Origin of the sequence: Stenotrophomonas africana, from assembly GCF_013004645.1 — a bacterium.
In the GTDB taxonomy this organism is placed as follows: Bacteria; Pseudomonadota; Gammaproteobacteria; order Xanthomonadales; family Xanthomonadaceae; genus Stenotrophomonas; species Stenotrophomonas africana.
This window is the reverse complement of record NZ_JABEME010000017.1, coordinates 1-53374: the sequence shown is the minus strand read 5'-3', so window position 1 is coordinate 53374 and position 53374 is coordinate 1. Positions and strand designations below refer to the sequence as shown.

The window sequence follows — 53374 nt, the reverse complement described above, 5'->3', positions numbered from 1 at the left end:
TCAGAGGTGGGGCGGTGTGGGTGGGCAGGACCGTTGGCGCCATGGATGGCGCCATCGAGCCCCCAGGGATGGGTTTACGGCGTGTCCTGCCCACCCACACCGCCTCGCCCAGCCAGCAGTAACCCAGAGCCGCTTTGGCTTCTGCACTTGCACTTGCACTTGCTTGAAAAAAGCGGTGCAGCCGCAGGCTGCAAAACCCCCTCAATCCTGATCGTGCGCGCGTGCGGCCTCCGCCTGGGTCTCCTCCTGCGCGGCCATCTCGCGTGCGATCCACGCATCGATCATGTGCCGCTGGCGCTGCGCCTGCCGCCGCTCCCGCGTGTACTCCTGGTCCAGCACCCGGTACAGCGACACCATCACCAGCACCATCAGCAGCGCAAACGGCAACGCCGCAATGGTGATCATGCCCTGCAGCGCATCCAGGCCGCCGGCCAGCAGCAGTGCGCCGGCAATCAGCGCCACGCCCACGCCCCAGGCAAGCTTGCGCTTGGGTGGCGGATCGCCGGCTTCATCGGTGGACATGCTGGCCAGCACCAGCACCGCCGAGTCGGCCGAGGTCACGAAGAAGATCATCAACAGCACCAGCGCGATGCACGACAGCAGCAACGGCAGCGGCATGCTGTCGAACATCGTGAACAGCACCGTCTCATAGCCATTGCCCAGTGCCTGCATCAGATCGGCCTGGCCGAAGATCTGCATCCAGATCGCGGTGCCACCAAACACCGAGAACCAGAAGAAGCCCAGCAGCGTCGGTGCCAGCACCACGCCGATCACGAACTCGCGCACGCTGCGCCCACGCGAGATGCGTGCGATGAACGAACCCACGAAGGGCGCCCAGGAAATCCACCAGGCCCAGTAGAAGATCGTCCAGTCGGCCACCCAGGTGCTGGATGAGAACGGCGACATGCGCAGGCTCATCGTCACCAGTTGGTTGAGGTAGGAGCCCAGCGTGGTGGTGAACGTGTTGAAGATCGCACCGGTCGGGCCAAGCACGAGGACCAGCAGCAACAGCACGGCGGCCAACGCCAGATTGAAATTGGACAGCCATTTGACGCCGCGGTCGACGCCGCTGAGCGTGGAGGCCATGTACAACACGAACGCCACCGCAATGATCACCAGCTGCAGCGGAGCACCCGCGTGCAGGCCGAACACGCGCTCCATGCCGGCGGCGATCTGGATGGTGCCGAAGCCCAGCGTGGTAGCGACACCAATCGCAGTGGCGACGACGGCAGCGATGTTGACCGCGCGGCCGATCCAGCCGCGGTGGTGGCGGCCGATGATCGGCTGCAGCATGTCACTGACCAACCCACGGCCGTTGCGGTTGAACTGGAACCAGGCCATTGCCAGGCCGATCAGCGCATAGATGGCCCAGGGGTGCAGGCCCCAATGGAAGAACACGTAGCGCATGGCAGCACGCGCAGCGTCCATGCTTTCAGGTGCCAGCCCTTCCGGTGGCTTGCTGAAGTGCGAAATGGGCTCGGCGGCGCCCCAGAACACCAGACCGATGCCCATGCCAGCGGCGAACAGCATCGACATCCAGCTGGCCCGCGAGAACTCCGGTTCGGCGTCTTCGCCACCGATGCGCAGGTTGCCGAAGCGGCCAAAGGCCAGATACATCAGGAACACGAGCGCCAGGAACACGACCAGCAGGTACAGCCAGCCGATGCCGCGGATGAGTTCGCCGAGGATGCTCTGCACCACGGTATTGAAGGGGCCAGGTGCAACACCGGCGAGCAGCACCAGCAGCAGAACCAGTGCGATGGAAACGCGAAACACCATGAAGGGGCTTCTCCGATCAAGGGATTGAGGGGAGCGAGCAGCGCTTGCTGCGAGGGGCCGGCGACATGCAGCACAGACCGGGCAGGGGCCGCGAAGGCGGCGAGGAAACATCGGCCGCAGCGGCACGATGCGCGTGCACGTTACTGAATGCGATGTCACGGTTCTGTTAATACAGAAACAGCGGATCCACGTCGTGCGTGGCTGGAACAGCCAGGAGCTGCAGTGCGTTCTATGCTCTAATGCACGTCAAGAAGCGGGGGTACCGCGGCCATGTGGCCACGGTTGAGACAGTCCCTTGGAACCTGATCCGGCTCATACCGGCGTAGGGAAGCTTTGCAGTGCAGCCGTGCCCGGACACCGCCCAAGGACCGTTCGTGCGCGGGCGCAGTGCGCCGCCGCTTCGTCCCTGACCTTCCTGGACGATGCCCGATGAACGCACAGCTCTCCGCCCTGCAGCAACAGGCCCAGCAACTCTCCGAATCCGTGACCCGGCCCATTCCCGGCTCGCGCAAGATCCACGTGCCCGGGTCACGCCCGGATCTGCAGGTGCCGATGCGCGAGATCGCGCTGACCCGCACGCCGACCTTGTTCGGTGGTGAAGAGAATGCACCGGTGACCGTTTACGACACGTCGGGCCCGTACACCGATCCCGAGGTGCGCATCGATCTGTCCGCCGGTTTGCCGCAACTGCGTCGCGGCTGGGTGGAAGAGCGCGGTGATACCGAGCAGCTCGAAGGCCTGAGTTCATCGTTCGGCCGCGATCGCGAGCATGACCCGAAGCTTGATGCGGTGCGCTTCCCCGCGCGCAGCCTGCCACGCCGTGCGCGTGCAGGTGCCAACGTCACCCAGATGCACTACGCGCGCCGCGGCATCATCACGCCGGAAATGGAATTCGTCGCCATCCGCGAAAACCAGCGGCTGGACGCGATCCGCGATGCCGGCCTGCTGCAGCAGCACCCGGGCGAGGCGTTCGGCGCGTCGATCCAGAAGATCATCACCCCGGAATTCGTGCGCGACGAAATCGCCCGTGGCCGTGCGGTGCTGCCCAACAACATCAACCACCCGGAGAGCGAGCCGATGATCATCGGCCGCAATTTCCTGACCAAGATCAACGCCAACATCGGCAACAGCGCCGTCTCTTCGGGCATTGCCGAGGAAGTGGAGAAGCTGGTGTGGGCGATCCGCTGGGGCGGTGACACGGTGATGGACCTGTCCACCGGCAAGCACATCCACGAAACCCGCGAGTGGATCATCCGCAACTCGCCGGTAGCGATCGGTACCGTGCCGATCTACCAGGCGCTGGAAAAGGTCGATGGCCGTGCCGAGGCACTTACCTGGGAGATCTTCCGCGACACGCTGATCGAGCAGGCCGAGCAGGGCGTGGACTACTTCACCATCCACGCCGGCGTGCTGCTGCGCTATGTGCCGCTCACCGCCAAGCGCGTGACCGGCATCGTCAGCCGCGGTGGCTCGATCATGGCCAAGTGGTGCCTGGCGCACCACAAGGAAAATTTCCTCTACACGCATTTCGAAGACATCTGCGAGATCATGAAGGCCTACGACGTGACCTTCTCGCTGGGTGACGGCCTGCGCCCGGGCTGCATCGCCGATGCCAACGACGCCGCGCAGTTCGGTGAGCTGGAAACGCTGGGTGAGCTGACGAAGATTGCCTGGAAGCACGATGTGCAGACCATGATCGAAGGCCCCGGCCACGTGCCGATGCAGCTGATCAAGGAGAACATGGACAAGCAGCTGCGTGAGTGTGGCGAGGCGCCGTTCTACACGCTGGGGCCGCTGACCACCGATATCGCGCCCGGCTACGACCACATCACCAGCGCGATCGGCGCGGCGATGATCGGCTGGTTCGGTACGGCCATGCTCTGCTACGTGACGCCGAAGGAGCATCTCGGCCTGCCCAACCGCCAGGATGTGCGCGACGGCATCATGGCCTACCGCATCGCCGCGCATGCGGCTGATCTGGCCAAGGGCCATCCGGGTGCGCAGGTGCGCGACAACGCATTGAGCAAGGCGCGCTTCGAGTTCCGCTGGGAAGACCAGTTCCACCTTGGCCTGGATCCGGAGAAGGCCAAGGAGTTCCACGACGAGACCCTCCCGAAGGATGCGCACAAGCTGGCGCACTTCTGCTCGATGTGCGGTCCGCACTTCTGTTCGATGAAAATCACCCAGGATGTACGCGACTACGCCGAGGCCGGCATGAAGGAGAAGTCGGAGGAGTTCCGCGCGGCCGGTGCCGAGGTCTACCACCAGGGGTGATGCGTAACGGGTAGTGCCGGCCAATGGCCGGCACTACCGTTCATCACGCCGCGCCCGGCTATCCTCCGCGCATCGCCCAGGGGAAAGGACGCCATGCCCGTTGCCATGACCACCCGCTGGCTGGCCATCGCCCGCCGCCATCCTTCGGCCTGGCTGTTGGCCGCCCAGTTGATCGCGGTGCTGCTGTATCCCGCCCTCGATGACACCGCCGGTGGCCGGGCGGCGCTGGGCATGTTCGGCATGGCGGTACTCGGCCTGGCGCTGTGGGTGGTCCAGCGCAGTCCGCTGGGCACCTGGCTGGCGTTGCTGCTGGCCATTCCCTCGGTGGTGTTCTCGCTGGCTGGCGCGCTGTTGGATCGCACCGGCCTGCTCACCACTGCGCAGCTGCTGGAGAGCCTGCTGTACTTCTATACGGCGGGCGCGTTGATCGCCTACATGCTGCAGGACCATAAAGTCACCCGGGACGAACTGTTCGCTGCGGGAGCGACCTTCACCTTGCTGGCCTGGGCCTTTGCGTTTGCTTTCGCTGTGTGCCAGCAGTGGTATCCGGGCAGTTTCCACGGCACCGGCGGTGGTGATCAGCGCAGTTGGATGGAGCTCCTTTATCTGAGCTTCAGCTTGCTGTCCGGGGTGGGATTAAGCGATGTGGTACCGCTGCATCCGCAAGCGCGGGCTTTGGTAATGCTGGAGCAGTTCGCAGGGGTGATGTACGTCGCGCTTGTGGTGTCGCGGCTGGTCGGATTGACGATGCTGCGGCGTGCGTGAAAATGAACGCCAGATAAAAATATCGCGCCCAGAAGGGCGCGAATGGTGATGCAGATTATGTGAATGCGTCGGCGAGAGAGAGCCTGAGTGTCGACCCCGTCATAGGCGGGGTAACCGGCATAGGCTAATATTCGTATGCGTAATTGTTTTTGCGGTATGCGCCGATGCTTTGTGCGGAATCTGGCTTTTTGTTGTCCCTGCAGGGGGACGGTATCGCTGGTGAAACCTGCCCAGGCCCGTCCCTACTGTATATCGGAAAATGAACAGCAGCGAAATACAGCCGCCCGACGCTGACCGTATCCAGGTTGGCGAATGCGTCGTTACCTTGTCCTCGCGAGAGGTCGAGGTTGCGGGTGCGCGTCGTCCACGCCGGCTCACGCCAAAGGCACTGGGTGTGCTGCGAGTGTTGCTGCGGCAGCCGGGGCGGGTGGTTACCCGCGAGGAGCTGTTTGCCGAGGTGTGGCCCGACACGCTGCCCACCAACGACGTGCTGACCCAGGCGGTCACCCAGCTGCGCAAGGCGTTTGCCAACGACGAAGACAACGGGCAGGCCTACATCGAGACCATCGCCAAGAGCGGCTACCGCTTGTTGGTGCCGGTGCAGGTGCTGGACACGCCCGAGCCTGTCATGGACATCGTCGAGTTGGCCGATCCGTCCTTGCCATTGGCAGCCGCCGTGGCTGCGGCCCCGGACGGTGCTGCGTTGCCGGTGCCGGGTCTGCGCCGGACATGGCGGCAGGTGCGGCGCCAGGTATTGCTGGCCACCGGCATTTTGATGCTCGTGACGGTGATCGTGCTGACGATGCTGTTGCTGCGGCGCGCTCCGGCGGCAAGTTCACCGGTGGACGAGGCTGTCGAGAACGGTGTCCGTGTGATCGGCAGCCCGCAGCGGCCGTACCGGCTGATCACCGCGACCAGTGGGTTCGAGACGTATCCAACGCTTTCGCCGGATGGTTCCCAGGTTGCCTACGAAGGCGCCAATGAGGACGGCAACGGCGGCGGAGCAATCAAGGTGCAGACGTCTGGCAATGCGCCCGCCCGCCAGTTGTTGGTGCCCCCGGCCGGTGCCAGTGATCGTTTCCCGAGCTGGTCGCCGGATGGGCGCGAGATCGCGTTTGCGCGGTTCAGTGCCGATGGTGGCTGCCAGGTGCTGATCGCCAGTGCCACGGGTGGGGCCCTGCGCCAGGCCACACGTTGTGACGGCACCGAACTGCTCAGCTTCGACTGGACCCCGGACGGCCGTGGGCTGGTGTTCGGCAGCATGGTCGGGCGCTACGCGCATCGCGGCATCCGCGTGCTCGACCTGGCCAGTGGCCAATGGCGCGACCTGGACTACAGCGTCGATGCCGATGACTTCGACTACGCGCCGCGTTATTCGCCCGACGGCAAGTGGCTGGTGTTCGTGCGCAATCCACAGATGGGTGATCTGTGGCGGATGCCCGCCAACGGCGGCACTCCGGAGCAGCTGACCAACGAAGCAGCGGAACAGCGAGGCTGGGCCTGGCTGGGGGATGGACGCACCATCGTATTCGGCCGTCGCGTCGACAGCGAAGTGCGCTTGTATTACCTCGACGTTGAGCGCCGTACGCTGCGCGACGCGGGCCTGGACGATGCGCAGTGGCCCGCGGTCTCGCGGCATGGCGGCGTATTGGCGTTCGTTCACCGGCGTGCGCAGTTCGGGGTGTTCAAGGTGCCCACCGAGGGAGGACACGCCGAGCGCCTGTTTGCCTCCAGTGGCCGTGACGGCCAGCCGATGGCCGCCCCCGATGGTCGGCAACTGGTTTTCACCTCCGATCGTTCCGGCAGTTTCGCCCTGTGGTGGGCGGACATGCAGCGGCCGGATTCGCTGCGGCCGATCGAGGGCCTGCGGCCGGAGGGACGGCAGGCACCGGACTGGTCCGCCGACAGCCGCCACCTGCTGGTGGTGGGACGTGATGAGCACGGGCGCACGGTGGTCTATGAAATCTCACCACGCGATGAGCGCCTGCAGCCATTACCGGTGCCTGCGGAACAACCGTTGCAGGCGTTGTACGCGGCAACCGAGAATCAGCTGCTGGTGGTCGAGCGCGACGCGGACCAGCGCACCCGCTTGAGCCTGTTTGATCGCAGCACGCAACCGTGGCGTCGGTTGGCCAGCATCGATGGGGTGTCGCAGGCGCGCTTCGATCGCGGCAGCGGACGGGTCCTGTTCACGCGCCTTGCCGCCGGTGGACTGTGGTCGGTCGATCCTGCGTTGTCGTCGGCCAGCGTGCGCCAGATCAGTGAAGACCGGCCGAGCCGCTGGCGCTACCGCACCTGGACCGTTGCCGGCAGTGGTGGCGTCGGTTACCTCGGAACCTCCACCCAGTGCGGCACGACCCTGGTCAGGATCGAGGCGGGAACCGAGACGCCGGAGCGCTGCCTCGACCCGCAGCGGCTCAGTGCAGGCAATGGAATCAGTGCCAGCGCCGATGGGCGCGAGCTGTATGTGGCCCTGGCGGTCAGTGACGGTGCCGACATCGGCGTCATGCGGCTGCCAGAGCAAGCCCCGGCGCTGTTCCCGGCGATCTCCAGAATATTGATTTTGAAGAAGAATTTTTCTTCGTAATTCTTTCGTGTGGTTCTCGCCGCGAATTCGTGGCGATCTCGGCTGTCTTTCCTGACACGCTGCCGCCCGATTGGGCAAAACGGAGGCCTGTACTTGGCAAATCCGTGGTGCCCCCATGCGTCAACTCTCGCTGGCCGATCGTGGCCAAACCGTTTCCCTCGACAAGGCCCTTGATGACGTGGCGCCCACCTGCCTGGGGGTTGCCCGGCTGGGCAGCCTGCAGACCGCGGGGAACAACTTCACCGTCTGGATGCAGGTTCGTGGCAGTTCCTGGGTGGAGGCCAAGGAAGGTCGCTTCCGGCTGCGTCAGGGCGAGTGGATCGCCTTCGAGAAGGAGTCCAGGCCGTTGGTGCAGGCGGGCCGCAATGGGCTCTGCGTGGGATTGAACCTGAATGTCGAAGCGCTGCGGGTGCTGACCGAGATGGCGGACTGTGGCCTGTATGCCGGCCGCGGCCGGATGGGGCGCAGTGATGCGCGGGTCGGCCTGCGGCTGTGGCGCGATGCGTTGGCCAGTGGCCAGCCCGCCCAGGCTTTGCGGCCCCTGCTACTGCACCTGGCCAGCCTCCAGCGGGGCCTGGCCGAGAACGTGCAGCGCTGCCCAGGGCGTTCGCGCAGCCGCAAGCGCCAGGTGTTCGGGCGCATGCAGCGCGCGCGGCTCTACCTGGAGGGCAACAGCCACCGCGTGGTGCGGATCGGTGAGCTGGCCGAGCTGACCAACTTCTCCAGCTGGTACCTCTCCAAGACCTTCCAGAGCCTGTACGAAGAAAGCCCGCAGTCGCTTTCGGCCCGGTTGCGCCTCGAGCGTGCGGCTGACCTGCTGCGTGATACCGACATGATGGTGGGCGAAGTGGCCGCTGCCAGCGGTTTCGACAACTGCTGCAGCTTCGCGCGTGCCTTCCGCGCGCGTTATGGCCAGTCGGCTTCGCGGTTCCGCGAGAACGGCGGTCTCCTGCCGCCACATTCTGCAAAGTCTCCGGTTGGGTCGCGCAAATACAGCGTCGCAACGCAATCGTAACGTGCTGGGGTGTTTTAACACGCTGCTAACACGTACCTTGGAGAGATAGATGAACGTTTGTAATCCCGCAGTGCGGCTCGGCCTGCTGCCTGCCGGCATCGCGCTGGCGCTGGCGCCGGCTTTTGCTTCCGCCCAGGAAGCAAAGGCCACGACCGACCTGGACCGCATTTCGGTCACCGGCTCGCGCATCCGCCAGGCGAGCATGGAAACCGCGCAGCCCGTGATCGCGCTGCAGCGTGCCGACATCGAGAAGCAGGGCTTCACCAGCGTCGGCGACATCGTGCAGAACCTGTCGGCGACCGGTTCGCCGGCCATCAGCCGCGCTGATGCCCTGACCTCGGGCGAAGAAGTGGGCGGCCAGTACGTCGACCTGCGTGGTCTGGGCCCGGAGCGCACCCTGGTGCTGCTGGACGGCAAGCGCATGGGCGTCAGCACCGGTGGCTACACCGACCTGGCCTCCATCCCGACCTCGGTGGTCGAGCGCATTGAAGTGCTGACCGACGGCGCTTCGGCGATCTACGGCTCTGACGCCATCGCCGGCGTGATCAACATCATCACCCGCAAGAACTTCGACGGTCTGGAAGCCAGCGTCTACGGCGGCCAGTACAACAAGGGCGATGGCGAGAAGCAGGTCTACAACTTCGTCTACGGCCAGACCGGTGAGCGTGGTTCGATCACCTTCGGCGCCGAGTACAGCAAGGAAGATCCGGTCTGGGCGAAGGATCGTGCCTTCAGCCGTTACCCGAACGGTCAGTTCCACCCGAACCCGACGGATACGGACGCCAACGGCTGGTCGCCGGCGTCCAACCACGGCGTGCTGATCGACAGCAACGACAACTGGTACACCCGCGCCAACAACGGCTCGGGCAACACCATGGCCGATTTCCGCGAGTTCGGCACGGCTGACTACACCAATGCCAGCCAGGAAATGTGGCTGCAGAACAAGCTGACCCGTCGTTCGGTGTTCGCCAACGGCAACTACGACTTCACCGACAACATCCGCGGTACCGCGAATGTGCTGTACACCAAGCGTACGGCGACCCAGCAGATCGCTGGCTATCCGTACCAGTCGGAGGTCTATGAGACCCCGCTGTCGGCCAACAGCATCTACAACCCGCTGGGCACGGACGCGAACTTCATCCGTCGTACGTCCGAAGTGCCGCGCCAGACCGAGTCCGAGCAGGAGACCTTCCGCTTCTCGGCCGGCCTGGAAGGTTCGTTCGAGTTCGGCGACAAGTTCTGGGATTGGGACGTGGGCTACGTCTACAACCAGAACAAGGGCGTGAAGACCGGCACCGGCAACCTGTTCATTCCGAACGTGCAGAACGCGGTCGGACCGTCCTTCATGGATGGCGACGTTGCCCGTTGCGGCACCCCGGGTCATGTCATCGCAGGCTGCACCCCGTGGAACCCGCTGGCACCGTACGGCTCGACCGGCAACGGCTCGCTGGCCGATCCGGCCCTGCAGGCCTACCTGTACCTGCCGAGCCACGACACCTACACCAACACCACCAAGGCGTACAGCGCCAACATCGGTGGCTCGCTGTTCTCGCTGCCGGCCGGTGAACTGGCCATCGCCGCCGGTTACGAGCACCGTGAAGAAAGCGGTGAGTACAACCCGGATGCGCTGCTGCAGTCCGGCCTGAGCACTGATCTGGCTGGCAAGCCGACCAAGGGCAGCTACAAGCTCGACGAGTTCTACGTCGAACTGAACGTGCCGGTGCTGGCCGACATGCCGTTCGCCAAGGAGCTGTCGCTCGACATGGCCGGCCGTTACTCGGACTACAACACCTTCGGCGATACCATCAACAGCAAGTTCGGCCTGAAGTGGAAGCCGATCGACGACCTGCTGGTGCGTGCGACCTACTCGACCGGCTTCCGCGCCCCGAGCATCTCCAACATGTACGGTGGCACGTCGCAGACCTTCGACGCCTACACCGATCCGTGTGACAGCAGCTTCGGCTCGGCCGCGCGCAACGCCTCGGTGGCGGCTGCCTGCCAGGCACGCGGCGTTCCGGCCAACTTCCGCCAGATCACCTCCGGCGGTGCGCAGTCGACCGGCCCGGGCACCCAGTCCTACAGCGCTTTCGAGTCGGGCTCCAACCCGGAACTGAAGCCGGAAACCTCCAAGACCTGGACCGCCGGCCTGGTGTACAGCCCGAACTTCGTGCAGGGCCTGGACGTCAGCCTCGACTGGTGGAAGATCCGCATCAACAACGTGATCGCCGCCGAGTCGGTGACCTCGATCCTCAACCAGTGCTACGTGCTGGGCGTGGCATCGGCGTGTGAGCGTTTCCAACGCGGTACCGACGGCCGTGCCGTCAACCAGGTGGTCGACGTCACCCGTACCCTGATCAACGGTGGTTACCAGGAAACCGCAGGTTACGACCTGGGCGTCAAGTACCGCCTGCCGGAGTTCTCCTTCGGCAAGTTCGTCATCGACTGGAAGACCACCTACGTCGATTACCTCGAGTACAAGCGTGACAACGAAGCCGAAACCCCGGTCGAGCAGCACAACAGCTGGGCGACCGGCGATTGGGGTGCCAACTTCCGCGTCCGTTCGAACCTCAACGTCGACTGGACCCTGGGCAACCTGGGCGTGAACTGGGGCGTGCGTTACTACTCGGGCATGAAGGAGCCGTGCTCCTACGATACCGAGTGCAACCTGCCTGACTTCACCTCGGCGTACACCCTGGGTCAGCCGAGCCGCAAGGTGGGTTCGAACACCTTCCACGACGTGCAGGTGCGTTACAACCTGCCGTGGGAAGCCACTGTCTCGCTGGGCGCCAACAACGTGTTCAACCACGAAGGCCCGGTCATGTACAGCCAGCCGAACTCGAGCTTCTCCTACTACGGTGGCTTCGATATCGGTCGCTTCTACTACATGAAGTACACCCAGCGCTTCTGATTGTTTGAAGTGCGATAGCAGTACCGGGAGGGCGGACCGCAAGGTCCGCCCTCTTTTTTTGTAAGGGAATTCCGAAATATCGTGGAAGGTGAGCGAAGTCACGTTCCTGTCGTGTCGCAATCAACACAGTTGCGGAGTCCACTTGCGGACACTTGCACATGGAGAGAGCGATGAAGAGCACGCTGTTGCACAAACTGTCTGCTGCTGCACTGATCTATGCAACATTGGTGGGTGCGGTGTTCGCCCAGACCGGTGGCGTCTGTGGGGGCGGGCTGTACTGCGAGGAACTGCGTCAGGAATGCCTGGCTGCAGGCAAGTCCAAGGTCCTGTGCGATCTGCAGTATCGCCACTGCGTGCAGGATGCCTGCGGCGCGCGCTGATGCAAAAAAGGCGCGCCCTTGGGCGCGCCTTCCAGGTTCTTCCTGCGTTGACGGCTCAGACCTCGCTGGGTACCAGCCCCATCAACGCATTGGCATGCTCGCGCCACTGCGGCAGCTTGTTGAGTACACCCGCGCGTTGCAGGTAGTCCTCGTCCACCGGATCGCCATTGACCAGTGCCAGTGCCACGTGCACCGCGCCGGTCACCCAGAAGCTGCGCGTATTGGCACGCTGCGGCTGCAGATGGAAGGCGACCGCTTCGATGATCGGCATCGGCAGGCCCCACAGGCCCAGCAGATAAGCGCCGGCTTCGGCGTGGCCGGGGCGGGTGTCACCGGCCAGCGACGGCTCGCTGCGTTCGTTGCGTACGCCTGGCAGCAGCAGGCCGATGTCGGCCAGCAGTGCGGCGGTCGCGCCCAGCTCGGCGCTGGATTCGGGCAGCAGGCGTGCCGCCAGGCGCGAGGCAAGCAGGGCGCGCTGCTGTAGTGAATTACGCTCGGCCGTGGACAGCGTCGGTGCCGAGAACACCTCGCTGGCCAGTACCAGATCGCGCAGCGTCGACAGGCCGAGGCGGGTCACGGCGGTGCGCAGGTCGGCGATGGTGCGACCCTGGCTGAAGAACGCCGAGTTCGACAGCTGCAGCACCTTGGCGGCGATGGCCGGATCGGCCGCCACCAGCTTGGCGACGTCGGCGCTGTCGGCGTCATCGTCATGTTCCAGTGCCTGGGTCAGGCTCAGGTACAGGTGCGGCGGCGAGGGCAGCTTCTCGATACGGCCGATGGCGTCGCGCAGGCGTGGGCTGTCCAGCACTTCGCGCAGCTCCTCCAGGCTGGTCAGCGCTTCCAGTAGAACTTCCGGCGCCAATGGCAGCGGCAGGAAGCGATGGGCGACGCCGATCAGGCGTGCCGGCGGCGGCCGGTTGCCATGCTGGGCGTCCACCAGCGCAATGCGGATGGTTTCCGGGCGCAAGGTCCGGATCTGGCCGAGCAGCGTGGTGGCATTGAGGTCCGGCAGCTGCGGGCAGACGATCACCGCATCCACGCCCTGCGTGGCCACCGCGGTCATCGCGGTCTGGCCATCGGCGGCGGTCAACGGCTGCCAGTCTTCCCCAAGATCGGCAATGAATTCGGTCAGCTCAGCCGGCAGGCTGGCTGCATCCCCAACAAGCAGAATACGCACGACACATTCCCCTGGCTGTCTCGACGATGGATGTCGATGACGTGTGAAGTGACGCAATTTACCTAATACGGCGGCACGTGTGATGTGCCGTCGTCGTGAAACGTGACCCGCATCGCTCCGGCAGGGCCTGCCGGAGCGATCCGGTTCAGGCTCAGGCCTTGCTGTCGAGATGGCGCTGGTGCGCCTCGATCAGGATCTGCTTGGCCTCAGCGGCGCCGCCCCAACCGTCCAGCTTGACCCACTTGCCCTTCTCCAGGTCCTTGTAATGCTCGAAGAAGTGGCCGATGCGCTCCAGCCAGTGGCTGGACACCTGGGCGATGTCTTCGACGTGAGCGTAGCCACTGAAGATCTTCGAGACCGGCACGGCCAGGATCTTCTCGTCGCTGCCTGCCTCATCGCTCATCTTCAGCACGCCGACCGGACGACAGCGCACGACCGAGCCCGGCACCAGCGGCAGCGGCAGCACCACCAGCACGTCGGCCGGGTCGCCGTCGCCGCACAGGGTGCTCGGCACGTAGCCGTAGTTGCAGGGGTAGCGCATCGGGGTGGACAGGATGCGGTCGACGAAGATCGCGCCGGTTTCCTTGTCCACTTCGTACTTCACCGGCTCCGAGTCCTTCGGGATCTCGATGATGACGTTGATTTCTTCCGGCGGGTTCTTGCCGGGCGAGACGAGTTCCAGACCCATGGTGTGCTCCAGGTGGGGGATATAGACGGATAGCTCCCCATTTTATGCCTTTGCCGGGCGCTGTGCAGGGGAGGGGGCCGACAGTACGGCACGGCGGCCGCCCACACGTGCTGGTGGGGTTGCCCGATGGGGACGTCGGGACGCCGGGTGCAGGCTGGAACCCTCATCCCAAGGAGCTCCCGCATGAAAGCATCTGCCCTGTCGATCGGCCTGGCCTGCGCGCTGCTGATGGTGCCGCCGGTACAGGCATTTCCCTATGTCGACCTGATCGACTACCCGCACCAGGAGGCCAACTGGGACCGCTTCTTCGCTCTGGAAGGCCGTCTGCAGCATGGCTTCGATGCCATCTGTGGCGACACCTTCTGCGAGGGCGAATACAGCGACATCCGGGCGCTGCGCCTGCGTTGTTCGGTGGATGCGGTGCGCGGCACGGTGCACGAGTGCCTGTGGGCATTCGCCGCCAGTGACCTGGCCGTATCGCGGAATGACGGTGCGATCGTGGCGCGGCAGCCGACCTGGCTGTGCCGGCTGCCCCTCATGCCGGGCACGGCGGTGGAGGACTTCCATGCTGCCCTGGCGGCTCGCAATCCGCTGCACGACCCGCTGCCAGGCACGTCGCAAAGCGCCTATGACGGACTGACCGAGTGTATTCACTGATGGGAACGTGACTGATTCGCATTTACGGAGTAGCATGCGCGGCGCCTTCTGCCTGTCGTCCCGGTTCCGCGCATGTCCTCCAATGCCGCCTCCCTTACCGAACTGCTGATCCGCGAGCGGCCTGCGCTGTTGCGCCGGGTGCAGCGCATCCTCGGCGGCGACAACGGCGCCGAGGACGTGATCCAGGCTGTGTGGTTCAAGGCCCGCGGGGTCGACGACAGTCAGTCCATCGACAATCCGCGCGCCTATCTGTACCGGTTGGCCGCGAACCTGGCCACCGACCACGGCCGCGAATCGACCCGGCGCAGCCGCCTGCTGGCCGATCACTACCTGTGGGGGCCGGACGAGGTGATCTCGACCGAGGAGCAGGCGATGGCACAGGACGAGCTGCAGCGGGTGCTCGACGCGGCAGGACACCTGCCGGAGCCGACCCGCACCATCTTCCGGCTCAACCGCCTGCAGGGCCTGACCCAGGCCGAGATCGCCCGCCGTCTCGGGGTATCGGTGACCACCGTCGAGAACCATGTGCGCAGCGCACTGCAACGACTGGCCTGGGCGCGCAGCGGCCGATGATCGCCCCGGCTTGGGGCTGGCCTTCGCTGAAACGTCTTGATCACTGGACCGTAGATGCGGTCTAGTTCCTTCGCCCGCGCTTGAATGCGCCTGTCCGCCAGCCGATGAGCCCGCCGAACACGCTGCCCGCCGCCAATGACGATGCCCTGGCCGAACAGGCCCGGGGCTGGATTGCGTGGCTGGCCTCGGGTGACATCGGCGAGGGGCGCATGCACGAGTTCGAGCGCTGGCTGGCACAACCGGGGCACCGACGCGCCTTCGAACACGAGCGCGCGCTGTGGCGCAGTGTCGGGCAGCGCCCGCAGGCCACACCGGTCAAACGACGTCGACCGCGGCGGCTGCGCTGGGCAATGACCGCGGCGGCGGCACTGGCGATGCTGGTCGCCTGGCCCGAGGCCTGGTTGCGGCTGCAGGCCGACCATCGCAGCACGCATGTCGTGCAGAACGTGCAACTGCCCGATGGAAGTCGCGCCGTGCTGGATGCGGACAGCGCGATCGCCGTGCGCTTCGATGCATATGCGCGCGAGATCGAGCTGCTGCGTGGACGCGCCTGGTTCGAAGTCAGCCCGGATGCACAGCGGCGTTTCAGCGTGCGTGCGGGCAATGGTGTGGTCGAGGACATCTCCACCGCGTTTACCGTCGCGCGTGGCGATGACCGGGTGGAAACCCAGGTCGGGCAGGGCAGGGTGCGTGTGGCCAGCCCGGCCGACGGTGGCTGGACCTACCTGCAGGTGGGCCAGCGTGCCGTCTATGGCGGGCGCAGCGGCGTGATGCGTCTGCAGGATGTGGCCGCCGACAGCGTCGGTGCCTGGCGCCAGGGCGAGCTGCTGCTGGAGCAGGCCAGCGTCGCTGACGCCGTGCAATGGGTGGGGCGTTATCGTGCAGGCCCGACGTTCGTGCGCGGTGATCTGTCACGACTGCCCGCAGTGAGTGCCGCATTGCGCATCGATCGCCCGGAGCAGGCGCTGGATGCGTTGGCGGCAACAGCAGGTCTTCGGGTTACGCGTCTTCCCTTCGGCGTCGCCATCGTGCAGTAGATCCACGCCATGCGTGGATGACCGTCCCTGTGCCGACCAACGGTCGGCACCCACCGCTGCAACCAGCCGACCAGCGGTCGGCACCCACGCTGCAACCAGCCGACCAATGGCCGGCCCCCGTCGCGACCCCAAATCGCTCTTGGGGTTGCCACGTTTTCATCCGTCTTACTCCGCGAACGTACCCGCCGCCGCCACGTACGTCGCCGTGTCCGCCCGTGTTGCGGATGACGCCGCGCCCGCGGCACTGATTACCTGACAGGTTCCCCATGTTCGACTCCCACCGCACGGGCCGCGCGCTGCGCCCGTCCCGCCTGTGCATTGCATTGCTGGCTGCCGGCCTGGCCACTGCCACGCCATCCGTGCTGGCGCAGAACGCCAGCGGCGATCACGCCGCCGTACAGCGCTTCGATATCCCCGCGCAGCCCTTGGACGAGGCACTGCGCAGCTACATGCGCCAATCCGGCGTGCAGGTGGTGTATCCGGCCACCCTGGCGCAGGGGATAACCTCGCGTGCGGTCAGCGGCAGCCTGTCGGCCAGCGAGGCGCTGCAGCATCTGCTGCAGGGCAGTGGCCTGGCGGTGCGCCGGGTCAGCGCAGATGCAGTCACGCTGGAAGCGGCGACGCCGGCGCAGGCCGACAGCGGTGTGATTGTCACCGATACGCTGAGCGTGGCCGGTGACCGCGTCGACAGCAGCGCGAACAGCGACGAGGCGCGCCTGCTCGACAGCTATCGCAGCGTCGGCTCCACCACCACGCTCAACCGCACGCAGCTGGAACGTTTCCGCGGCACCTCCAACGGCGACATCGTCAAGGGCGTGGCCGGCGTCACCGCTGGTGATCCGCGCGTGGGCAACGGCTTCGACGTGAACATCCGTGGCATCCAGGGCCAGGGTCGCGTGCCGGTGATCATCGATGGCGGCCAGTCCAGCATGGATACCTACCGCGGCTATGCCGGCCAGTCACAGCGCACCTACCTCGACCCGGACCTGATCTCCAATCTGACCATCACCAAGGGCCCGAGCCTGCAGGCCAACGCCTCCGGCGGCATCGGCGGCGTGGTCGAGATGGAAACGCTGAAGATCGGCGACGTGCTGCGCGAAGGCCGTGACTTCGGCGTACGCGTGCGTGGCGGCCTGGCCAACGCCAGCGCCAACAACCTGCCGTCCTACAGCGCCGCGCCGCGCAGCGATCGCAGCGCCACCGGCAGCCAGTTCTTCAACGTGGCTGCAGCCGGTCACTGGGACCGCTTCGATCTGGTTGCTGCCTACGCCTACCGCGACAATGGCAACTACTTCTCCGGCAAGCACGGCTACGACGACTTCCCGCAGACCCGGCGCACGCTGGCACCGCTGAACCCGCCGCACACCGAGGTCTTCAATACCTCGGCGCGGTCGAAGTCGGCGCTGCTCAAGGGCACCTGGCGCATTGACGACGCGCAGACGCTGGAGGCCGGTTACCGCCGCTACGAAGGCACCGCCGGCGAGATCATGCCGTCGCAGATCATCCGTGTGGATCGTGACCGCATTCCGCAATGGGATCCGGGCCACGTCGACATGGACAGCTACACGCTGCGCTATCGCTTCAATCCGGACAGCGAGCTGATCGACCTGCGCGTCAATGCCGCGTACACCGACACCGACAGCGTGATGTACAACAGCCTCACCGGTATCACCCCCTGGTACTTCGATCGCCGTACCGAGTGGTACGACGCGCCCAGCTTCAGTGGCGACCCCGGCTACAAGGATGCCTACCGCAACCCGCTGCGACAGAAGCGCTTCGGACTGGATGCCAGCAACACCTCGAAGTTCGACACCCGGGCCGGCGCGTTCACGCTGGACTACGGCCTGTCCTACAGCGACGAAGACATCGCGCCGGGCAGTTCGGGGCCGGTCATGCACGACGATCTGGTCAACAACCGTTTCCTGCGCAATGCCGAGCGCAAGGAATACAGTGCCGTGGCCTCGCTGAAGTGGCAGCCCGATGAGCATTGGGAACTGCTGGCCGGCGGCCGTTGGAACCGCGTGGATGTGCATGACCGCAACCGCCTGGCCACGCCCGATGCCTATGAAGTGCAGGGCCAGTACCGCTACACCGAGCTGCTCAATGGCAACCCGGCGCTGCCGTCGTGGCGGGCCAAACGTATCGCGCTGCTGAACTGGTACCCGGACGCCAACGGCAACTTCACCCGGGAATCGCTGCTGGCCTCACCGTACAAGAAGGGCACGGTGGGCGACATCGGTGGCTGGAACTTCTACGACGCCGGCAAGGCGCAGGACCTGGAAGTGCCGGTCAGCTGGACCTGGTCGCAGCCGATCCGCCGTCGTGACACCGCGTTCTCGCCGACCGCCAGCGTGGCCTACCGCTTCAGCGAAGACACCATGGTCTACGTGAAGTATGCCGAAGGCACCAAGCTGCCGAGCCTGTTCGAGACCACGCTGGGCCTGTTCACCGCCGCCAAGCCGGTGGGTGAGCTGAAGCCGGAGCGCGCGCGCAGCTGGGAAATCGGTGCCAGCACCCTCCGCTATGACCTGTTCACTGCAGGTGATCGCCTGGCGCTGAAGCTGGCGTACTTCGATACCCGCATCGACGACCTGATCACCCGTGACTACCGCACGCTGTCGGCCGGCCTGATCCGCAACGTCGACCAGTTCAAGGTCTCGGGCATGGAGTTCCAGTCCAGCTATGACAGCGGCAAGGTATTTGCCGATCTGTCCGCGCACTATTACTTCAAGGCCAAGACCTGCGCGCCGGACATCGCCGCCGAGCGCCGTGCCTACGGCGCACAGCGCAGGAACGGCGAGCTGGCCAACACGCCCGACTGCGTGGATGGCGGCTTCGAGGGCTCGTACACCAATACCCAGAATCCGCCGCGTTACATGGTCAACCTGACCCTGGGCTCGCGCCTGTTCGACGAACGCCTGACCTTCGGTACCCGCGTGGTCCACAACGCCGGCCCGATCAGCAAGCTGGACAAGGACTGGAACGTGGGCCTGTCGGCCATCCAGCAGCTGTACCGGCCGAACACCCTGGTGGATCTGTTCGCCAGCTGGAGCTTCAACGACCAGCTGTCGGTGGAAGCTGGTGTGGACAACCTGACCGACCGCTATTACCTGGACCCGCTTGCCCTGGGCGTGATGCCGGCCCCGGGCCGCACCGCGCGGCTGGCGTTGACCTGGAAGTATTGATCACCAGCGCAGAGCGCCTTTGGTGGGTGCGGACCTTGGTCCGCACCGCTTCTGCCGTGCAATCGCCAGCACCTGGCCACGCCCGGCGTCTGCTTACAGCCCGGTCGAAGCCTTCACCGCGTCTTCGTGCAGGGACTCGTTCAGCTCGTCCACCACGGTGGTCCATGCTGCATCGGCCTGCAGCGATTCAGACAGGAACTGGCGCTGGGCATCGTTCCAGTAGGGTGCCTCGACTACTTCGACATCGGTAGCCAGCTGGTGCTCGCGGATGAAGCGGGCGATGCCCTCGGCACTGGCATCCAGGCCCAGCTGCAGGAACAGGTTGGTCATGCGCGGTTCGGTGGTGATCATCGTCGGTTCCTACGGGAAGAAGGGATGCACCATTATCGGTGCACATGGCCTTGGGGAAAGCCCCGTGGCGAACGTCTACAGCAGGACGACCCCCTTGGCATTCCCCCATGAACGCACACATCGCTCCCGAAGACAGCCGCAGCCTGCGGCTCAAGGCCGCCACCCGCGACAGCCACGGTGCCCTGGACAAGCGCATCATGGCCGGCGACATTTTCGCCGACCGCAGCAACTTCGCGCGTTTCCTGCGCGTGCAGTATCGCTTCCACCGCAGCATCGATGCGCTGTATGCCAACCCTGCGCTGGACGCACTGCTGCCGGACCTGGGAGAGCGCCGCCGCCTGACCCAGGTCGCACGCGACCTGCAGGACCTGGAGCAGACCCTGCCGGGGGCTGACATCGCGGCGTTGCCGTCCGATCTGGAACTGCCCGCCGCGTTGGGGTGGCTGTACGTGGCTGAAGGCTCCAACCTGGGCGGCACCATTCTGTACAAGATGGCTGCCAAGCTAGGCCTGGACCGTGATTTCGGCGCCCGCCACCTGGCCGCGCATCCGGATGGCGCGGCGCGCCACTGGCGCGAGTTCACCGCTGCGCTGGACGCGGTGCCGCTGAGTGCCGAGCAGGAGCAGCAGGTGATCGACGCGGCCGACGCCGCGTTCCGCAGCGTGCACGGCCACGTCGAAGTGGAATTCGCCTGATGCACGGCGCGCGCCCACAGGTGAAGCGCTGATGCGCTGGCTCTGGTTCGCGCTGGGCTGGTTGATGGTGGGCCTCGGGGTGATCGGCGCGTTGCTGCCGGTGATGCCGACCACCATCTTCCTGATCCTGGCCGTGGGCTGCTTCGCGCGCAGCTCGCCGAAGTTCGAGCAGCGCCTGCTGGCGCATCCGCGTTATGGCCCGTCATTGCGGCTGTGGCGTGAGCAGGGGGCGGTGTCGCGCAAGGGCAAAGCGTTTGCCAGTGCCGGCATGGCGCTGGGCTTTGCCCTGTTCTGCTGGGGCGCGCACCCGTCCTGGCGCCTGCTGTTGGGCGTGGGCCTGTTCTTCGCGGTCAGCGCCGGCTACGTGCTGAGCCGACCGGCACCACGGCTGGAGCCCCATCCGGTCGTGGAAGTGGACGACGCCAATGATCCGCGCGCGGCCCGTCGTCGCGCAGCGACCCCTGATGCTGATGGAAACCGAGACGATGTTGCCTGCTGACCTGGTCCCTGTGGCCGCCCCCGCATTGACCCCGTGGGGCATGTATCTGGCCGCCGACGTGGTGGTGAAGGCCGTGATGATCGCGCTGGCACTGGCGTCGCTGGCCACCTGGACCGTGCTGCTGTCCAAGGGTTGGGAACTGGCTTGCCAGGCCCGGCAGTTGCGTGCGGCGCGCGCGCTGTTGCTGCAGGCGCCGAGCCTGCCCGGCGAGAGCGCCGATGCCAGTGTGCAGCAGGGCACTGCGCTGGCGATGTTGGATGCGGCCCGCACCGAATTGCGCCTGTCGCAGGATCTGGAAGGGCGCGACGGCATCAAGGAGCGCATTGCATCGCGGCTGGACCGTATCGAGCTGGAGACCGCGCGCGTGCAGCGGCGCGGCATCGGTGTGCTCGCAAGCATCGGCGCGGTGGCGCCCTTCGTCGGCCTGTTCGGCACGGTGTGGGGCATCATGAACAGCTTCATCGGCATCGCACACAGCAACACCACCAACCTGGCGGTGGTTGCGCCAGGCATCGCCGAGGCCCTGCTGGCGACCGCACTCGGCCTGGTCGCGGCGATTCCCGCAGTGCTGGTCTACAACCACTTCAGCCGCGTGCTGGCCGGCCTGCGGGGTCTGCTCGGCGACCTGTCGGCGGCTGTGCAGCAGCTGGTTTCGCGCGATTTCGATCGCACCGTGCCGCGTACCGCAGCGGCACCGCTGCGTGCGGAGCACTGAGGCACGACGATGGCGATCAGGACTGCCTCCGACCGCGACGACACGCCGGAAGAAGCGAACGAGATCAATGTCACGCCCTTCATCGACGTGATGCTGGTGCTGCTGATCATCTTCATGGTGGCCGCACCGCTGGCGACCGTGTCGGTGCCGGTGCAGCTGCCAGCCAGCAGCGCCAGTGCCACGCCGCCCGAACAGGCGCCGGTGTATGTGACCGTGCAGGCCGATCTGTCGCTGCGCGTTGGCGAACAGGCCGTAGCGCGCGACGGGCTGGCGGCTGCATTGCAGGCGGCCACCCACAGTGACACCGCGCAGCGTATCTTCCTGCGCGCCGATACCCACGTGCCCTACGGCGAACTGATGGCCACGCTGGATGCATTGCGTGCGGCCGGTTACCTGAAGGTGGCGCTGGTCGGCCTGGAGCAAGGCGCACGATGAGTGGACTGCGGCGCTGGGCGACCAGCCTGGCGATCGTGCTGCTGGTGCACGCGCTGCTGATCGGCGCGGCCTGCTGGTGGGTGACGCGCGCACCGGTGCTGGCTGCGACGGCGCCGCCCGCCGCGCTGATGCTGGAACTGGCACCGATGGCGCAGGCACCGCCGGTGCCGCCGCGCGAGGTCGCCACCGGTCCACTGCAGCAGCAACAGCAGCGGCAGGTGCCGAAGCCGGCCCTGCGCGAGCAGCCGAAGGCGCCGGCGCAGCCGCAGGGTGACCTGCCACCGCCGCGTACGCCGGAGCCGACGCCCTCGCCGGACACTGCTGACGCCAACGTTGCGCAGACCAGCGCACCGCCGCAGGTGGCGGCCGAGGCGGCCGCACGCTACACCGCACCGCAGACCACGGCCGGCGAACGCAGTCGCGCCGAGGCAACCTGGGAAGGGCGCCTGCTCGGGCATCTGCAGAAGCATCGGCGCTATCCGCGCCAGGCTGAGCGGCTGCGCCAACAGGGCGTGGTCTACGTGCGCTTTGCCGTGGCCCGCGATGGCGCGGTCTCGGGTTTGAAACTGGGCCGCAGCAGTGGCTTCGCGCTGCTCGACCAGGAGACGCTGGACACCGTGCAGCGGGCCAGCCCGCTGCCGGCGCCGCCGGCCGAAGTGGCCGGCGACCCGGTGGAAGTGATGGTGCCGGTGTCGTTCTTCCTGCGCGGGCGGTGACCTTGTAGAGCCGAGCAAGCTCGACTCTACGGGTTTACGCATGGCGTGGATCTACAGCAGCGGTACCAGCAGCAGCGCCACGATGTTGATGATCTTGATCAGCGGATTGATCGCCGGGCCGGCGGTGTCCTTGTACGGGTCGCCGACGGTGTCGCCGGTCACCGCGGCCTTGTGCGCCTCGCTGCCCTTGCCGCCGAAGTGGCCGTCCTCGATGTACTTCTTGGCGTTGTCCCAGGCGCCGCCGCCGGTGGTCATCGAAATGGCCACGAACAGGCCGGTCACGATCGTGCCGATCAGCAGGCCGCCGAGTGCGCGCGGCCCCAGCAGCAGGCCGACCACCACCGGCACCGCCACCGGCAGCAGCGACGGCACGATCATTTCGCGGATCGCCGAGCGGGTCAGCATGTCCACCGCCTTGTCGTACTGCGGCTTGCCGGTACCTTGCATGATGCCGGGGATCTCGCGGAACTGGCGGCGCACCTCTTCCACCACTGCACCCGCCGCGCGGCCGACCGCTTCCATCGCCATCGCACCGAACAGGTAGGGAATCAGGCCGCCGATCAGCAGGCCGATGATCACCGTGTGGTCGCTGAGGTCGAAGCGGAACTCCTGCCCGGGATGTGCAGCCTGCAGGTTGTGCGTGTAGTCCGCGAACAGCACCAGTGCGGCCAGCGCTGCCGAACCGATCGCATAGCCCTTGGTCACCGCCTTGGTGGTGTTGCCCACCGCATCCAGCGGATCGGTGATGTCGCGGATCTCCGAGGGCAGCTCGGCCATTTCGGCGATGCCGCCGGCGTTGTCGGTGATCGGTCCGTAGGCATCGAGCGCGACGATCATCCCGGCCATCGACAACATCGCGGTGGCGGCGATGGCGATGCCGTACAGGCCGGCCAGCGCGAACGCACCCCAGATCGCCGCACACACGGCCACCACCGGCAGCGCGGTGGATTTCATCGAAATGCCCAGGCCGGCGATGATGTTGGTGCCGTGGCCGGTGGTCGACGCCTGCGCCACGTGCTGCACCGGCTTGTACTGGGTGCCGGTGTAGTACTCGGTGATCCACACAATCAGCCCGGTCAGGACCAGGCCGATCAACGCGCAGCCATACAGCGCCATCGGCCCATGCACGTTGTCGGACATCAGCCCGGTGGTGATCGGGTAGAAGGCGATGGCGGCCAGCACGCCGGAGACGATCACGCCCTTGTACAGCGCGCCCATGATCGAGCCGCCCGGCTTCACCTTGACGAACAGCGCACCGATGATCGAGGCGATGATCGAAACGCCGCCCAGCACCAGCGGATACAGCACCGCATTGGCTCCCGCCTCGGCCAGCATGAGGCTGCCCAGCAGCATGGTGGCGATGACGGTCACCGCATAGGTCTCGAACAGATCGGCGGCCATGCCAGCGCAGTCGCCGACGTTGTCACCGACGTTGTCGGCGATCACCGCCGGGTTGCGCGGATCATCTTCGGGAATGCCGGCTTCGACCTTGCCGACCAGATCGGCGCCGACGTCGGCGCCCTTGGTGAAGATGCCGCCGCCCAGGCGCGCGAAGATCGAGATCAGCGACGAACCGAACGCCAACCCGACCAGCGCGTGCAGCGCCTGCTCCATCGGCAGGCCCATCCGCAGCAGCAGTGCGTAGTAGCCGGCCACGCCCAGCAGGCCCAGGCCGACCACCAGCATGCCGGTGATCGCACCGCCGCGGAAGGCGACGTCCATCGCCGCGCTGATTCCGTGGCGTGCAGCCTCGGCAGTGCGTACGTTGGCACGTACCGACACGTTCATGCCGATGTAGCCGGCCGCGCCGGACAGCACCGCGCCGACCGCGAAGCCGATCGCGGTGTACCAGCTGAGGAACACACCGACCAGCACAAACAGCACCACACCGGCCACGCCGATGGTCAGGTACTGGCGGTTGAGGTAGGCACGTGCACCTTCCTGGATCGCCGTGGCGATCGCGATCATGCGTTCATTGCCGGTGGGTTGGCGCAGGATCCAGCGCGCCGAGACGATTCCGAACAGGATCGCGAGAATGGCGCAGCCCAGCGCCAGTGACAGCCCGTGACGTTCCAGCATTAGACCCCTCCGCAGAATGGATGTAGGCATCCAGTGGCGATGAACGGCACCACGAGGGGGACGACGGGCTGCAGCCTGGAACCAACCCGTACCGACCTTGGTGGTCGTCCGACGTATGGCGGTGTTCAGCATTCCCTGGTGCCCGCAGTATGCGTGCCGCCACTTGTAGAGTCGAGCCATGCTCGACTGGCCTCTACGAGGCGCGCCTCCTGATCCTGTGGGTGCCCTCAAGATGGAAGGCATCGCCATGCGCGCGGCGCATGCCGTCGGGCCATGGCCATGATTCGAGAGCCACAGGCCTTTGCGCCCCGTTAAGCCAGGCTCTGCAAGCCTGCGCTCAGTCCTGTAGGAGATCTCCCATGCGCCTGTCCCTGTTGATGCTTGCCGCCCTGGTCCCTGCTGTACCGGCACTCGCTGCGGAAACCCCGGAGCTGCAGCGCGCCGTGGGTGCCCCCCAGGCCATTGGTGCGGTGCACACCCTGCGGCAGATTCCCGAGGCCTGCGCGCGCCTGGAAGGTGCCTTCACCGGTCAGGCGGCCGAGCCGTATCGCTTCGCGCCGGTGCGGACCAGCGAGCAGTGCCAGCCGCGCGCGCGCTTCGTCGACTACGCCAAGGCGCAGCCGAGTGCCGACAAGGGCTGGAAGCTCAATGATGTGATCCGCGTGCCCAGCGCCGCCTGCCCGGCACAGCAGGCCGTCGTGCGCGTCTGGCGCCTGCCGGTGAACAACACCCAGGCGCTGGATGGGCAGGGCCAGTCGCGGATCTATCTGGAAGAAGCAAAGAAGCAGGCTGCGGCCGGCCAGATCCCGAAGGTGACGATGTTCGCCGCGCAGCTGCAGATGGAAGGCAAGGCCTGCAATTGAAATTGCGTGGGTGGTGGACCCACGCGGTCATCCACGGGTAGTGCCGGCCGCTGGCCGGCGTCCGGGTGATCAATCCGCCAGCGTCGCCCCGCGCGCCACCAGCAGCTCGCGCAGGGCCTTGCGGTGGCAGTGCGCCTCATCCTCGCAATAGCACCCCACGCTGATGTCGCTGTGCTGCGACATCGCGGCCAGCAGGTCCAGCGCGTGGGCCGCATCCGGCGCCTTCATCTCGGTCGTGTAGTGGCGGAAGAAGGCGTTCCAGTCGGCGGCCGTTTTCGCCTCGTGCGCCTGCTTCACCAGTGCCGCGCTGGGTGACAGGGTCGGGAACCAGACGTCGTACCAGTCCTGTGTCGCGAACTCGCTGCGCGGCACGCCACGTGGTGGCCGTCGCACGGTACCGATGCGCAGGCCCTCGTCGGGCGCGCGCGGCGTACCCAGTCGAACAACTCGCAGTGCCAAGGTGTGCCTCCACTAAAAAGGGGACGGAGGGGATTAAGTCGTATCCGACCCACTGCTGACGCTGTAGGAGATGACGGAGGGGCAGATGCGACTTAATCCCCTCCGTCCCCTTTTTCGGCTCAGCCCTCGAACGGCGTCAGCTTCTGCTTCACCGCCACGTTCTTGAGGGTGACGTATTTCGGCAGGCCGTCGGTGCCGTACGGCAGCGGGGCTTCGCCCTTGATCAGGGGCGACAGGTAGGCGCGTGCCTTGGCGGTGATGCCGAAGCCATCGCGGCGGATGAAGCCGGCCGGCATCTTCTTTTCATGGTTGGCGATCTTCGACAGCGGTGCCGCTTCGATCTTCCAGCGGTACGGCGCATCGCTGCTGCGCACGATCACCGGCATCACGCCGTTCTGGCCCTTCAGCGCCAGCTGGACCGCGGCCTTGCCCACTGCCTGCGCCTGCTCCCAGTCGGTCCTGCTGGCCAGGTGACGGGCCGAGCGCTGCAGGTAGTCGGGCAGGGCCCAATGCACCTTCAGGCCCAGCTGGTCCTTGACCCGACCCGCCAGGTGCGCCGCTACGCCGCCCAGCTGCGAGTGACCGAACGAGTCCTTGCCGCCGCCAGCATCGGCGACGAAACGGCCATCGGCGGTGGCGATGCCTTCCGACGCCACCACCACGCAGTAGCCGACACGCTCGACCACGGCCTTGACCTTGGCCAGGAACGCGGCCTCGTCGTAGGCGCGTTCGGGCAGCAGGATGATGTGCGGCGCTTCGTCATCGCCGTTACCGGCAAGGCCGGCTGCCGCAGCGAGCCAGCCGGCGTGGCGGCCCATCGCCTCGTAGATGAAGACGCGGGTGGAGGTCTCGGCCATCGCCGCCACATCCAGCGCCGCTTCGCGCACCGAGACCGCGGTGTACTTGGCCGCCGAGCCGAAGCCGGGGCAGGTGTCGGTCACCGCCAGATCGTTGTCGATGGTCTTGGGCACGCCGATGCAGGTCAGGTCGTAGCCGGAGGCCTTGGCCAGCTGTGAGACCTTCAGCGCGGTATCGGCCGAATCGTTGCCACCGTTGTAGAGGAACCAGCGCACGTCATGTGCGCGCAGCACCTCCAGCAGGCGGTCGTAGCGGGCGCGGTCGGCGTCCAGTGATTTCAGCTTGACCCGGCACGAGCCGAAGGCACCGCCCGGGGTATGAGCCAGGGCGCGGATCGCGGCGGCGCTCTCCTTGCTGGTGTCGATCAGCTCCTCGCGCAACGCACCGAGGATGCCGTTGCGGGCAGCCAGGACCTTGATGCCCTTGGCGCGGGCCTGCTCGATCACTGCCGCTGCGGTGGCATTGATGACCGCGGTGACGCCGCCGGACTGGGCATAAAGGAGAGTACCGTTGCGCATGCTTCTACCTGCTCGGGGGAGGGGACATTGCAGTGACATTACCCGTATGCGGTAAAGTGGCGCTATTGCGGTGCAGCGATACCGGTCCGTCCGGGGCGCGAACCTTCTTAATTTTCAACACGTTGGAGTCAGGTCAATGCGATTGGTTCTGTTGGGACCGCCCGGTTCGGGCAAGGGGACACAGGCGACGCGCCTGAAGGAAAAGCTGGGGATCGCCCACATTTCGACCGGTGACATGCTGCGCGCGGAAATCGCCGCCGGCACGGAGCTGGGCAAGCAGGCCAAGACGGTGATGGATGCCGGCAACCTGGTGTCGGACGACATCCTGCTGGGCATGCTGGAGTCGCGCCTGACCCAGGCTGATGTCGCCAAGGGCTTCATCCTTGATGGCTACCCGCGCAATGTGGCCCAGGCCAACGCGATGGACGGCCTGCTGGCCAAGATCGGCCAGCCGCTGGACGCCGTGGTGCAGCTGGACGTGGCCACCGAGCTGCTGGTCGATCGCATCGCCGGTCGTGCCAAGGAGCAGGGCCGCGCCGATGACAATCCGGAAGCGGTGCGCCAGCGCCTGCAGGTCTACAACGACCAGACCGCCCCGGTGGTCGATTTCTACGCCGGCCGTGGCACCCTGGCCCGCGTCGATGGCGTTGGTGAGCTGGACGAGATCGAAGCCCGCATCCTGGCAGCGATCAAGGCCTGATCCGGCAGGGCCGGCACGCGTCCGGCCCTTCGGGCGTAAAAAACACAGGCCTGGTCCGCGAGGATCAGGCCTGTGTCGTTTGATAGGCGCCAGCGGAGGGCTTGCTCAGGGCCCCGCAGCATGAGCTCCCTTGGGGATGGCCTCTTGGGGAGTAGGACCGGTTCGGGTACTGCGGCTGGCAGTTCGAATTGTGTCCGGGTTCACAGAACATCGCTATCGGGAATTCCCTGACAGATGATTGGAGTTTTCTCACATCCTGTGTAGGACTTGTCTTACCCGGGAGCGGACATTGGCCCTATACAGCCGTCATCGGTCACAATCCCCGGTCATGAGCAGCGTACATATCCTTGCAATCGCCGGCACCTTCATGGGCGGCGTGGCCGCCCTGGCGCGGGAACTGGGCCATACGGTCAGCGGCAGCGACCAGGCCATCTACCCGCCGATGTCGACCCAGCTCGAGCAGCTGGGCATCACCCTGGACCAGGGCTACCGTGCCGACAGCGTGCCGGCCGGTACCGACGACGTGGTGATCGGCAACGCACTCTCGCGCGGCAATGCCGCCGTTGAGGCCGTGCTCGACGCCGGCCAGCGCTACATTTCCGGTGCCCAGTGGCTGTCCGAACAGGTGCTGCCGGGCCGTGACACGCTGGCCGTGGCCGGCACCCACGGCAAGACCACCACCACCACCATCCTCACCTGGCTGCTGGAAAGCGCCGGTCGTTCGCCCGGTTTCCTGATCGGCGGCGTCGCCGAGGATTTCGGCGTCTCTGCCCGCCTGGGCCAGGGCCGCGAGTTCGTGGTCGAGGCCGACGAGTACGACACCGCATTCTTTGACAAGCGCAGCAAGTTCGTGCACTACCGGCCGCTGGTGGCCATCCTCAACAACCTTGAATACGACCACGCCGACATCTTCCCGGACGTGGCCGCGATCCAGCGCCAGTTCCATCACCTGGTGCGCACGGTGCCGGCGCGCGGCCGACTGATCGTCAACGGTGAGGATCAGCATCTGGCCGAAGTGCTGGCGATGGGCTGCTGGACCCCGGTCGAGCGTTTCGGATTCGATCCTTCGCTGGAATGGCATGCCGAGCTGCTGGCTGCCGATGGCAGTGCATTCCGTGTGCACCATCGTGGGCAGGCGCTGGGCGATGTGCAGTGGTCGCTGCTGGGCCGCCACAACGTACTCAACGGCCTGGCCGCGTTGGCTGCCGCACATGCAGTGGGCGTGGCGCCGGCCCAGGTGATGCCGGCATTGGCACGCTTCCGCAGCGTCAAGCGCCGTATGGAAGTGATCGGCAGCCATGACGGCATCACCGTCTACGACGATTTCGCCCACCACCCGACCGCGATCGCCACCACGCTGGAAGGCCTGCGTGCCAAGGTGGGCGATGCGCGCATCGTGGTCGCGATGGAACCCCGCAGCAACTCGATGCGGCTGGGCGCACATGCGCAGGCGCTGGCACCGTCGCTGGTGCTGGCCGATGAAGTCGTGTTCCTGCATCGCCCGGAACTGGCCTGGGATGCCGCTGCGGTGATCGCCGAGGTGCGTGGCGAGGCGCACGCCGTGCCCGATACCGACGCGCTGCTGGTGCAATTGCAGGCCAGCGCGCGCAGTGGTGACCATGTGGTGTTCATGTCCAACGGTGGCTTCGACGGCGCACCGCGCCGCTTCCTTGCCGCGCTGCAGGCCCGATGAGCGTCGACGGTTCGCTGCCGCTGTTTCCGCTGCACACCACGCTGGTGCCAGGTGCGGTGGTGGGCCTGCGCGTGTTCGAACGCCGCTACCTGGATCTGGTCCGCGACAGCGGCCGCAGTGGTGAGGGCTTTGGTGTCTGCCTGATCCTCGACGGCCAGGAAGTGGGGGCCCCGGCGACACCGGCGGCGTATGGCGTGCAGGTACGCATCGAAGACTTCGATGTCGGCGCTGACGGCGTGCTGCAGCTGCGCCTGCGCGGCACCCGTCGTTTCCATGTCGAGCGCACGCGCGTGCGTGACAACGGGCTGGTGGTAGCCGACGTGAGTTGGTGCGATGAAGATCCTGACGACGAACTGCGGCCGCAGCATGCACTGCTGGCCACGGTGCTGGGGCACATCATCGAACAGGCCGGCGAGGCCTATGCGCCGGCCAATCCAGCGCTGCTGGACCAGGCCAGCTGGGTCGGCTGGCGGCTGGCCGAGCTGCTGCCGCTGAGCGAGCAGCAGCGCCTGCAGCTGCTGCAGATGGATGACCCGCACCAGCGCCTGCAGCAGTTGCTGGGCTGGATGCCGTAGAAGCCATCCACGCAGGGCGTGGATCTGCTGTAGAGCCGAGCCCATGCTCGGCTTGATGGATCCCGCGAAGAGCAGCCGAGCATGGGCTCGGCTTGATGGATCCCGCGAAGAGCAGCCGAGCATGGGCTCGGCTCTACACTGGGTGATCGCGACCGGTATCGGTCAGGGCGAGGTGGTCTTCAACCGCAGCACCGGCAGCCCGGTTTCGCTGTGCACGTCCTCGCGTTGCGGAAGCTCCTGCACGGCTTCCTTCACCGCGTTCAAGGCCGGGTCGACGCCGCGCAGCGGATGCCACATGCCGATCCACTCGAAGTGACGCTCGTAGCGCAGGGTCTGTGCACTGCCCAGCCACAATGGCGTGTTGCCCGGCTGCAGCTGTGCCGGTGCCGGCCACAGGCGCAGCACGTAGCGCTCCTCCGGCTGCGCGCCCTGGCGCACCATCAGCAGTGCTTCCACACGGGTGTCCAGCGTGGCCGGCAGCACCGGCAGTTCGTCGGCGCCGGTGTTCTTGTCCAGCATCAGCAGCGCCTGCTGCCAGCCGGCCTGTTCCTGCCGCTTCCAGCCACGCGCTTCCAGCTGCGCCTGCAGTGGCGCCAATGGGCCCGCCACCTGCACGTCCAGCGGCCATCGCTGGTCGTCGTCGAACTCGTTGCGGCGCGCCGGCAGCGTCACCCAGTCGTGCTGCCACCAGGCCTGCATGTCCATCGCCTGTGGGGCCGGCAGGGTCGGTTCGAAGCGTTCCAGCTTCACCGGGATGTTGCGTGGCGCGTACCACATCGCCGCCACGGCGAAGACGCCGTAGAACAGCCACGCCACCGGCTTCACCCAGAACGAGCGGTTGAAGCGGCGGCGGTAGGCGATGCCCAGCACCAGCAGCCAGAACGTGCCGAACAGCATGCCGCCGATCACATCGCTCAGCCAATGCGCGCCCAGGTACAGGCGCGAGAAGCCGATCAGGCTGACCACGATGCCTGACACCAGGTAGGGCCAGACGCGGGTGCGGCCGGGCATCTCACGCGCGATCAATACCGCGAAGAAGCCGAAGGTGATGGTGGCCATGGTCACCGACACCGACGGGAAGCCGAAGCCGCTGCTGGCGTCGACCGGGCGCACCACATCCACGGTGGCACCGAGCAGCATGGTCAGCGCCAGGCCGAAGGCGAGGGCGGCGAGCCAGTGCGCGGCCGCCATCCAGCGCCGGCGCCAGATCAGGTAGCCCATTGCCGCCGCGGTGGCCGGCAGCAGTACCTGCCAGGCGCCCAGCGACGCCAGCGCGGCCATCGGGTAATCGGCCAGCGGGTTGCGCAGCGCCAGCATGGCCTGGTGTACGAGCAGGTCGATCGCCAGCGGCTCGCCGTGTGCGACCACCACGGTCAGCAGCGCGAACCAGCCCCAGCCCAGCACCAGCAGCATCAGCGCCAGCATCGCCAGCGGCACCGATTCACGGCGCTTGGGATCAAGCACGCCGACGGTGTAGCGGCCCAGCGTCGGGTGGCGGTTGGACCAGTCCAGCAGGCGCGCCAGCCAGTTGTCCATGCGCGCGGCCGACCAGCGGTAGCCGTACAGCACGATGGCCCAGACCAGGCCAAGGATCACTGACAGCAGGCCGACCACCACCACCAGTCGTCCGGCTACGGCGGCCACCGCGTCATACGCTTCACCGAGGATCCAGCCCGGGGCCAGGAACAGTACGGCCCAGGAGATGCTGGCGATGCCGCTGGCCTGCACGTAGCGGCTGGCGGGCATCTTCATCATGCCGGCGATGGCCGGCACGAACGGGCGGATCGCGCCCACGTAACGTGCGATCAGGATGCTCTTGAAGGCGTTGCGGCGGAACAGGTTCTCGCCGCGGTCGAGCAGCTGCGGATAACGGCTGAACGGCCACACGCCACGCAGGCGGTCGCCCCAGCGGCGGCCGATCCAGTAGCTGATACCGTCGCCGGCGAACGCACCCAGCGCTGCAGCCGCTACCGCGTACGGCCCGGAGATCTGGCCCAGCCCGATGAACACGCCCACCGCGAACAGCAGCGGCAGCGCCGGCACGATGGCGCCAAGAATGATCACCGCATCGCAGAAGGCGATGAGGAAGATAACGGCACCCGCCAGCACGGGGTGAGCGGCAATCCACGCGAGCGTGGCGTCGATCCATGAAGAGTCCATTGTCCGATTATAGGGGCGTGAAGGTGACTGGTTCCCAGCCGCTTGGTGACCGTTTGCAACCGGCGCCATCGCCTAGAATGGGCCCATGCCGCATACGCCAGACGCTCCCCACCGTGCTTTGAAGGCCGACAGTTTCGGTCAGATCCTTCTGGTTGAAGGGCCCAATGGCCCGTTCGTGCGCCGCGATCTTGGCGCCACGCCGCTGTGGCTGCGGTTGCCGGCGTGGTGGCTTGCACGTCGCGAGGCACGCGCGCTGCGCCATATCGATGGCATGGCCGATGTGCCGCAGCTGCTGGCCTGGGATGGCCATCACCTGGACCGCAGCTTCATGGCCGGCGATGCCATGTACCAACGCCCGCCGCGCGGCGATCTGGCCTGGTTCCGTTCCGCGCGCAGGCTGCTGCAGCAGCTGCATCGGAACGGCGTGGCCCACAACGATCTGGCGAAGGAAGCCAACTGGCTGGTGACCGAAGATGGCCGTCCGGCGCTGATCGACTTCCAGCTGGCGGTGATCGGCAACCCGCGCTCGCGCTGGATGCGGCTGCTGGCCCGCGAGGACCTGCGCCACCTGCTCAAGCACAAGCGCATGTACTGCCGTGAATCGCTCACCCCGGTGGAGAAGCGCGTGCTCAAGCGCACCTCGTGGGTGCGCGAACTGTGGTTTGCCACCGGCAAGCCGGTCTACCGCTTCGTTACCCGCCGCATCCTGCATTGGGAAGACAACGAAGGGCAGGGGCCGAAGCCGTGAAGGCTTCGCGGGTAGTGACCGGCCCGCCGAGTGCCGACAGTGCGCTGCGTGCGCAGTTGCCCGGTGCCGACTTCGTGCACGCCTGCCAGGCGACGACCCGTCGCGATGGGCGCTCGGCCTTGCAGGCCTATCGCGATATGGCGGCGACCATTCCCGGCTGGTTCGATGGGCTGATGGCGCTGCGCAACCACGGCATGCGCCTGCTCGGCATGAAGCATCTGGGCTCGTTGCGTGCGGTGCAGGCGGTCGAAGATCCTCAACCCGGCCAGCGGCTGGGCATCTTCACCCTGCAGTCGTTGCACGACGATGCCATCGTGCTGGAAGACGACGACCGCCATCTTCGCGTGCAGCTGGCCCTGCAGTGGCAGGGCGATGTGCTGGAAGTAACGACGGTGGTGCATACACACAACGCGTTCGGGCGTGCGTACATGCTGCCGGTTGCCCCGGTGCATCGGTTGATCGTGCCGCATCTGCTGGAAAAGCAGGTGCAGTTGTACCGGTAGATCCACGCCATGCGTGGATGCGCCGGGCAGAGCCGTATTGTAGAGCCGAGCCATGCTCAGCTGCATTCAATGAGCCGAGCGAGGCTCGGCTCTACAGAGGCCGGTGGCCTTACGGCGTCGCCGGCACGACCTGCTGGCCGATGAAGTTGCGCTTGGCGTCGAAGTCGTAGGCGATCTGCAACTGCCCGACATCCGGGCAAGCGTGGCAGTCGCGCAGCGGTGTGCGGTACATCACGCGGATGCCGCCGTTTTCCAGTGGCGAGGCGCCGGCCGACTGTGCCGGTGCGAACGGCGTGGCCTGCGGGTGGTCCTTCAGCAGGGCCTGTACGGTGGGGTCGGCACGCAGGGTGTCGTCCAGCTGCACGGCATCCACATCGATGCGCTTGCCACTGGCATCGACCAGGCGGGTGCCTTCATTGGTGTTGGCGCGGAACGGATACTCGACCGTGGCAATGCCCAGTCCTTCGCTCTCGTGCCACGCGGTCACATAGGCCAGCTCGCCGCCGGTGGACAACTGTTCGGCGGCGGTGATGGCATCAGCACTGGCGCCACCGGCGCGCATCGCATCGCGCAGGCAATCGCGGGTGGCCGCGTTCTCGCCCTGGCGGCAGGCGTTGAGGTCGCCATCCCAGACCACCGCTTCGCTCCAGCGCATCTTGCCGTCGGCGGCGGCCTTCTCCGCGCTGGGCGCGTCACCGGCGGATGGCGCCTTGCCGGGTTCCGGCGAACGGCCCTGGCAGGCGGTCAGCAGGACAAGCCCCAGGGCAGGCAGCAACAGGCGGGAACGGCGCATGGCGTGGACCTCGTGCGTTGTCTGGAGGCCCGAGTATCGTCAAGGGCGGGTGAACTCCGCGTCGGCGCGGCATACTAGCGGCTCATTGCATACGCTGGAGTGTGGAACGTGGGCAGTCTGCAGGGCAAAACGCTTTTCATCACCGGTGCCTCGCGCGGCATCGGCCTGGCCATCGCACTGCGCGCTGCGCGCGACGGCGCCAACGTGGCCATTGCGGCCAAGTCGTCGGTGCCGAATCCCAAGCTGCCGGGCACCATCCATACCGCAGCCGAAGCGGTCACAGCCGCGGGCGGCCAGGGCCTGGCGCTGAAGTGCGACATCCGCGAGGAAGAGCAGGTGCAGGCCGCAGTTGCCGCCACGGTCGACACCTTCGGTGGCATCGACATCCTGATCAACAACGCCAGCGCGATCTGGTTGCGCGGCACGCTGGAAACGCCGATGAAGCGTTTCGACCTGATGCAGCAGGTCAATTCGCGCGGCAGCTTCCTGTGCGCGCAGGCCTGCCTGCCGTACCTGCTGCAGGCGCCGAACCCCCACATCCTGACCCTGGCGCCGCCGCCGAGCCTGGAGCCGAAATGGTGGGGTGCACATACCGGCTACACGCTGGCGAAGATGGGCATGAGCTTCGTCACCCTGGGCCTGGCCGCGGAATTCGGTCCGCAGGGCGTGGCGGTGAATGCGCTGTGGCCGCGCACGGTCATCGCCACTGATGCGATCAACATGATTCCGGGCGTGGATGCGGCCGGCTGCCGCACGCCGCAGATCATGGCCGATGCCGCGCATGCGGTGCTGGTGCGCGAAGCGGCGGGTTTCCACGGTCGGTTCCTGATCGACGATGAAGTGCTGGCGCAGGTCGGCACCACCGATCTTTCGGGCTACGCGGTGGATCCGTCGCGTCCGTTGCTGCCGGATCTGTTCCTGGATTGATCGCCTGTCGCCGGAACAGGCCGAGGGCTGCGACCCACGGCCTGCTGCGCTAGAATGCGTGGCTGAAATCGTTTTCAACAGGGATGTAAGCACATGTCACGCACTCTTTCCGTCGCGGCGCTGGCCGCTTCGCTGTCGTTGATCCTGACCGCCTGCGGTGGCAAGGCACCGGCAGATGGGGGCGGCGCCGCTGCCTCCGGCACGCCGGACGCCAGCGCTGCCCCGTCTGACACACAGCAGCAGTTGACCGCCAAGCTCAACGCTTACATCGGCTGCTTCAATGCGCTGGATTCGAAAACCCACGGCAGCATCCAGTCCTACACACGCTGGATCAAGGACGTCGACGTTGGCCCGACCGGACGCGAGACGCACGTGTACGGACCGTTCGAGATCAGCGATTACGACATGAAACAGTGCGACGCCCCGGTAACCGAGGCGATCGCCGCCAAGCCGGCGCTGGCCGATCTCGATGCTGCTGCAGGCCATTACCAGCAGGCGCTGAAGGCGCTGGTGCCGGTCAGCAAGGACGCGCACGACTACTACGATCGCCAGGACTACGAAGACGACCAGTTTGCCAAGGGCAAGCAGCTGCACGCTCCCTTGATGGCCGCCTTCAAGGATTTCGTGGCTGCCAGCGAAACGTTCAACGCCGAGCTGGAGCGTCAGAACGACGCCGCCCAGCGCGAACAGCTCAAGGCGCTGGAGCAGGCCGAGGGTCGCACGCGCGAGTACTACCGTCTGGCGATGATGCTGGAAGCCAAGGCCATCATGGATCTGATGAGCGAGGATGATTTCGATCAGGCCAAGGCCCGCGAACGCCTGGATGCCTTCAACCGCATTTCCGATGAAGCACATGCGAAGGTGTCTGATCAGGAGCCGGGCAAGCTGGACTGGAGCAGCTTCGAGCGCGAGGCCGAGAACTTCCGGCGCGAAGGCAAGGAGCGGCTGCAGCGCGTCAGCGAGAAAAAGCCTTACACCGATTTCGAACGACGCATGCTTGATTCGCCGTCGATGGCGCCGCGCGGTTCGGCCAGCAAGCTGATGCAGGAATACAACTCGCTGGTCTTCCAGAGCAACCGCCAGTAGCGCTCCCGCTCATGGCGTGATCAGCGAGCGCCGGTGTACATCGCCGGCGCTCGCATCAATGGTTGAACGCATCCGGCAGCTTGCCACCGCACTTGCGGCAGTGCAGTGCATCTGGTTCATGACCTTCCAGCCCACAGTCCGGGCAGCCACGCGCATCGCGGCGCGCGGCCTGTTCGGCTTCACGCATGGTACTGGCCAGCTCGGCGGTGTAGATGCCGGTGGGTACGGCGATGATGCTGTAGCCGATCAGGATCAGCACCGAGGTGACGAAGCGGCCAAGCACGGTCTGCGGCACGATGTCACCGAAGCCGACCGTGGCCATGGTCACCACCGCCCAGTACATGCTGGCCGGGATATTGGTGAAGCCGTGTTCGGGGCCTTCGATCACGTACATCAGCGCACCGGCGATGATGGTGATGGTGATCACCGTGAACAGGAACACCAGCACCTTGCGACGGCTGCGCCACAGCGACGTCATGAGGACGCCGCTTTCCTCGATGTAGCGGGTCAGCTTCAGGATGCGGAACACCCGCAGGATGCGTAGCGCGCGCACCACCAGCAGGCTCTGCGCGCCGGGGATGAACATCGACAGGTAGGCGGGCAGGATCGACAGCAGGTCGATGATGCCCCAGATGCTCACCGCATACCGCAGCGGGCGCTTGACCACCGCCAGCCGCAACAGGTACTCGGCGGTGAAGATGATCGTGAAGCCCCATTCCAGGATGTACAGGCCGGTGGACCATTCGGCATGCAGGTGCTGCACGCTGTCGATCATCACCACCAGGATGCTGGCGACGATCGCTACCACCAGGATCAGGTCGAAATTGCGCGAGGGCCGGGTGTCGTGGCGGTAGATGATGTCGAACCACCGACGGCGCCAGCCGGTCTCGGTGGCGGGGTTCAGCTGGGGGGCGGAAAACGGTCGCATGCGCGCATTGTGCCGCAGGGGTTCCGGCGCGAGAATGGGGATTCCTGAACCCTGCCGACTGCCATGACCGCCGCTACCGATCCGCTGATCTCCCTTTCGCACTATTACCTGCCGGTCTACAAGCCCCGCCAGGTGGTACTGGAGCGAGGCCAGGGCGCCCGCGTGTGGGACAGCCAGGGCCGTGAGTTCATCGACCTGGCCGCCGGCATCGCCGTGTGTGGCCTCGGCCACAACGATCCAGACCTGGTGGCCGCGCTGGTCGAACAGGCCGGCAAGCTCTGGCACACCAGCAACGTTTTCTACAGCGCGCCGCCGCTGCACCTGGCCGAAGAACTGGTCAAGGCCAGCCGCTTCGCCGAGCGCGTGTTCCTGTGCAACTCCGGCGCTGAAGCCAACGAAGTGGCGATCAAGATGGTCCGCAAGTGGGCCTCCAGCCAGGGCCGCCCGGCCGACAAGCGCGTCATCATCACCTTCCGCGGCAGCTTCCACGGCCGCACCATGGGCGCGGTCACCGCTACTGCCCAGCCGAAGTACCAGGAAGGCTACGAGCCGCTGCCGGGTGGCTTCCGCTACATCGATTTCAACGACGAAGTGCAGCTGGAAACCGCGATGGCCGCCGGTGACGTGGCTGCGGTGATGCTGGAGCCGATCCAGGGCGAGGGCGGCGTGATGCCGGCCAAGTCCGGCTTCCTCAAGCGCGTGCGCGAACTGTGCGACCAGCACAACGCATTGCTGGTGCTGGACGAGATCCAGGCCGGCATGGGCCGCACCGGCACGCTGTTCGCGCACTGGCAGGACGACGTGGTGCCGGATATGGTCACCCTGGCCAAGGCGCTGGGTGGCGGCTTCCCGATCGGTGCGATGCTGGCCGGCCCGAAGGTGGCCGAAACCATGCAGTTCGGTGCGCACGGCACCACCTTCGGTGGCAATCCGCTGGCGGCTGCGGTGGCCCGCGTGGCACTGCGCAAGCTGGCCTCGGCGGAGATCGCTGCCAACGTCAGCCGCCAGTCGAAGGCGCTGCGCGATGGCTTCGCCCGCATCAATGACGAGTTCGGTGTGTTCAGCGACGTGCGTGGTCGTGGCCTGATGCTGGGCGCAGTGCTGAGCAAGGACTTCGCCGGCCAGGCCGGTGCGATCCTTGACCACGCCGCCGAGCACGGCCTGCTGACCCTGCAGGCCGGCCCGGACGTGCTGCGTTTCGTGCCGTCGCTGAACATCACCGACGAGGAAGTGGCCGAAGGCCTGAAGCGCCTGCGTGCGGCGATTGCCGGGTTCATCGCCGCGCGCTGAACCCGGCAGCAACAGCTGTAGAGCCGAGCCCACGCTCGGCTGCTGTTGCCTGACACTGCGATGAGCCGAGCATGGGCTCGGCTCTACAGTGGTTCACGCAATCCGATAACGCCTCAACACCTTCCCCAATCCCCGGCCATCGCGCACGGTTTCCGCGTGCAGGCCGGCGGCGCGTGCGCCGCGTACGTTGGCGAACAGGTCATCGACGAACAGCGTGCGTGCAGGCACCACCCCCAGCGCCTCCAGCGTGCGCAGGAAGACTTCGGGTGCGGGTTTGCGCAGGCCGAAATCCGCGCTGCAGAACACGCGCTCCCGCAGGGCCGGGGACAGCTCCGGCAGCAGGGTGGGCAACACCTGTTTCATCAGCGCGCCGTTGTTGGTCAGTACCGCCATTGGCAGCTGCAGGGCCTGCAGCCGCTGCAACACCGCAGCCTGCGGATGGCTGGCGGCCCGCCGCGCGGCGATCCATGCAGCCGCATCGACAGTCGTGCCCAGAAGCTCTCCCAACTGCGCCAGATAGGCCGGGCCATCCAGCGTGCCATTGTCATGCGCCGCTTCCAGTCCGCTGTCGTACAGCGCCGCCTGCACCGCCGCAGCGGGAATCTGCAGTGCCTGTGCCAGGTGCAGTACACGTTGCACGCGCTGGTAGTGCACCAGCACGCCATCAACATCCAGCAGCAACAGATCGATCCGCATCGGCCGAGCATGCCATTGCAATGAACACTCGGGAAACCCTGGAGCAGCCATGCGACAGACGGTCGCAGACGCGGCCATGGGGGGCTGCCTAGAATGGCGTTTGAATCCGCAGGAGATGCAACGATGAAGGCTTGGAGGGTGGCAGTGGGATTGGGCGCGCTGATGCTGGCGCCGTCGGCGATGGCGCGGGTGTGTGCGGTGAGCATCGACAGCACCGACCAGATGAGCTTCAGCAGCCGCGAGATCAAGGTCGCCGCCGATTGCACCGCCGTGGACCTGACCCTGCGCCACACCGGCAAGCTGGCCGCTACCGCGATGGGCCACAACTGGGTGTTGACCCGCAGTGCCGATTACCAGCCGGTGGCGATGGCGGGCATGCGCATGACCCTGGCCGACAGCTACCTGCCGAAGGCCGACAAGCGCGTGCTGGCGCACACCAAGGTGATCGGCGGTGGCGAAACCACACGCGTGCGTTTCTCCACCCAGGGCCTGCAGAAGGGCGGTGACTACACCTTCTTCTGCTCGTTCCCCGGCCACTTCGCGATGATGAAGGGCAAATTCGTCTTCGGTTGAAAAAAAGGGGACGGAGGGGATCAAGTCGTTTGTGCACAAACGACTTGATCCCCTCCGTCCCCTTTTTGTGCCAACCAAGGTTGACACCTACCAGAGCAGGGGCCCCCTTTTTGCGATCAGCCCTTGGCGGCCTTGAACGCCACGCGTGCAGCGGCCAGCGTCGCTTCGATCACCGCATCGTCGTGCGCACTGGACAGGAAGCCGGCCTCGTACGCCGACGGTGCCAGGAACACGCCCTGGTCCAGCATCGCGTGGAAGAAGCGGTTGAACGCCGGGATGTCACAGGCGGTGGCCTGCGCATAGGTCTCCACCTTCTCGCTGGTGAAGAACAGCCCGAACATCGCACCCACGCAGGTGGTGGTCACGGCCACGCCGGCGTCGGCGGCGGCCGCTTCCAGGCCGGCGCACAGGCGCGCGGTGCGCTCGGCCAGATCGGCGTGGAAGCCGGGTTGCTGGATCAGTTCCAGCATCGCCAGGCCAGCGGCCATCGCCACCGGATTGCCGCTCAGCGTACCGGCCTGGTAGATCGGGCCGGCCGGCGCGATCTGCTGCATCAGCTCGCGGCGACCGCCGTAAGCACCCACCGGCATGCCGCCGCCGATGATCTTGCCGAAAGTGGTCAGATCCGGAGTGATGCCGTAATGCGCCTGCGCACCGCCGAGGGCGACGCGGAAGCCGGTCATCACTTCATCGAAGATCAGCAGCGCGCCATGCTTCGTGCACAGTTCGCGCAGGTGCTGCAGATAGCCGTCGCGCGGCGGAATGCAGTTTGCGTTGCCAACCACCGGCTCGATGATCAGGCCGGCGATGTCGTTACCCTGTTGCTCGAACAGCGCAGTGGCGGCTTCGAAATCGTTGTAGGGCAGGGTCAGGGTCAGTTCGCTCAGTCCAGCCGGGACGCCCGGCGAGGTCGGCACGCCCAGGGTCAGCATGCCGCTGCCGGCCTTGACCAGGAACGAGTCGCCATGGCCGTGGTAGCAGCCTTCGAACTTGACGATGCGGTTGCGGCCGGTCGCACCACGCGCCAGGCGGATCGCCGACAGCGTGGCTTCGGTACCGGAGTTGACCATGCGCACCATCTCGCACGACGGCACCAGACGGGTGATGGTCTCGGCCATGGTCACTTCGGCCGCGCACGGCGCACCGAACGACAGGCCGTTGTCGATCGCCTTCTTCACCGCCTGGCGCACCGCCGGGTGGTTGTGGCCGACGATCATCGGGCCCCAGGAACCGACGTAATCGATGTAGCGGTTGCCGTCGACGTCGTACAGGTAGGCGCCGTCGGCGCGCTCGACGAAGAACGGCTCGCCGCCGACCGACTTGAACGCGCGCACCGGCGAATTGACACCGCCCGGCAGCAGTTGCTGGGCGCGGGAGAACAGGGCGTGGGACTGGTCGTGGTTCATGCGGATTTCCTGGGCATTACGCGAACTGGGCGAGGAAGGCGCGCTGGGTCGCGACCGGGTCTTCGGCGGCGAACACGCTGCTGACCACGGCGACCAGATCGGCGCCGGCGTCGATGATGGGACCGACATTGTCCGGCGTCAGGCCGCCGATCGCCACCCGCGGCACGCCCAGTGCGGCGCTTTGCCGCAGCAGGTCGGTATGGGCGCGGCTGCTGGTGACCTTGGTGGTGGTCGGGAAGAACGCGCCGAAGGCCACATAGCTGGCGCCGGCCGCTACGGCCTTTTCGGCATTGGCCAGCTGGTCGTAGCAGGAGGCGCCGATGATGGCGTTGGCACCAAGCAGCGCGCGCGCGCTGGGGATGTCACCGTCGGTGCCGCCCAGATGCACGCCGGCCGCACCCACCGCCTTGGCCAGCGCCGGGTCGTCGTTGACGATCAGCGGCACGCCGTGCTCCGCACACAGTGCCTGCAGCGCCATGGCCTGCTCCCGTCGCAGCGCGTCGCTGGCGGTCTTGTTGCGGTACTGCAGCCAGGTGGCGCCAGCGGCCAGCAATGGCGCGGTGCGGGCCAGCAGGCGCGCGGTATCGGGCTCGTCCGGGGTGATCAGGTAGACGCCGCGGGGCGCCGGGGAAGCAGAAGTCATTGATGGCTACCGGTGAGTGGACCGCGATGGGACAATGGCGGCCCGTGAATCCAGCCCTGATTATCCGATGAGCGATGCCACCCCCACCACCTTGCGCACCTGGATGTGCGTGGTCTGCGGCTTCCTTTACAGCGAAGCGGAAGGCTTGCCGGAGGAGGGTATTGAGCCCGGGACGCGCTGGGAGGACATTCCCGAGACCTGGACCTGCCCGGATTGCGGGGTGACCAAGGCCGATTTCGAGATGGTCGAGGTCGATTGACTGGAGGGCCACCCGGCCCAGCCGGTGGGTGGGGACCGTTGGTCCACACACCGACTCCCTCAATGCAGCCGCGGCACCGGCCCGCCGAGGTCGATCAGCTTCTCGCGCAGCCACTGCGCATCGCTGGCCTCGGGATTGCGCTTCAGGTACTGCCCCAGGTCATGGCGGGCACCGGCCAGATAATCGAGCTGCAGATAGGCCAGGCCGCGGTCGCGCAGCGCGTCGTCCTGCTCCGGGGCCAGCTTCAGCAGGCGGTCGGCACTGCGTGCAGCGCGGTCCCATTCGCCGGCCTCGGCGTAGACACCGTGCAGGTTACGCAGCATGCGCATCAGGATCGCGCGCGCCGGCGCCGGGTCGAGGATCTGCGCCAGCACCTGGTCGTCGGGCATCTGCCCGCCCAAGTGTGATTTGGCCCGCTCGCGCAGTTCGTCCACGTCCAGCGGGCGGCCACCGTTGAACGGGTCCATCACCAGCACGCCGTCGTCCACCGGCAGACGCACCAGGAAGTGGCCGGGGAAGGACACGCCATCGAGCGGAATGCCCAGTCGGCGCGCGACTTCCATCTGCACCAGCGCCAGCGAGATCGGGTTGCCCAGTCGGCGTTCGAACACCTGGTTGAGATAGCTGTTGCGCGGGTCGTAGTACTCGTCGTGGTCGCCGCTGTAGCCCAGCTCGTCGAACAGGTGGCGGTTGATCGCCGCCATTTTCAGCGGGCTGTCGTCGATGCTCTCCACTTCCGAGCGGAGGTGCTCGACATGGCTCTGGATCAGCGCGTCATAGGTCGACGGCTGCAGATCGGGGTATTCATCGCGTGCGATCAGCAGCGCGGTCGGCAACAGTGGCAGCGCCTCGTCTTCGAGGTCGGCCAGTGCATCCCAGTCGGGGAGAGAGATCCGGTCCTGCATGACCACAGACTGGCGTCATTCGCAGGCGGTTTCAAGCGGTGTCGCGTGAATTCCTCATGTCATCGTTCCCCCCATCCACACATGGCATGGATCTACGTGTCGACCAAGGTCGATACCTACCATCACCAGCGGGAAACCGTCGAAGGCGGGGTGGGTCCGGTGGCGGGGGTGTCCGCGGCATGGATGCCGCGGCCAAGGCTACAGGGACGTACTTGCGCCGTCCCCCGCCACCGGACCCACCCCGCCATCCCTCGAAATACACGAATTTGACGTTGCCGTTGATGTTGACTCGGCGGATGCCGGGCGCAGCCCGGCCGTACCTTACTTTTCGATGCCCGGGCCGAACTTCAGCTCCGTCCCATCCTTCAGCTTGAGCTTCTCGGCCTGGCCAGCGTTGAGTTCCAGCACATAGCGCGCCGGGCCACCGCTGGGGTAGGGCGGGCACATGTCGCCGGCAGAGCACGGCGGCACATCGCGCTGCTGGCTGACCAGCTTGCGCTGGCTGTCGAAGTACAGGATGTCCAGCGCGATCTTGGTGTTCTTCATCCAGTACGCCTGCATTTCTTCGCGGTCGTGGATGAACAGCATGCCGTGGTCGGCCGACATCTGGTCGCGGAACATCAGCCCGCGCGCGCGGGTTTCATCGTTGGTAGCCAGCTCGACCTGGTAGCGGGCGCCATCCAGCTCGACCCAATGGCGGGCCGCGTCGGTGGCGCAGCCGGTCAGGGCCAGCAGCGGAAGCATCAGCAGCGAACGCAACAGCGACATCGTCAGGATCCTTCGAAAGGGTCAGAGCACGACCGGCGGCTCGCCGCCGACGATCACCACATCGGCGCGACGGCGCGCGAACAGGCCGACGCAGACCACGCCCGGCAGCTGGTTGAGCTCGCGCTCCAGCTTTTCCGGATCGGTGATCTGCAGGTTGTGGATGTCCAGGATCTGGTTGCCGTTGTCGGTGACCACGCCTTCGCGCCAGGTCGGCTGGCCGCCGGTCATGTCGCGGATCTGGCGGGCGACCAGGCTGCGCGCCATCGGGATCACTTCCACCGGCAGCGGGAACTTGCCCAGCACCGGCACCTGCTTGCTCGGGTCGACGATGCAGATGAAGCGCTCGCTGGCCTCGGCGATGATCTTCTCGCGGGTCAGCGCCGCTCCGCCGCCCTTGATCAGGCACTTGTTGGCGTCGCACTCATCGGCGCCGTCCACGTACAGCGACAGGTTGCCGCTGTGGTTCAGCTCGATCACCTCGATGCCGTGCTGCTTCAGGCGCGCGGTGCTCTGCTCGGAGCTGGACACGGCACCCTTGATGCGGTGCTGGATGCGGGCCAGGGCATCGATGAAATAGGCCACGGTGGAACCGGTGCCGACACCGACGATCATGCCGTCTTCTACGTACTCGATGGCTTTCTCGGCGGCCAGGCGCTTGGCTTCGGACATGGGAGAACTCTCAGGCAGGGAATCAGGATTTCTTTTCCAGCGACAGCAGCAGCTTCCACTGCGCGGCGGTCACCGGGAACACCGACAGGCGGTTGCCCTTGGCAACCAGCGGGAAGCCTTCACCGAGCGCTTCGGCGTGCAGCTTGATCTCGTCCAGCGCGATCACCTGCTTGAGCTTGCGGTCGAAGGCCACGTCCACCAGCATCCAGCGCGGGTTCTCGCGCGTGCTCTTGGGGTCGTGGTAGTCGGATTTCGGATCGAACTGGGTGTCGTCCGGGTAGGCCGTGCTGGCCACCGTGGCCAGGCCGACGATGCCCGGCACCTTGGTATTGGAGTGGTAGAACAGGATGCCGTCGCCCACCTGCATGCCATCGCGCATGAAGTTGCGCGCCTGGTAGTTGCGCACCCCGTTCCAGGGCTCGACCTTGACCTTGGCCAGGTCATCGATGGAGAAGGCGTCCGGTTCGGACTTCATCAGCCAGTAGCGCTTGCGGGCGGTCATGCGTTCACGGGGGCAGCGGAGGGGAACAGGGTGCCGTCTTCGGTGCAGATCGCATCCACCGGCACGTCCCACGACGCCACCGGCAAGGACTCGACCTGCTGCACCGCAAACGCAGCACCGACCAGCCAGGGCGGCGCCGGCCGATCGTGGCGGAAGGCGAAGCTGCGATCATACCAGCCGCCCCCCATGCCCAGCCGCCGGCACTGTGTGTCGAAACCCACCAGCGGGGTCACCACCAGCGCCATCTGCGCCGGTTCCAGGGTGTCTTCCACCGCCACGTCCGGTTCGGGAATGCCGTAGCGGTTGCTGGTCAGCGGCTGCCCCGGCCGCCACGGTGCGAAGCGCAGCACGTCGCCCGCCAGCACCGGCAGGCAGTAGGTGAGTCCTTCGGGCAGCTGCAGCTGCCAGCGATGCAGGGCGATTTCGCCATCCAGCGCCCAGTAGCCGGCCACGGCGCCTTCGCGCGGGGCGAACGGCAGGGCCAGCAGGGCATCGGCGAGGGATTCGGCGGCGGCGATGCGCTCAGCGGCGGGAAGGTCGCGGCGGCGTTGCCGCAGGTCGTGGCGCAGGGCCTGTCGCGGGTCGGTCATGGCAGCGTGCGGCAAGGATCAGCCGTCATTGTGCCGGAAAGAACAAGGGCGACGCCCGAAGACGCCGCCCTTGCTGGAATATTGCATTCTCCGCAATGTCGATGCATGCGAAACGACCTTGAACCCGGGGGCTCAAGTGGGAACGCTGGAGAACCATCGGGCTTCCCGCTACAAGGCGGACCTGCACTCCCGGCGCTGTCGCGCTCCCGGTGTCGTTCTTAAGGGACAAGGCGAATGTTTGCACATGCCGTCGAGTACCGCAGAGAACGCGTGGCCATTATAGCCAGCGTGCAGCATCTGGATAGGCCGTTCGTCGGCAACAGTCCGTGCCAATTCAGATATGAGAAAAGGGGACGGAGGGGATTAAGACGTTTCCAGCACGGAAGGGGCAAATGCGCCTTGATTCCCTCCGTCCCCTCTTTTATGGGGTGCCGTCGATGGCACGGTCCAGGCGCCGGTTCAGGTCGGCCAGCGTCTGCTGCAGCGCCACCGCCTGGCGGGCGTTCTCGTCGCGCAGCAGCTGCAGTTCGTGGGCCAGGTTCAACGCGGCCAGCACGGCGACGCGATCGACCGCGGCCATGCGGTTGCTGCCGCGGATCTCACGCATGCGCGCGTCCAGCAGGCGTGCAGCGGCCATCAGGCTGTCGCGTTCATCGCCGCCGACGCCCACGGTGTATTCACGATCAAGGATGCGGACACTGACCGGTTCGGCGCTCATGTGTGCTGCTCCAGGGATTTGAGCCGGCTGATCATCGCTTCCACCCGCGAGCGTGCCTGCTCATTCTTGGCCAGCAGCGTCGAACGCTCGGCCACCAGCTGTTCCTGCTGGTGGCGCAGGCTGCGGTTCTCCTCGGCCAGGCGCTGGTTGCGGTCAAGCAACGCTTCCACGCGGGCAGCGAAGTCCTGCAGCTGGGCAAGGGGATCGGCGGGTTCCATGCGGGCACGATAGGCAAGCCGGGTAAGGGCGGTCAAGCGTTGCCGCAGCAAGGCTGGACGGCTGCGGAGAGGATGCCGTCGGGTTGCTACACTACGGGGTCTCACGGGCGCGCGCGTGCGCGCCCCGGGTTTCCTTTCCGAACGAGCCGCACGATGACCGAACTTCCCTCCGTCGACGACGTTACCCGCGCCAGCCAGGAACTGGGCCTGGGCGCCACCGCTGCCGAGCTGCACGGCGCGCTGTGTGGCTGGCTGGCCGCCGGCGGCGCCCCCGGCAACGACTGGCCGGCGCGCGTGCTGGCCGACGACAACCTGCCGCCGGTGGCCGCCGACAGCGTGCTGGGGCAGCTGCTGCAGGCCACCATCAAGCAGCTGGAAGACCGCGACTTCGCCTTCGAGCTGCTGCTGACCGACACCGACGACGTGTCCGCGCAGGCCGATGCCATGTTCAGCTGGACCCGTTCCTTCCTGGGCGGCTTCGGTCTGGGCAGCGGTGGTAACCGGCCAGCCCTGTCCGAAGAGGGCGAGGAAGCGCTGACCGACATGGCCAGCCTGGCGCGTGCTTCCAGCGAGGACTTCGAGGCCGGTGGCGATGATGACGACGAAGCCCTGTCGGAGATCGAGGAATTCATCCGCGTGGCGGTGCTGCTGCTGCACGGTGACGTGGTGCTGGCCTCGCGCCACCGGCAGCGCCTGAACTGATGGACATCAAGCAGCGCACCGGCATCGCGGCCGGCGAATACAAGCGTCGCCGCCGCCAGCTGATGGACATGGCCGGCGAGGACGCGATTCTGGTGCTTCCGGCCGCAGCCGAGAAGGTGCGCAGCCTCGATACCCATTACCCGTTCCGGCAGGATTCGGACTTCCAGTACCTGAGCGGCTTCCCGGAGCCGGAAGCGGTGCTGGTGCTGATCCCGGGCCGCCGCCACGGCGAGGCCATCCTGTTCTGCCGCGAGCGCGATGCCGAACGCGAGGCCTGGGACGGCAGCCGTGCCGGCCAGGACGGTGCGGTATCGCAGTTCGGCATGGACGATGCCTACCCGATCGACGATCTGGACGACATCCTGCCGGGCCTGCTGGAAGGCCGTTCGCGCGTCTACTACCACTTCGGCCGCGACGCGGATTTCGACCTGAAGCTGATCGGCTGGGTCAACCGTGTGCGTTCGCAGGTGCGCCACGGTGCGCAGCCACCGCATGAGTTCCTTGAACTGGGGCACCTGCTGCACGAGCAGCGCCTGTTCAAGTCCGGCGCCGAAGTGGCGCTGATGCACCACGCCGCGCAGATCAGCGTGCGTGCGCATCTGGCGGCGATGAAGGCGGCCAGGGCGGGCATCCACGAGTACGAACTGCAGGCCGAGCTGGAGCGCGTGTTCCGTGCCAACGATGCCGTGCCGGCCTACTGCAGCATCGTCGGTGCCGGTCGCAACGGCTGCATCCTGCATTACCGCGACAACAACGCGCGTTCGCGCGATGGCGAACTGGTGTTGATCGATGCCGGTGCCGAATACCGCGGCTATGCCAGCGACATCACCCGCACCTTCCCGGTGAACGGCCGCTTCAGTGCCGAGCAGCGTGCGCTGCACGACCTCGTCGGCGATGCGCAGGCCGCTGCGTTGGCGCAGGCCAAGCCAGGCGTACCGTACGAGAGTGGCCACCTGGCCGCGGTGCAGACCCTGACCGAAGGCCTGCTGCGGCTGGGCCTGCTGAAGGGCACGCTGGAAAAGAACCTGTCCGAAGGCCTGTACCAGCGTTTCTACCGGCACAAGACCGGGCACTGGATCGGGCTGGACGTGCACGACGTGGGCGATTACCGCCTGGCAGGCGATTCGCGCCTGCTGGAGCCGGGCATGGCGTTCACCATCGAGCCGGGGCTGTACATCGGCGTGGACGATACGACGGTGGAACCACGCTGGCGCGGCATCGGCATCCGTACCGAGGATGATGTGCTGATCACCGACGACGGCCATCGGGTGCTGACCGAAGGCCTGGCGCGCAGTGCCGACGAGATCGAAGCGGTGATGGCGGGGTAAGGGGTGTTCTGCAGGGCTTGCAGCCCTGCACCTGCTTCAAGCCAGGGCAACAGCAACAGCGGGCATTTCGTGGGATGGCGGGGCACTGTGGGTTTGCGGGGACGCCGTGAATCCATCCCTGGAGGCTTGGTCGCCGCATCCATGCGGCTCACACCCCGCAAACCCACAGTGCCCCGCCTTCGACAGGTTCACGCGGCTGTTGGTGGGTGCCGACCGTTGGTCGGCACATCTGTCAGACATCGAATGAATCATCCACGCATGGCGTGGATCTACTGGCAATTGCGGTTGTTGGCACGCGCGGCTGTTGGTGGGTGTCGACCTTGGTCGACACAGAGCGAGCGCAGGGAGCGACCCGCTTTTGCTTTTCTTTTTTCTTTTCCGTGGTTGGACGCGAGCAGGAAACTGTCAGAGGTGGGGCGGGATGGGTTCGCGGGGGTGTCCGCGGCATGGATGCCGCGGCCAAGCCCCCAGGGACGGGTTCACGGCGTCCCCCGCGAACCCATCCCGCCCGGCCAAGCGCGGCTTTTGCTCCAAGCGCCCAACCACGAGGGGCTCAGCCGTTCGCCGCCGCAAACTCCGGCCGCGTCAGGTTGTCCGCTTCGCCCTCGGTGCACAGCACTTCGTCTTCGATGCGGATGCCGCCATACGGACGGAAGAAATCCACGCGGTCCCAGTTGATCGCATCGCCATGGCCGGCATCCTTCACTTCGTTCAACAGCATGTCGATGAAGTACAGGCCCGGTTCGATGGTCACCACCATGCCCGGTTCCAGCACGCGGGTCAGGCGCAGGTACGGGTGGCCGGCCGGGCGCTCGATGCGGCCGCCCTCGTCGCTGGCCGCGAAACCGGCCACGTCGTGCACCTGCAGGCCGATCAGGTGGCCGATGCCGTGCGGGAAGAATGCGGCGCTGACGCCGGTCTCCAGCGCGGTCTGCGGCGAGACCTTGATCACGCCGAAGTCCTTCAGCACGCCCATCAGCGAAAGATGCGCGTCCACATGCAGCTGCTTGTAGTCGAAGCCCGGACGCACCGCCGCGCACATCTGCTGCTGGGCGGCATCGACGGCGGCGATCATCGCCGCGAATTCGTCGTGGCCCTGCGCGGCGTAGGTGCGGGTGATGTCGCTGGCGTAGCCGTGCGCGCTGGCACCGGCATCGATCAGGAAGCTGCGCAGCGGCTGCGGTGCCTTGCGGCCCAGTTCGGTGTAATGCAGCACGGCGGCATGTTCGTTCAGCGCTACGATGTTGCCGTAGGGCAGCTCGTTGGCATCCTGGCCCACGGCCTGGCAGTACGCCATGTGGATGCTGAACTCGTCGGCGCCGTTGCGGAACGCGGCTTCGGCAGCGCGGTGGCCGCGCACACCCAGCACCTGCGCCTGGCGCAACAGCGCGATTTCATACGGCGTCTTGCTGCCGCGGTGCCATTCCAGGTAGTTCACTACCGGCGCCGGATTGTTCGGCACGTAGTTGCCCAGCGCGCTCTGCGGCTCGCCGAGGATCGCGCAGCGCGACGGGTCGGCCGGCAGCAGGGCCAGCGCTTCTTCCGGCTTGCGGATGATGTGGATGTCGAAGTGCTCCACCCACCAGCCACTCGGCGCATCGGGTACCACGTGCCAGTAATCGAAGGGCTGGTGGAAGATCACTGCCGGACGCTTGCCGGGGGTGAACACGATCCAGCTGTTGGGCACGCGGGTCAGCGGCAGCCAGGCCTTGAACTGCGGATTGACCGCATACGGGTAGTCGCGGTCATCGAACACCTGGTAGTGCAGGGTGCCGCTGGGCACCACCAGGTGATCGAAGCCGCCGCGGGCCAGCGCCTGTTCGGCGCGTCGACAGAGCACGGCCAGGTGGTCGGAATACAGGGCGCCGGGGTCTTGCTGGATCATTGCGGTGGCTCGACACGGAAAACGGCCCTAGATTCTGCCGCATAGCGCGAAAAACCGCTGTGCCGGAACCGGCACTCAGGCCGTCGAAACCGGTCCCTCGTCGCTGTCTTCGCCCACCCACTGGCGCAGCAGCTGCCGATGTTCGCGTGAAAGGGTAAGGAAGCGGAAGCCCGTCCAGCTCTGCCCGGGAACGTGCGCGGGCTCACTCCACAGCAGATGCACGCCCACATCAATGTCCTGCTGGCGGCCGTCACCCAGTGGCAGCGGGAAGCGTAGCTGGTACAGCGCATCCTCGCGCAACGGTGCGCTGGCCAGCATCAGCATGCCGGTTTCGGAAACATTGCCGAGACGGCCCACCACGCATTCGCGCATCTGGTCGGTGACCGGGACCAGATCCGAGACCTGGCGGCGCGGCGCGCGACGGGTGTCCTGCGGCTGGGTAGTCATGCGGAAGTCTCCTGCGTGTGGCCGGCCGCCAACGCGCGCAACGCGCCAAGGCTGGCTTCCCAGGCGCGGTCGACCAGCCGGGCCTTGTCTTCGGTGACCAGTTGCGCACGGCCGGCGCTGATCTGCCGGGCCAGCGTATCCAGGTCGGTATCGGCGATCTTCTGCCCGCGCGGATTGACGAACAGGGCGTGGCCGGTCAGCAGGCTGTACCAGGACAGGCGCTGGCGGCGCAGCGTGCCATCACCGGTGTCGATGTCGAACCAGCTGCCGAACGGCAGCGTGGACAGCTGCTGGTAGGCCGCTTCTTCGGCACTGCTGCGGGGCGTTGCAGGCGCCGTGCCGGTGGGCGTGCCGGCGTGTTCGCCCAGGCGCGCGCGCGCCTTCAGGCGGGCACTGAGTTCGGTACGCGAGGTGCTTTCGTCCTCGCCGCCGGGCGTAGCCAGCCTGCGCGCGACGGCGGCGGCTTCCTCGGCGTGGTAGCCGACCTGCAGCAGGGCGGCCTCGACATCGGCGGCGAGCGCGGCATCGGTGCCACCGGGGGCATCGACGGCCTGCGCGGTGATGGCAGCGATGCGCTGGGTCTGCTGCAGGCGTTCCTGCCACTGCGGTGAGTCGTCGCCATGGCGCAGGCGGGTGAGGGTCAGGGCGTCGGCCCAGGCCTGGCGCAGCAGGGTCTGCACGAAGCGCGGCGGTTCCTGCGTGTCGCAGCACTGGTCGATCTGTGCGCTGGCCTGGCGCCGGGCCAGTTCCAGCCGCTCCTTGCCGCGCGCAGCTTCGACGTGGCGGCGCTCGGCCAGCTCGGCGCGATGCGCCGCCGCACGCTGGTGCTGCTGCACGTCTTCATTGGCGGTGGCGAAAGCGTCCGGCGTCCGTGCGTCCTGGCCCAGCAGGCCCTGCACGCTCTGCGCCATGCGCTGCAGCAGCTGCGGGTCGACGTCATCGTCGCCCAGCCAGTTGGCGCCGACTTCGGCAATCTGGTTGAGCAGCTCGCGCGCAGGGTGCTCGTCGCGTACGAAGAAGCCCGGATCGGCCATTGCCGCGCGTGCCAAGGGCACCTGCAGGCGCGCCAGCAGGGCGGCCGGCACCGGATCGGGGCGCTGTTGCTGCTGCACCTGCTGCATCAACATGCGAAGCAGGTCGAGGCTGTCACGGTCGTGGCTGCCCAGCTGCGCCTGCGTACCGTGCTCGCTGCGCAGCTGCGCCACGACGGCGGCCTGCAGGTCGGCAACGCCGGTGGCCGAGCTGGACTGGGCCTGCAGGCGTGCGAGCACCGCATCCACTGCCGCGCTCGGCACAGCATCGCGGTCCGCAGGGGCTGCGCTGGCATGGCGAGCCTGCTGCAGCAGCTCATGCAGCGCGCTGCCGGTGGAGGTGGTCAGGCCGGGCAGGGCCGTGCCGGCTGCGCCGCCATCCTGGAAAGCGTCCTGCACCAGACTCGACCAGGAACCGGCGGGTGCCGATCCGTTCCACCCGGTCAGTGGCGCCGCGGCGCGCTTGGCTGGCTGGGTGGTACGTCCACCGCCCACCGACTGGGTGATGATCCGCCGCGTGCTCGACGAGCGCGCCAGGTAGGGGGTGTAGACCAGGCCGGGCAGCACGCCGTTCTGCGCCAGCAGGGCATTGGCGCGGTCGAGGATGTCGCCCAGACGTTCCAGTACCTGCCGTTCGAAGCTGCGATACAGCGCCAACTGGACTTCGACGCTGAGCGCATCCTGTTCGGCGATCCGGCGCAGCATCGCGCACAGTGCCTGCGGTGCCAGTGGCAGGGTATCGGCCTCGAAGGCCGGTGCCGCGGCCAGCACGCCCAGGCGTTGGCCCAGCAGGTTCAGTGTGTTGGTCGAGCGCAGCGTCTCGCGCCGGATCATCTCGGTCAGCAGCAGGTCGCGGTCCACTTCATGTTCATCGACCAGCGACAGCCCGAGCATGCCGGGCAACGGCGGGGGCGTGGCACCGACGCTGGCGCCGGTGGTGGGTTCGCGCAGCCGTATCAGTGCATCGGCCACCGCATCGAGCATGCGGTCGGCGAAATGGCCGGAAAAGGCATGCAGTTGGCCGCGCTGGGCCATCAGTTCGGCCTGCAGCTGTGGATTGCGCGCGCGATCGGCGTCGTGCAGCAGCGTCTGTTCCAGCGCTTCGACGGTCAGGATCAGAGGGGCGGCTAGCGTCTGCCGGCACAGGCCGATCAAGGCGCCCAGCAGCTCACGCACCCGCGGTGGCAGGTTGCTGGCAGCCAGGCGGGCTTTGTCGGCAGAGGTAATGGAGAAGACAGCTGACATCGGCAGGCGGTACCCGGATTCCCGCGGATCGATCTTGTGAATCTACCGTGTCGGCCGCAGTCGGCGCTACTTTAGGGTGAACGTGACTCACGTTCGCTGGGCAGGGCCGACGGATGAACGGCAATGTCGACCGCTGGCCGGCAGCTCGGGCTTCACCGGAGTGCCGGCCAGCG

General features: G+C 66.5%; 51 protein-coding genes, 1 other RNA gene and 1 riboswitch. Of the genes, 28 read left to right on the top strand and 24 right to left on the bottom strand.

Annotation, left to right across the window (positions count from 1 at the left end):
• Positions 1-201: 201 nt before the first annotated feature.
• The gene (locus HLA98_RS19605; protein ID WP_057501196.1) at positions 202-1779 is read right to left on the bottom strand and encodes a BCCT family transporter; all 1578 of its coding nucleotides are present in this window, start codon (positions 1777-1779) and stop codon (positions 202-204) included.
• A gap of 245 nt (positions 1780-2024) precedes the next feature.
• Positions 2025-2126: riboswitch (TPP riboswitch) on the top strand.
• A gap of 82 nt (positions 2127-2208) precedes the next feature.
• Between HLA98_RS19605 and thiC the strand changes: the two genes are divergently transcribed.
• From thiC to HLA98_RS19575, 6 genes are all read left to right on the top strand, one after another.
• On the top strand, positions 2209-4053 hold the full coding sequence (thiC, locus tag HLA98_RS19600) for a phosphomethylpyrimidine synthase ThiC (RefSeq protein WP_057501195.1): 1845 nt from the start codon (positions 2209-2211) through the stop codon (positions 4051-4053).
• A gap of 93 nt (positions 4054-4146) precedes the next feature.
• Positions 4147-4818 (top strand): ion channel, encoded by a 672-nt coding sequence (locus HLA98_RS19595; protein ID WP_049444446.1) that lies wholly within the window; start codon positions 4147-4149, stop codon positions 4816-4818.
• A 259-nt stretch (positions 4819-5077) separates the two neighbouring features.
• Positions 5078-7405 (top strand): winged helix-turn-helix domain-containing protein, encoded by a 2328-nt coding sequence (locus tag HLA98_RS19590; protein ID WP_057501194.1) that lies wholly within the window; start codon positions 5078-5080, stop codon positions 7403-7405.
• A 115-nt stretch (positions 7406-7520) separates the two neighbouring features.
• Positions 7521-8420, top strand: coding sequence for a helix-turn-helix transcriptional regulator (locus HLA98_RS19585; protein WP_049444442.1), 900 nt, complete (start codon positions 7521-7523; stop codon positions 8418-8420).
• A 49-nt stretch (positions 8421-8469) separates the two neighbouring features.
• The gene (locus HLA98_RS19580; RefSeq protein ID WP_057501193.1) at positions 8470-11328 is read left to right on the top strand and encodes a TonB-dependent receptor; all 2859 of its coding nucleotides are present in this window, start codon (positions 8470-8472) and stop codon (positions 11326-11328) included.
• A gap of 170 nt (positions 11329-11498) precedes the next feature.
• Positions 11499-11708 (top strand): hypothetical protein, encoded by a 210-nt coding sequence (locus tag HLA98_RS19575; protein ID WP_010483987.1) that lies wholly within the window; start codon positions 11499-11501, stop codon positions 11706-11708.
• 55 nt (positions 11709-11763) lie between these two features.
• On the opposite strand, the gene HLA98_RS19570 is transcribed toward HLA98_RS19575, so the two are convergent.
• Both HLA98_RS19570 and ppa read right to left on the bottom strand, forming a co-directional pair.
• Complete coding sequence (locus tag HLA98_RS19570) at positions 11764-12885, bottom strand: HDOD domain-containing protein (protein ID WP_057501192.1); 1122 nt, start codon at positions 12883-12885, stop codon at positions 11764-11766.
• Between the two features lie 151 nt (positions 12886-13036).
• Complete coding sequence (ppa, locus tag HLA98_RS19565) at positions 13037-13573, bottom strand: inorganic diphosphatase (protein ID WP_005410935.1); 537 nt, start codon at positions 13571-13573, stop codon at positions 13037-13039.
• A 183-nt stretch (positions 13574-13756) separates the two neighbouring features.
• Here ppa and HLA98_RS19560 point away from each other — a divergent pair, with 183 nt between their 5' ends.
• The 4 genes from HLA98_RS19560 (at position 13757) to HLA98_RS19545 (ending at position 19025) form a co-directional block, all read left to right on the top strand.
• Entirely contained in the window at positions 13757-14230 is a 474-nt protein-coding gene (locus HLA98_RS19560; RefSeq protein ID WP_057501191.1) for a hypothetical protein, read from the top strand.
• Positions 14231-14302: 72 nt separating this feature from the next.
• On the top strand, positions 14303-14803 hold the full coding sequence (locus tag HLA98_RS19555) for an RNA polymerase sigma factor (protein WP_049444433.1): 501 nt from the start codon (positions 14303-14305) through the stop codon (positions 14801-14803).
• Between the two features lie 104 nt (positions 14804-14907).
• Positions 14908-15840: a FecR family protein gene (locus tag HLA98_RS19550; protein ID WP_057501190.1), complete on the top strand. Its 933-nt coding sequence runs from the start codon at positions 14908-14910 to the stop codon at positions 15838-15840.
• Between the two features lie 266 nt (positions 15841-16106).
• The gene (locus HLA98_RS19545; RefSeq protein ID WP_057501189.1) at positions 16107-19025 is read left to right on the top strand and encodes a TonB-dependent receptor; all 2919 of its coding nucleotides are present in this window, start codon (positions 16107-16109) and stop codon (positions 19023-19025) included.
• Positions 19026-19118: 93 nt separating this feature from the next.
• Here HLA98_RS19545 and HLA98_RS19540 read toward each other — a convergent pair whose 3' ends face one another.
• On the bottom strand, positions 19119-19376 hold the full coding sequence (locus HLA98_RS19540; RefSeq protein WP_049444427.1) for a DUF2789 domain-containing protein: 258 nt from the start codon (positions 19374-19376) through the stop codon (positions 19119-19121).
• Between the two features lie 107 nt (positions 19377-19483).
• Here HLA98_RS19540 and HLA98_RS19535 point away from each other — a divergent pair, with 107 nt between their 5' ends.
• From HLA98_RS19535 to HLA98_RS19515, 5 genes are read left to right on the top strand one after another with little or no spacing between them, the layout of a single operon-like run.
• Positions 19484-20071: a biliverdin-producing heme oxygenase gene (locus tag HLA98_RS19535; RefSeq protein WP_049400694.1), complete on the top strand. Its 588-nt coding sequence runs from the start codon at positions 19484-19486 to the stop codon at positions 20069-20071.
• A 31-nt stretch (positions 20072-20102) separates the two neighbouring features.
• Positions 20103-20570 carry a YbaN family protein gene (locus HLA98_RS19530; protein ID WP_057501188.1) on the top strand — a complete coding sequence of 156 codons (468 nt, stop codon included), beginning with the start codon at positions 20103-20105 and terminating at the stop codon, positions 20568-20570.
• Complete coding sequence (exbB, locus tag HLA98_RS19525; RefSeq protein WP_057501187.1) at positions 20557-21285, top strand: tonB-system energizer ExbB; 729 nt, start codon at positions 20557-20559, stop codon at positions 21283-21285. The genes HLA98_RS19530 and exbB overlap by 14 nt, the downstream gene beginning before the upstream one ends.
• A gap of 9 nt (positions 21286-21294) precedes the next feature.
• Positions 21295-21720, top strand: a complete 426-nt coding sequence (gene exbD / locus HLA98_RS19520) for a TonB system transport protein ExbD (RefSeq protein ID WP_057501186.1) — start codon at positions 21295-21297, stop codon at positions 21718-21720.
• Positions 21717-22436 carry an energy transducer TonB gene (locus HLA98_RS19515; RefSeq protein ID WP_057501185.1) on the top strand — a complete coding sequence of 240 codons (720 nt, stop codon included), beginning with the start codon at positions 21717-21719 and terminating at the stop codon, positions 22434-22436. Before exbD ends, HLA98_RS19515 begins: the two co-directional genes overlap by 4 nt.
• A 51-nt stretch (positions 22437-22487) precedes the next feature.
• Here HLA98_RS19515 and HLA98_RS19510 read toward each other — a convergent pair whose 3' ends face one another.
• Entirely contained in the window at positions 22488-24515 is a 2028-nt protein-coding gene (locus tag HLA98_RS19510) for a sodium-translocating pyrophosphatase (RefSeq protein ID WP_057501184.1), read from the bottom strand.
• A gap of 359 nt (positions 24516-24874) precedes the next feature.
• On the opposite strand from HLA98_RS19510, the gene HLA98_RS19505 reads away from it, so the two are divergent.
• Positions 24875-25378 carry a hypothetical protein gene (locus tag HLA98_RS19505; RefSeq protein ID WP_057501183.1) on the top strand — a complete coding sequence of 168 codons (504 nt, stop codon included), beginning with the start codon at positions 24875-24877 and terminating at the stop codon, positions 25376-25378.
• Between the two features lie 69 nt (positions 25379-25447).
• Here HLA98_RS19505 and HLA98_RS19500 read toward each other — a convergent pair whose 3' ends face one another.
• Together HLA98_RS19500 and HLA98_RS19495 are read right to left on the bottom strand one after the other, a co-directional pair.
• On the bottom strand, positions 25448-25837 hold the full coding sequence (locus tag HLA98_RS19500; protein WP_049444412.1) for a DUF488 domain-containing protein: 390 nt from the start codon (positions 25835-25837) through the stop codon (positions 25448-25450).
• A gap of 119 nt (positions 25838-25956) precedes the next feature.
• Positions 25957-27213 (bottom strand): 6-phosphofructokinase, encoded by a 1257-nt coding sequence (locus HLA98_RS19495; RefSeq protein WP_057501182.1) that lies wholly within the window; start codon positions 27211-27213, stop codon positions 25957-25959.
• A gap of 136 nt (positions 27214-27349) precedes the next feature.
• On the opposite strand from HLA98_RS19495, the gene HLA98_RS19490 reads away from it, so the two are divergent.
• From HLA98_RS19490 to HLA98_RS19480, 3 genes are all read left to right on the top strand, one after another.
• A complete protein-coding gene (locus HLA98_RS19490; protein WP_014038375.1) occupies positions 27350-27913 on the top strand; it encodes an adenylate kinase in 564 nt (187 codons plus the stop codon).
• 328 nt (positions 27914-28241) lie between these two features.
• On the top strand, positions 28242-29606 hold the full coding sequence (mpl, locus tag HLA98_RS19485; RefSeq protein WP_057501181.1) for a UDP-N-acetylmuramate:L-alanyl-gamma-D-glutamyl-meso-diaminopimelate ligase: 1365 nt from the start codon (positions 28242-28244) through the stop codon (positions 29604-29606).
• The gene (locus HLA98_RS19480; protein ID WP_057501180.1) at positions 29603-30181 is read left to right on the top strand and encodes an LON peptidase substrate-binding domain-containing protein; all 579 of its coding nucleotides are present in this window, start codon (positions 29603-29605) and stop codon (positions 30179-30181) included. Before mpl ends, HLA98_RS19480 begins: the two co-directional genes overlap by 4 nt.
• A gap of 162 nt (positions 30182-30343) precedes the next feature.
• On the opposite strand, the gene HLA98_RS19475 is transcribed toward HLA98_RS19480, so the two are convergent.
• Entirely contained in the window at positions 30344-32341 is a 1998-nt protein-coding gene (locus tag HLA98_RS19475) for a bifunctional DedA family/phosphatase PAP2 family protein (protein ID WP_057501179.1), read from the bottom strand.
• Positions 32342-32426: 85 nt separating this feature from the next.
• Here HLA98_RS19475 and HLA98_RS19470 point away from each other — a divergent pair, with 85 nt between their 5' ends.
• Both HLA98_RS19470 and HLA98_RS19465 read left to right on the top strand, forming a co-directional pair.
• Positions 32427-33089, top strand: coding sequence for a serine/threonine-protein kinase (locus HLA98_RS19470; protein ID WP_057501178.1), 663 nt, complete (start codon positions 32427-32429; stop codon positions 33087-33089).
• On the top strand, positions 33086-33592 hold the full coding sequence (locus tag HLA98_RS19465; RefSeq protein WP_057501177.1) for a DUF2867 domain-containing protein: 507 nt from the start codon (positions 33086-33088) through the stop codon (positions 33590-33592). Before HLA98_RS19470 ends, HLA98_RS19465 begins: the two co-directional genes overlap by 4 nt.
• 109 nt (positions 33593-33701) lie before the next feature.
• On the opposite strand, the gene HLA98_RS19460 is transcribed toward HLA98_RS19465, so the two are convergent.
• On the bottom strand, positions 33702-34385 hold the full coding sequence (locus HLA98_RS19460; protein WP_057501176.1) for a hypothetical protein: 684 nt from the start codon (positions 34383-34385) through the stop codon (positions 33702-33704).
• Between the two features lie 108 nt (positions 34386-34493).
• Here HLA98_RS19460 and HLA98_RS19455 point away from each other — a divergent pair, with 108 nt between their 5' ends.
• Together HLA98_RS19455 and HLA98_RS19450 are read left to right on the top strand one after the other, a co-directional pair.
• A complete protein-coding gene (locus HLA98_RS19455) occupies positions 34494-35312 on the top strand; it encodes an SDR family oxidoreductase (RefSeq protein ID WP_057501175.1) in 819 nt (272 codons plus the stop codon).
• 93 nt (positions 35313-35405) lie between these two features.
• A complete protein-coding gene (locus HLA98_RS19450) occupies positions 35406-36398 on the top strand; it encodes a YiiG family protein (RefSeq protein ID WP_057501174.1) in 993 nt (330 codons plus the stop codon).
• Between the two features lie 55 nt (positions 36399-36453).
• On the opposite strand, the gene HLA98_RS19445 is transcribed toward HLA98_RS19450, so the two are convergent.
• Complete coding sequence (locus HLA98_RS19445; RefSeq protein WP_054172451.1) at positions 36454-37326, bottom strand: ion transporter; 873 nt, start codon at positions 37324-37326, stop codon at positions 36454-36456.
• A 63-nt stretch (positions 37327-37389) separates the two neighbouring features.
• Here HLA98_RS19445 and HLA98_RS19440 point away from each other — a divergent pair, with 63 nt between their 5' ends.
• A complete protein-coding gene (locus HLA98_RS19440) occupies positions 37390-38616 on the top strand; it encodes an acetylornithine transaminase (RefSeq protein ID WP_057501173.1) in 1227 nt (408 codons plus the stop codon).
• A 93-nt stretch (positions 38617-38709) separates the two neighbouring features.
• Here the strand turns inward: HLA98_RS19440 and HLA98_RS19435 are convergent, their stop codons facing one another.
• The gene (locus HLA98_RS19435) at positions 38710-39312 is read right to left on the bottom strand and encodes an HAD-IA family hydrolase (RefSeq protein WP_057501172.1); all 603 of its coding nucleotides are present in this window, start codon (positions 39310-39312) and stop codon (positions 38710-38712) included.
• Between the two features lie 123 nt (positions 39313-39435).
• Here HLA98_RS19435 and azu point away from each other — a divergent pair, with 123 nt between their 5' ends.
• On the top strand, positions 39436-39885 hold the full coding sequence (gene azu / locus HLA98_RS19430; protein WP_057501171.1) for an azurin: 450 nt from the start codon (positions 39436-39438) through the stop codon (positions 39883-39885).
• Positions 39886-40001: 116 nt separating this feature from the next.
• Here the strand turns inward: azu and hemL are convergent, their stop codons facing one another.
• Together hemL and thiE are read right to left on the bottom strand one after the other, a co-directional pair.
• Positions 40002-41291 (bottom strand): glutamate-1-semialdehyde 2,1-aminomutase, encoded by a 1290-nt coding sequence (hemL, locus tag HLA98_RS19425; RefSeq protein ID WP_129550637.1) that lies wholly within the window; start codon positions 41289-41291, stop codon positions 40002-40004.
• 16 nt (positions 41292-41307) lie between these two features.
• On the bottom strand, positions 41308-41934 hold the full coding sequence (gene thiE, locus HLA98_RS19420; protein WP_057499635.1) for a thiamine phosphate synthase: 627 nt from the start codon (positions 41932-41934) through the stop codon (positions 41308-41310).
• Between the two features lie 34 nt (positions 41935-41968).
• Between thiE and HLA98_RS19415 the strand changes: the two genes are divergently transcribed.
• The gene (locus HLA98_RS19415; RefSeq protein WP_080354805.1) at positions 41969-42193 is read left to right on the top strand and encodes a rubredoxin; all 225 of its coding nucleotides are present in this window, start codon (positions 41969-41971) and stop codon (positions 42191-42193) included.
• A gap of 59 nt (positions 42194-42252) precedes the next feature.
• Here the strand turns inward: HLA98_RS19415 and HLA98_RS19410 are convergent, their stop codons facing one another.
• The 8 genes from HLA98_RS19410 to HLA98_RS19375 all read right to left on the bottom strand — a co-directional run bounded on the left by HLA98_RS19410 (position 42253) and on the right by HLA98_RS19375 (position 46563).
• Positions 42253-43098, bottom strand: coding sequence for a SirB1 family protein (locus tag HLA98_RS19410; RefSeq protein ID WP_057499634.1), 846 nt, complete (start codon positions 43096-43098; stop codon positions 42253-42255).
• A gap of 321 nt (positions 43099-43419) precedes the next feature.
• The gene (locus tag HLA98_RS19405; RefSeq protein ID WP_049449701.1) at positions 43420-43866 is read right to left on the bottom strand and encodes a DUF192 domain-containing protein; all 447 of its coding nucleotides are present in this window, start codon (positions 43864-43866) and stop codon (positions 43420-43422) included.
• 21 nt (positions 43867-43887) lie between these two features.
• On the bottom strand, positions 43888-44535 hold the full coding sequence (gene rpiA / locus HLA98_RS19400; RefSeq protein WP_006389802.1) for a ribose-5-phosphate isomerase RpiA: 648 nt from the start codon (positions 44533-44535) through the stop codon (positions 43888-43890).
• Positions 44536-44557: 22 nt separating this feature from the next.
• Positions 44558-45037, bottom strand: coding sequence for an EVE domain-containing protein (locus tag HLA98_RS19395; protein WP_012512007.1), 480 nt, complete (start codon positions 45035-45037; stop codon positions 44558-44560).
• On the bottom strand, positions 45034-45627 hold the full coding sequence (locus HLA98_RS19390) for a 5-formyltetrahydrofolate cyclo-ligase (RefSeq protein WP_049449699.1): 594 nt from the start codon (positions 45625-45627) through the stop codon (positions 45034-45036). The genes HLA98_RS19395 and HLA98_RS19390 overlap by 4 nt, the downstream gene beginning before the upstream one ends.
• An 83-nt stretch (positions 45628-45710) precedes the next feature.
• Positions 45711-45896, bottom strand: a non-coding RNA gene (gene ssrS, locus HLA98_RS19385) — 6S RNA.
• 152 nt (positions 45897-46048) lie between these two features.
• Positions 46049-46345 carry a cell division protein ZapA gene (locus HLA98_RS19380; protein ID WP_005410899.1) on the bottom strand — a complete coding sequence of 99 codons (297 nt, stop codon included), beginning with the start codon at positions 46343-46345 and terminating at the stop codon, positions 46049-46051.
• Positions 46342-46563: a TIGR02449 family protein gene (locus HLA98_RS19375; RefSeq protein ID WP_043034082.1), complete on the bottom strand. Its 222-nt coding sequence runs from the start codon at positions 46561-46563 to the stop codon at positions 46342-46344. Before HLA98_RS19375 ends, HLA98_RS19380 begins: the two co-directional genes overlap by 4 nt.
• A gap of 153 nt (positions 46564-46716) precedes the next feature.
• Between HLA98_RS19375 and HLA98_RS19370 the strand changes: the two genes are divergently transcribed.
• The gene (locus HLA98_RS19370; protein ID WP_049449697.1) at positions 46717-47265 is read left to right on the top strand and encodes a YecA/YgfB family protein; all 549 of its coding nucleotides are present in this window, start codon (positions 46717-46719) and stop codon (positions 47263-47265) included.
• Between the two features lie 5 nt (positions 47266-47270).
• On the top strand, positions 47271-48593 hold the full coding sequence (locus tag HLA98_RS19365) for an aminopeptidase P N-terminal domain-containing protein (RefSeq protein WP_129550664.1): 1323 nt from the start codon (positions 47271-47273) through the stop codon (positions 48591-48593).
• 553 nt (positions 48594-49146) lie between these two features.
• Here HLA98_RS19365 and pepQ read toward each other — a convergent pair.
• The 3 genes from pepQ to HLA98_RS19350 all read right to left on the bottom strand — a co-directional run bounded on the left by pepQ (position 49147) and on the right by HLA98_RS19350 (position 53201).
• Positions 49147-50478, bottom strand: a complete 1332-nt coding sequence (pepQ, locus tag HLA98_RS19360) for a Xaa-Pro dipeptidase (RefSeq protein WP_057499403.1) — start codon at positions 50476-50478, stop codon at positions 49147-49149.
• Between the two features lie 75 nt (positions 50479-50553).
• The gene (locus tag HLA98_RS19355; RefSeq protein WP_049443677.1) at positions 50554-50925 is read right to left on the bottom strand and encodes a PilZ domain-containing protein; all 372 of its coding nucleotides are present in this window, start codon (positions 50923-50925) and stop codon (positions 50554-50556) included.
• Positions 50922-53201 carry a DUF1631 family protein gene (locus HLA98_RS19350; RefSeq protein ID WP_057499402.1) on the bottom strand — a complete coding sequence of 760 codons (2280 nt, stop codon included), beginning with the start codon at positions 53199-53201 and terminating at the stop codon, positions 50922-50924. The genes HLA98_RS19355 and HLA98_RS19350 overlap by 4 nt, the downstream gene beginning before the upstream one ends.
• Positions 53202-53374: the final 173 nt, after the last annotated feature.

Coding starts and splice junctions, on each gene's coding strand:
- HLA98_RS19545 (WP_057501189.1), top strand. CDS start 16,107: ATGTTCGACTCCCACCGCACGGGCCGCGCGCTGCGCCCGTCCCGCCTG.
- HLA98_RS19380 (WP_005410899.1), bottom strand. CDS start 46,345: ATGAGCGCCGAACCGGTCAGTGTCCGCATCCTTGATCGTGAATACACC.
- HLA98_RS19460 (WP_057501176.1), bottom strand. CDS start 34,385: ATGCGCCGTTCCCGCCTGTTGCTGCCTGCCCTGGGGCTTGTCCTGCTG.
- HLA98_RS19510 (WP_057501184.1), bottom strand. CDS start 24,515: ATGCTGGAACGTCACGGGCTGTCACTGGCGCTGGGCTGCGCCATTCTC.
- HLA98_RS19390 (WP_049449699.1), bottom strand. CDS start 45,627: ATGACCGACCCGCGACAGGCCCTGCGCCACGACCTGCGGCAACGCCGC.
- HLA98_RS19495 (WP_057501182.1), bottom strand. CDS start 27,213: ATGCGCAACGGTACTCTCCTTTATGCCCAGTCCGGCGGCGTCACCGCG.
- HLA98_RS19435 (WP_057501172.1), bottom strand. CDS start 39,312: ATGCGGATCGATCTGTTGCTGCTGGATGTTGATGGCGTGCTGGTGCAC.
- HLA98_RS19515 (WP_057501185.1), top strand. CDS start 21,717: ATGAGTGGACTGCGGCGCTGGGCGACCAGCCTGGCGATCGTGCTGCTG.
- HLA98_RS19470 (WP_057501178.1), top strand. CDS start 32,427: ATGCCGCATACGCCAGACGCTCCCCACCGTGCTTTGAAGGCCGACAGT.
- HLA98_RS19605 (WP_057501196.1), bottom strand. CDS start 1,779: ATGGTGTTTCGCGTTTCCATCGCACTGGTTCTGCTGCTGGTGCTGCTC.
- HLA98_RS19590 (WP_057501194.1), top strand. CDS start 5,078: ATGAACAGCAGCGAAATACAGCCGCCCGACGCTGACCGTATCCAGGTT.
- HLA98_RS19405 (WP_049449701.1), bottom strand. CDS start 43,866: ATGTCGCTGTTGCGTTCGCTGCTGATGCTTCCGCTGCTGGCCCTGACC.
- HLA98_RS19505 (WP_057501183.1), top strand. CDS start 24,875: ATGCGCCTGTCCCTGTTGATGCTTGCCGCCCTGGTCCCTGCTGTACCG.
- HLA98_RS19560 (WP_057501191.1), top strand. CDS start 13,757: ATGAAAGCATCTGCCCTGTCGATCGGCCTGGCCTGCGCGCTGCTGATG.
- rpiA (WP_006389802.1), bottom strand. CDS start 44,535: ATGTCCGAAGCCAAGCGCCTGGCCGCCGAGAAAGCCATCGAGTACGTA.
- HLA98_RS19535 (WP_049400694.1), top strand. CDS start 19,484: ATGAACGCACACATCGCTCCCGAAGACAGCCGCAGCCTGCGGCTCAAG.
- HLA98_RS19550 (WP_057501190.1), top strand. CDS start 14,908: ATGAGCCCGCCGAACACGCTGCCCGCCGCCAATGACGATGCCCTGGCC.
- mpl (WP_057501181.1), top strand. CDS start 28,242: ATGAGCAGCGTACATATCCTTGCAATCGCCGGCACCTTCATGGGCGGC.
- HLA98_RS19375 (WP_043034082.1), bottom strand. CDS start 46,563: ATGGAACCCGCCGATCCCCTTGCCCAGCTGCAGGACTTCGCTGCCCGC.
- HLA98_RS19450 (WP_057501174.1), top strand. CDS start 35,406: ATGTCACGCACTCTTTCCGTCGCGGCGCTGGCCGCTTCGCTGTCGTTG.
- HLA98_RS19490 (WP_014038375.1), top strand. CDS start 27,350: ATGCGATTGGTTCTGTTGGGACCGCCCGGTTCGGGCAAGGGGACACAG.
- HLA98_RS19555 (WP_049444433.1), top strand. CDS start 14,303: ATGTCCTCCAATGCCGCCTCCCTTACCGAACTGCTGATCCGCGAGCGG.
- HLA98_RS19480 (WP_057501180.1), top strand. CDS start 29,603: ATGAGCGTCGACGGTTCGCTGCCGCTGTTTCCGCTGCACACCACGCTG.
- exbD (WP_057501186.1), top strand. CDS start 21,295: ATGGCGATCAGGACTGCCTCCGACCGCGACGACACGCCGGAAGAAGCG.
- HLA98_RS19350 (WP_057499402.1), bottom strand. CDS start 53,201: ATGTCAGCTGTCTTCTCCATTACCTCTGCCGACAAAGCCCGCCTGGCT.
- hemL (WP_129550637.1), bottom strand. CDS start 41,291: ATGAACCACGACCAGTCCCACGCCCTGTTCTCCCGCGCCCAGCAACTG.
- exbB (WP_057501187.1), top strand. CDS start 20,557: ATGTTGCCTGCTGACCTGGTCCCTGTGGCCGCCCCCGCATTGACCCCG.
- HLA98_RS19355 (WP_049443677.1), bottom strand. CDS start 50,925: ATGACTACCCAGCCGCAGGACACCCGTCGCGCGCCGCGCCGCCAGGTC.
- HLA98_RS19415 (WP_080354805.1), top strand. CDS start 41,969: ATGGCGGCCCGTGAATCCAGCCCTGATTATCCGATGAGCGATGCCACC.
- HLA98_RS19540 (WP_049444427.1), bottom strand. CDS start 19,376: ATGATCACCACCGAACCGCGCATGACCAACCTGTTCCTGCAGCTGGGC.
- HLA98_RS19530 (WP_057501188.1), top strand. CDS start 20,103: ATGCGCTGGCTCTGGTTCGCGCTGGGCTGGTTGATGGTGGGCCTCGGG.
- HLA98_RS19445 (WP_054172451.1), bottom strand. CDS start 37,326: ATGCGACCGTTTTCCGCCCCCCAGCTGAACCCCGCCACCGAGACCGGC.
- HLA98_RS19370 (WP_049449697.1), top strand. CDS start 46,717: ATGACCGAACTTCCCTCCGTCGACGACGTTACCCGCGCCAGCCAGGAA.
- ppa (WP_005410935.1), bottom strand. CDS start 13,573: ATGGGTCTGGAACTCGTCTCGCCCGGCAAGAACCCGCCGGAAGAAATC.
- thiC (WP_057501195.1), top strand. CDS start 2,209: ATGAACGCACAGCTCTCCGCCCTGCAGCAACAGGCCCAGCAACTCTCC.
- HLA98_RS19585 (WP_049444442.1), top strand. CDS start 7,521: ATGCGTCAACTCTCGCTGGCCGATCGTGGCCAAACCGTTTCCCTCGAC.
- HLA98_RS19440 (WP_057501173.1), top strand. CDS start 37,390: ATGACCGCCGCTACCGATCCGCTGATCTCCCTTTCGCACTATTACCTG.
- HLA98_RS19395 (WP_012512007.1), bottom strand. CDS start 45,037: ATGACCGCCCGCAAGCGCTACTGGCTGATGAAGTCCGAACCGGACGCC.
- pepQ (WP_057499403.1), bottom strand. CDS start 50,478: ATGATCCAGCAAGACCCCGGCGCCCTGTATTCCGACCACCTGGCCGTG.
- HLA98_RS19410 (WP_057499634.1), bottom strand. CDS start 43,098: ATGCAGGACCGGATCTCTCTCCCCGACTGGGATGCACTGGCCGACCTC.
- azu (WP_057501171.1), top strand. CDS start 39,436: ATGAAGGCTTGGAGGGTGGCAGTGGGATTGGGCGCGCTGATGCTGGCG.
- thiE (WP_057499635.1), bottom strand. CDS start 41,934: ATGACTTCTGCTTCCCCGGCGCCCCGCGGCGTCTACCTGATCACCCCG.
- HLA98_RS19475 (WP_057501179.1), bottom strand. CDS start 32,341: ATGGACTCTTCATGGATCGACGCCACGCTCGCGTGGATTGCCGCTCAC.
- HLA98_RS19595 (WP_049444446.1), top strand. CDS start 4,147: ATGCCCGTTGCCATGACCACCCGCTGGCTGGCCATCGCCCGCCGCCAT.
- HLA98_RS19575 (WP_010483987.1), top strand. CDS start 11,499: ATGAAGAGCACGCTGTTGCACAAACTGTCTGCTGCTGCACTGATCTAT.
- HLA98_RS19580 (WP_057501193.1), top strand. CDS start 8,470: ATGAACGTTTGTAATCCCGCAGTGCGGCTCGGCCTGCTGCCTGCCGGC.